Annotated in this window: 53 protein-coding genes (2 of these 53 running past the window's edge); 24 read left to right on the forward strand and 29 right to left on the reverse strand. The window is 32.6% G+C overall.

The window, feature by feature from the left end:
* Positions 1–311 carry the 3' end of a DUF6048 family protein gene (locus BLV84_RS06615; protein WP_234953107.1) on the forward strand. 403 nt of this gene lie to the left of the window's left edge, so the window shows 311 of its 714 coding nt (coding positions 404–714); its start codon lies off the left edge, out of view; its stop codon occupies positions 309–311.
* 12 nt (positions 312–323) lie between these two features.
* Here BLV84_RS06615 and BLV84_RS06620 read toward each other — a convergent pair whose 3' ends face one another.
* A complete protein-coding gene (locus BLV84_RS06620) occupies positions 324–1,484 on the reverse strand; it encodes a THUMP domain-containing class I SAM-dependent RNA methyltransferase (protein ID WP_093242000.1) in 1,161 nt (386 codons plus the stop codon).
* A gap of 156 nt (positions 1,485–1,640) precedes the next feature.
* Between BLV84_RS06620 and BLV84_RS06625 the strand changes: the two genes are divergently transcribed.
* Positions 1,641–2,309 carry a ZIP family metal transporter gene (locus BLV84_RS06625; RefSeq protein WP_093242005.1) on the forward strand — a complete coding sequence of 223 codons (669 nt, stop codon included), beginning with the start codon at positions 1,641–1,643 and terminating at the stop codon, positions 2,307–2,309.
* 21 nt (positions 2,310–2,330) lie between these two features.
* On the opposite strand, the gene BLV84_RS06630 is transcribed toward BLV84_RS06625, so the two are convergent.
* The 4 genes from BLV84_RS06630 to BLV84_RS06645 all read right to left on the reverse strand — a co-directional run bounded on the left by BLV84_RS06630 (position 2,331) and on the right by BLV84_RS06645 (position 4,873).
* A complete protein-coding gene (locus BLV84_RS06630) occupies positions 2,331–2,627 on the reverse strand; it encodes a hypothetical protein (protein WP_093242010.1) in 297 nt (98 codons plus the stop codon).
* Between the two features lies 1 nt (position 2,628).
* The gene (locus tag BLV84_RS06635) at positions 2,629–3,348 is read right to left on the reverse strand and encodes a DUF3307 domain-containing protein (RefSeq protein WP_093242014.1); all 720 of its coding nucleotides are present in this window, start codon (positions 3,346–3,348) and stop codon (positions 2,629–2,631) included.
* Positions 3,345–3,941 carry a SatD family protein gene (locus BLV84_RS06640; RefSeq protein ID WP_093242303.1) on the reverse strand — a complete coding sequence of 199 codons (597 nt, stop codon included), beginning with the start codon at positions 3,939–3,941 and terminating at the stop codon, positions 3,345–3,347. Before BLV84_RS06640 ends, BLV84_RS06635 begins: the two co-directional genes overlap by 4 nt.
* A 125-nt stretch (positions 3,942–4,066) precedes the next feature.
* Positions 4,067–4,873 carry a helix-turn-helix domain-containing protein gene (locus BLV84_RS06645; protein WP_093242019.1) on the reverse strand — a complete coding sequence of 269 codons (807 nt, stop codon included), beginning with the start codon at positions 4,871–4,873 and terminating at the stop codon, positions 4,067–4,069.
* A gap of 172 nt (positions 4,874–5,045) precedes the next feature.
* Between BLV84_RS06645 and BLV84_RS06650 the strand changes: the two genes are divergently transcribed.
* Entirely contained in the window at positions 5,046–6,554 is a 1,509-nt protein-coding gene (locus tag BLV84_RS06650; RefSeq protein WP_093242024.1) for a succinate CoA transferase, read from the forward strand.
* A 96-nt stretch (positions 6,555–6,650) separates the two neighbouring features.
* Here the strand turns inward: BLV84_RS06650 and BLV84_RS06655 are convergent, their stop codons facing one another.
* Positions 6,651–8,102 (reverse strand): sodium:solute symporter family protein, encoded by a 1,452-nt coding sequence (locus BLV84_RS06655; protein WP_093242029.1) that lies wholly within the window; start codon positions 8,100–8,102, stop codon positions 6,651–6,653.
* Positions 8,103–8,329: 227 nt separating this feature from the next.
* Between BLV84_RS06655 and BLV84_RS06660 the strand changes: the two genes are divergently transcribed.
* Entirely contained in the window at positions 8,330–8,761 is a 432-nt protein-coding gene (locus tag BLV84_RS06660) for a LexA family protein (RefSeq protein ID WP_093242307.1), read from the forward strand.
* Positions 8,761–10,023: a Y-family DNA polymerase gene (locus BLV84_RS06665; RefSeq protein WP_093242034.1), complete on the forward strand. Its 1,263-nt coding sequence runs from the start codon at positions 8,761–8,763 to the stop codon at positions 10,021–10,023. Before BLV84_RS06660 ends, BLV84_RS06665 begins: the two co-directional genes overlap by 1 nt.
* Here the strand turns inward: BLV84_RS06665 and BLV84_RS06670 are convergent.
* Entirely contained in the window at positions 10,010–10,867 is an 858-nt protein-coding gene (locus tag BLV84_RS06670; RefSeq protein WP_159429398.1) for a M28 family peptidase, read from the reverse strand. The two genes, BLV84_RS06665 and BLV84_RS06670, sit on opposite strands and share 14 nt — an antisense overlap.
* A gap of 108 nt (positions 10,868–10,975) precedes the next feature.
* Between BLV84_RS06670 and BLV84_RS06675 the strand changes: the two genes are divergently transcribed.
* The 3 genes from BLV84_RS06675 to BLV84_RS06685 all read left to right on the forward strand — a co-directional run bounded on the left by BLV84_RS06675 (position 10,976) and on the right by BLV84_RS06685 (position 12,766).
* Positions 10,976–11,479, forward strand: a complete 504-nt coding sequence (locus BLV84_RS06675; protein WP_093242041.1) for a CIA30 family protein — start codon at positions 10,976–10,978, stop codon at positions 11,477–11,479.
* 88 nt (positions 11,480–11,567) lie between these two features.
* On the forward strand, positions 11,568–12,473 hold the full coding sequence (locus BLV84_RS06680) for a DnaJ C-terminal domain-containing protein (protein ID WP_093242046.1): 906 nt from the start codon (positions 11,568–11,570) through the stop codon (positions 12,471–12,473).
* Positions 12,470–12,766, forward strand: a complete 297-nt coding sequence (locus BLV84_RS06685; RefSeq protein WP_093242050.1) for a chaperone modulator CbpM — start codon at positions 12,470–12,472, stop codon at positions 12,764–12,766. Before BLV84_RS06680 ends, BLV84_RS06685 begins: the two co-directional genes overlap by 4 nt.
* Before the next feature lie 425 nt (positions 12,767–13,191).
* On the opposite strand, the gene BLV84_RS06690 is transcribed toward BLV84_RS06685, so the two are convergent.
* From BLV84_RS06690 to BLV84_RS06705, 4 genes are all read right to left on the reverse strand, one after another.
* On the reverse strand, positions 13,192–13,704 hold the full coding sequence (locus BLV84_RS06690) for a fasciclin domain-containing protein (protein WP_093242055.1): 513 nt from the start codon (positions 13,702–13,704) through the stop codon (positions 13,192–13,194).
* A 143-nt stretch (positions 13,705–13,847) separates the two neighbouring features.
* On the reverse strand, positions 13,848–14,150 hold the full coding sequence (locus BLV84_RS06695) for a hypothetical protein (protein WP_093242060.1): 303 nt from the start codon (positions 14,148–14,150) through the stop codon (positions 13,848–13,850).
* Positions 14,151–14,191: 41 nt separating this feature from the next.
* Positions 14,192–15,268 carry a cytochrome d ubiquinol oxidase subunit II gene (cydB, locus tag BLV84_RS06700; RefSeq protein ID WP_093242065.1) on the reverse strand — a complete coding sequence of 359 codons (1,077 nt, stop codon included), beginning with the start codon at positions 15,266–15,268 and terminating at the stop codon, positions 14,192–14,194.
* 2 nt (positions 15,269–15,270) lie between these two features.
* A complete protein-coding gene (locus BLV84_RS06705; protein ID WP_093242069.1) occupies positions 15,271–16,605 on the reverse strand; it encodes a cytochrome ubiquinol oxidase subunit I in 1,335 nt (444 codons plus the stop codon).
* Between the two features lie 215 nt (positions 16,606–16,820).
* Between BLV84_RS06705 and BLV84_RS12440 the strand changes: the two genes are divergently transcribed.
* Entirely contained in the window at positions 16,821–17,012 is a 192-nt protein-coding gene (locus tag BLV84_RS12440; protein ID WP_143521334.1) for a hypothetical protein, read from the forward strand.
* Between the two features lie 110 nt (positions 17,013–17,122).
* Complete coding sequence (locus tag BLV84_RS06710; protein WP_093242074.1) at positions 17,123–17,371, forward strand: DUF7218 family protein; 249 nt, start codon at positions 17,123–17,125, stop codon at positions 17,369–17,371.
* A gap of 37 nt (positions 17,372–17,408) precedes the next feature.
* Here the strand turns inward: BLV84_RS06710 and BLV84_RS06715 are convergent, their stop codons facing one another.
* From BLV84_RS06715 to BLV84_RS06725, 3 genes are all read right to left on the reverse strand, one after another.
* Positions 17,409–18,068: a uracil-DNA glycosylase family protein gene (locus BLV84_RS06715; RefSeq protein ID WP_093242312.1), complete on the reverse strand. Its 660-nt coding sequence runs from the start codon at positions 18,066–18,068 to the stop codon at positions 17,409–17,411.
* A 5-nt stretch (positions 18,069–18,073) separates the two neighbouring features.
* Positions 18,074–19,966, reverse strand: coding sequence for a M1 family metallopeptidase (locus BLV84_RS06720; RefSeq protein ID WP_234953108.1), 1,893 nt, complete (start codon positions 19,964–19,966; stop codon positions 18,074–18,076).
* Between the two features lie 66 nt (positions 19,967–20,032).
* The gene (locus tag BLV84_RS06725; protein WP_093242079.1) at positions 20,033–23,485 is read right to left on the reverse strand and encodes a pyruvate carboxylase; all 3,453 of its coding nucleotides are present in this window, start codon (positions 23,483–23,485) and stop codon (positions 20,033–20,035) included.
* Positions 23,486–23,760: 275 nt separating this feature from the next.
* On the opposite strand from BLV84_RS06725, the gene BLV84_RS06730 reads away from it, so the two are divergent.
* From BLV84_RS06730 to tamL, 6 genes are all read left to right on the forward strand, one after another.
* Positions 23,761–24,102 carry a DMT family transporter gene (locus BLV84_RS06730; protein ID WP_093242329.1) on the forward strand — a complete coding sequence of 114 codons (342 nt, stop codon included), beginning with the start codon at positions 23,761–23,763 and terminating at the stop codon, positions 24,100–24,102.
* Positions 24,103–24,123: 21 nt separating this feature from the next.
* Positions 24,124–25,608, forward strand: coding sequence for a potassium/proton antiporter (locus BLV84_RS06735; RefSeq protein ID WP_093242082.1), 1,485 nt, complete (start codon positions 24,124–24,126; stop codon positions 25,606–25,608).
* A gap of 1 nt (position 25,609) precedes the next feature.
* Positions 25,610–26,428, forward strand: a complete 819-nt coding sequence (locus BLV84_RS06740; protein ID WP_143521335.1) for a universal stress protein — start codon at positions 25,610–25,612, stop codon at positions 26,426–26,428.
* Positions 26,429–26,438: 10 nt separating this feature from the next.
* A complete protein-coding gene (locus BLV84_RS06745; RefSeq protein ID WP_093242091.1) occupies positions 26,439–26,891 on the forward strand; it encodes a hypothetical protein in 453 nt (150 codons plus the stop codon).
* Positions 26,892–27,046: 155 nt separating this feature from the next.
* Positions 27,047–32,122, forward strand: a complete 5,076-nt coding sequence (locus BLV84_RS06750) for a translocation/assembly module TamB domain-containing protein (protein ID WP_093242096.1) — start codon at positions 27,047–27,049, stop codon at positions 32,120–32,122.
* 10 nt (positions 32,123–32,132) lie between these two features.
* The gene (gene tamL / locus BLV84_RS06755) at positions 32,133–34,403 is read left to right on the forward strand and encodes a translocation and assembly module lipoprotein TamL (RefSeq protein ID WP_093242100.1); all 2,271 of its coding nucleotides are present in this window, start codon (positions 32,133–32,135) and stop codon (positions 34,401–34,403) included.
* A 59-nt stretch (positions 34,404–34,462) separates the two neighbouring features.
* On the opposite strand, the gene BLV84_RS06760 is transcribed toward tamL, so the two are convergent.
* From BLV84_RS06760 to BLV84_RS06800, 9 genes are all read right to left on the reverse strand, one after another.
* On the reverse strand, positions 34,463–35,020 hold the full coding sequence (locus BLV84_RS06760) for a hypothetical protein (RefSeq protein WP_093242104.1): 558 nt from the start codon (positions 35,018–35,020) through the stop codon (positions 34,463–34,465).
* A 190-nt stretch (positions 35,021–35,210) separates the two neighbouring features.
* A complete protein-coding gene (gene ribB / locus BLV84_RS06765) occupies positions 35,211–36,353 on the reverse strand; it encodes a 3,4-dihydroxy-2-butanone-4-phosphate synthase (protein ID WP_093242109.1) in 1,143 nt (380 codons plus the stop codon).
* A gap of 21 nt (positions 36,354–36,374) precedes the next feature.
* Positions 36,375–37,928: an LptF/LptG family permease gene (locus tag BLV84_RS06770; RefSeq protein WP_093242113.1), complete on the reverse strand. Its 1,554-nt coding sequence runs from the start codon at positions 37,926–37,928 to the stop codon at positions 36,375–36,377.
* 9 nt (positions 37,929–37,937) lie between these two features.
* The gene (locus BLV84_RS06775) at positions 37,938–38,588 is read right to left on the reverse strand and encodes an outer membrane lipoprotein periplasmic chaperone LolA1 (RefSeq protein WP_093242118.1); all 651 of its coding nucleotides are present in this window, start codon (positions 38,586–38,588) and stop codon (positions 37,938–37,940) included.
* 4 nt (positions 38,589–38,592) lie between these two features.
* On the reverse strand, positions 38,593–41,028 hold the full coding sequence (locus BLV84_RS06780) for a DNA translocase FtsK (RefSeq protein WP_093242123.1): 2,436 nt from the start codon (positions 41,026–41,028) through the stop codon (positions 38,593–38,595).
* Between the two features lie 67 nt (positions 41,029–41,095).
* The gene (locus BLV84_RS06785; protein WP_093242128.1) at positions 41,096–41,464 is read right to left on the reverse strand and encodes a diacylglycerol kinase; all 369 of its coding nucleotides are present in this window, start codon (positions 41,462–41,464) and stop codon (positions 41,096–41,098) included.
* A 132-nt stretch (positions 41,465–41,596) separates the two neighbouring features.
* Positions 41,597–41,845, reverse strand: coding sequence for a DUF6952 family protein (locus BLV84_RS06790; protein WP_093242132.1), 249 nt, complete (start codon positions 41,843–41,845; stop codon positions 41,597–41,599).
* Positions 41,826–42,140, reverse strand: coding sequence for a thioredoxin family protein (locus BLV84_RS06795; RefSeq protein ID WP_093242137.1), 315 nt, complete (start codon positions 42,138–42,140; stop codon positions 41,826–41,828). Before BLV84_RS06795 ends, BLV84_RS06790 begins: the two co-directional genes overlap by 20 nt.
* 56 nt (positions 42,141–42,196) lie before the next feature.
* Positions 42,197–42,835 (reverse strand): peroxiredoxin, encoded by a 639-nt coding sequence (locus BLV84_RS06800; RefSeq protein WP_093242141.1) that lies wholly within the window; start codon positions 42,833–42,835, stop codon positions 42,197–42,199.
* Between the two features lie 231 nt (positions 42,836–43,066).
* On the opposite strand from BLV84_RS06800, the gene hutI reads away from it, so the two are divergent.
* Both hutI and BLV84_RS06810 read left to right on the forward strand, forming a co-directional pair.
* On the forward strand, positions 43,067–44,308 hold the full coding sequence (gene hutI / locus BLV84_RS06805; protein ID WP_093242146.1) for an imidazolonepropionase: 1,242 nt from the start codon (positions 43,067–43,069) through the stop codon (positions 44,306–44,308).
* On the forward strand, positions 44,305–45,285 hold the full coding sequence (locus BLV84_RS06810) for a formimidoylglutamase (RefSeq protein ID WP_093242151.1): 981 nt from the start codon (positions 44,305–44,307) through the stop codon (positions 45,283–45,285). Before hutI ends, BLV84_RS06810 begins: the two co-directional genes overlap by 4 nt.
* 11 nt (positions 45,286–45,296) lie before the next feature.
* On the opposite strand, the gene porQ is transcribed toward BLV84_RS06810, so the two are convergent.
* Together porQ and lon are read right to left on the reverse strand one after the other, a co-directional pair.
* Positions 45,297–46,310, reverse strand: coding sequence for a type IX secretion system protein PorQ (porQ, locus tag BLV84_RS06815; protein ID WP_093242333.1), 1,014 nt, complete (start codon positions 46,308–46,310; stop codon positions 45,297–45,299).
* Positions 46,311–46,450: 140 nt separating this feature from the next.
* Positions 46,451–48,901, reverse strand: coding sequence for an endopeptidase La (gene lon, locus BLV84_RS06820; RefSeq protein WP_093242156.1), 2,451 nt, complete (start codon positions 48,899–48,901; stop codon positions 46,451–46,453).
* A gap of 326 nt (positions 48,902–49,227) precedes the next feature.
* On the opposite strand from lon, the gene BLV84_RS06825 reads away from it, so the two are divergent.
* The 6 genes from BLV84_RS06825 to BLV84_RS06850 all read left to right on the forward strand — a co-directional run bounded on the left by BLV84_RS06825 (position 49,228) and on the right by BLV84_RS06850 (position 56,218).
* A complete protein-coding gene (locus BLV84_RS06825; protein ID WP_093242160.1) occupies positions 49,228–50,670 on the forward strand; it encodes a glyceraldehyde-3-phosphate dehydrogenase in 1,443 nt (480 codons plus the stop codon).
* A 124-nt stretch (positions 50,671–50,794) separates the two neighbouring features.
* Complete coding sequence (locus tag BLV84_RS06830) at positions 50,795–51,424, forward strand: hypothetical protein (RefSeq protein WP_093242165.1); 630 nt, start codon at positions 50,795–50,797, stop codon at positions 51,422–51,424.
* Positions 51,425–51,430: 6 nt separating this feature from the next.
* Entirely contained in the window at positions 51,431–52,738 is a 1,308-nt protein-coding gene (locus BLV84_RS06835) for an MFS transporter (RefSeq protein WP_093242170.1), read from the forward strand.
* A complete protein-coding gene (gene trmD / locus BLV84_RS06840; RefSeq protein ID WP_093242175.1) occupies positions 52,728–53,405 on the forward strand; it encodes a tRNA (guanosine(37)-N1)-methyltransferase TrmD in 678 nt (225 codons plus the stop codon). Before BLV84_RS06835 ends, trmD begins: the two co-directional genes overlap by 11 nt.
* 101 nt (positions 53,406–53,506) lie before the next feature.
* Complete coding sequence (gene rplS / locus BLV84_RS06845) at positions 53,507–53,854, forward strand: 50S ribosomal protein L19 (RefSeq protein ID WP_093242338.1); 348 nt, start codon at positions 53,507–53,509, stop codon at positions 53,852–53,854.
* Between the two features lie 141 nt (positions 53,855–53,995).
* Positions 53,996–56,218, forward strand: a complete 2,223-nt coding sequence (locus tag BLV84_RS06850) for an NADP-dependent isocitrate dehydrogenase (protein WP_093242178.1) — start codon at positions 53,996–53,998, stop codon at positions 56,216–56,218.
* Between the two features lie 15 nt (positions 56,219–56,233).
* Here the strand turns inward: BLV84_RS06850 and BLV84_RS06855 are convergent, their stop codons facing one another.
* From BLV84_RS06855 to BLV84_RS06860, 4 genes are all read right to left on the reverse strand, one after another.
* Positions 56,234–56,431: a hypothetical protein gene (locus BLV84_RS06855; RefSeq protein ID WP_093242183.1), complete on the reverse strand. Its 198-nt coding sequence runs from the start codon at positions 56,429–56,431 to the stop codon at positions 56,234–56,236.
* A gap of 179 nt (positions 56,432–56,610) precedes the next feature.
* Positions 56,611–56,784 (reverse strand): hypothetical protein, encoded by a 174-nt coding sequence (locus tag BLV84_RS12500; RefSeq protein WP_159429399.1) that lies wholly within the window; start codon positions 56,782–56,784, stop codon positions 56,611–56,613.
* A gap of 119 nt (positions 56,785–56,903) precedes the next feature.
* Positions 56,904–57,098, reverse strand: coding sequence for a hypothetical protein (locus tag BLV84_RS12445; protein ID WP_143521336.1), 195 nt, complete (start codon positions 57,096–57,098; stop codon positions 56,904–56,906).
* 423 nt (positions 57,099–57,521) lie between these two features.
* Positions 57,522–57,671, reverse strand: the 3' portion of a protein-coding gene (locus BLV84_RS06860) for a type B 50S ribosomal protein L31 (protein ID WP_093242188.1). The gene runs 102 nt beyond the window's last position; only the last 150 of its 252 coding nucleotides appear in the window; its start codon lies beyond the right edge, outside the window; it ends in the stop codon at positions 57,522–57,524.

Here is a 57,671-nt window from a genome sequence, read left to right on the forward strand (position 1 = left end):
CAGCATCTCAAAATTATTTTGATCCAGATGTCAGAGTTGATGAAAAGAAATTTGATAACCTGACAGCGACTTGGGTTGAATTAAAAGCGGGATTACGTGTTGAAGTTCTCAGAAATCTCTACCTCGGTGCTCATGTGCAACTCAAAGTAGGAGTTTCTTCAACTGAATTTCATAATTTTGATAATCTTTATATTCCAGGTTTCCACAGAACTTATGATAGTTCAAGCATAGGGGCTGGCTGGGGTTACACTATCAGTTACTTGATACCCCTATTTACGAAAACAAAATCTCAAAAAATAGACAGTGACTAAAAAACAAGATGATTAATCTTGTTTTTTAGCTTTCTTTGAACCTTTATAGATATCGTAACGCAATAATCGGGATTCAAGTTTTGCGTTAAAAACTTTAATTTTCCGTGATGGTCTTAAGCCAACATGCTTCATTGCTCCACCCTCTACTACTGCGATAAACCAAGCTGTTGTGTCAGGATAGCCTTGTTTAAGCGTATCTCCTATTTTGCTATAAAACTCAGGAATATCAATATCTAAACGTTCTCCGTAAGGCGGATTGAACAACATGTGCAAATGACGTTCTGTTTCTTTTTCTGTTTCAAAAAAGTCTTTTCTTTCAACTTCGATAAACTCTGAAAGGTTTGCGTTTTTCACATTCTGAATTGCTTTTTCTACAGCTGAAGGCGCTTTATCATAAGCTTTAATTTTAAAGTGAAAAGGTCTGATTTTCTTTAAAGCTGAAGCTTTTATTTTTTCGTAAAAAGAGCGATCAAATTCAGGCCATTTCATAAAAGCAAAATCTTCTCTGTTAATGTTTGCAGGAATTTGGCAAGCAATCATCGCTGCCTCGATCGCAATTGTACCACTTCCACACATCGGGTCAAGAAAATCACATTGACCATCCCAACCAGAAGCTAAAAGCAAACTTGCTGCAAGAACTTCATTAATTGGAGCAATATTGGTCGCAGATTTATAGTTTCTTTTAAAAAGAGGTTCACCAGAAGTATTGATGCTCAAGTTGCATTGAAAACGATCAATATGAACGTTTAAACGAAAGTCTGGTTCTTTGGTATCAATATTAGGTCGGGTTGAAAATTTATCTCTAAACCTATCTACAATCGCATCTTTTGCTCTAAAAACAACATAGCGCGAATGGTTGAATACTTCAGAGTTAACAGTTGAATCAATGGCAAAGCTTCCATTTTTGTCAATATAATCTTCCCAAGGAAACTCATACAAACGTTGATAAAAATCTTGCTCGTTCTCAATTCTGAAAGATTTGATGGGTTTAAGAATACTAATCGCTGTTCTTAAACAAAGGTTGGCTTTATACATAAAGCCTGTATCACCTTCAAAACTCACGTGTCTCACGCCTTCTTTCACGTTCATTCCGCCGAGATTCTTAATTTCTTTAGCCAAAACAGATTCAAATCCGTGTAATGACTTGGCGGTCATTGAAAAGTTTTCCATCATCATAAATTTTGCACAAAAATACATTTGTATCTTTAATCTTCCTTCTATTTAAGAAATAATACTTTATAAATTTTTTCATTTTATGAAGTTCAACAGAAATAGAAAAAATTTAATTAATATCTTTGCACGCATTTTTTCAAACACTTAATCTTCTGGATGAATATTATTCTACCACCCGTTATAGCTGTAGGCATAGGCTTTATTGCTGCTTACTTTCTCAATAAAAAAAACTTTTCTGTTAATTTACTTCTGGCTTTTAGTGGTGCTTTTTTGCTTTCTATTACTGTTTTAGAGTTTCTACCCAGTATTTATGAAAGCGGAAACCCTGATGTTGGCTTTTATATATTAATTGGTCTTTTATTACAGATTATTTTGGAGTATTTATCAGGAGGTGCCGAGCATGGTCATTTGCATATTGATAAAAGCAAAACAACTTTCCCTTGGGTTTTATTTGTTAGTTTATGTTTACATTCATTTTTAGAAGGTTTGCCTTTACATCATGGACATCATTTAATGTATGCCGTTATTATTCATAAAGTTCCTGTTGCCATTATCATTGCTTCTTTTTTGTTTAAAACAGAAATGAGTAAAGGAAAAATTAGTTTCTTTTTGATTTTGTTTGGTTTAATGACACCACTTGGTGCTTTTATGCAACAATCTTTTGATTTCATAAGTACTTACAGTATTTATTTTGACGCTCTTGTTGTGGGAATTTTTCTGCATGTTTCAACCACAATTTTATTTGAATCTTCGAAAGATCATAAATTCAATTTATCCAAATTTGGAATGATTCTTCTTGGAATCGTCATTGCATTATTGATTTAAAAGAGAAAGAAATTGACATTTTTAAATTGATAAATCTAAATAAGTTGCGATGCTCAACATCATGATATTTATTAAAGAAATACTGAATATCAAAAAATACATTTTTGATTTTTCTTTGATGAGTTTATAAAGACTATATAAAAAATTAAATATTAAAATTACTAAAAAAGGTAAGCTTAATAATTCTCCGAAAAACCTGACAACATCAATTGCTTCAATAGGCTTATCACTTATAAAAACTAATAGAGAAAAATATATCAAAATTGGTAAACAGGAATAAAAACCGATTTTATCAAAAATACTTTTTGTTTTTATCATGCTATATTTGTTTTATCAGATATAAATATAACAGTCCAGTTATTATAGCAATCCCAAAACTCATCAATGTTCCGATGAGAATATACTCGGTTAATTTTCTGTCTTTAGCTCTTGACAAATCACTAAATCTAAAAACAGATTTTGCTGTTATTAATAGGCCAATTGCACTCCATTGATCCAGAATAATGAATATAAAAATGAAAAGACGCTCTAAAACTCCAATATATTGACCTGCGTTTTTCAGTGAGTCCGAAGTTTTATCTTCCTTCATTACCCATTTACCCATTAATACCTTCATCAAAATTGAAGACACAAAAGTGATGAACAAAATCACTAGAATTGATAAAAGTATCTCAGGTGAATTAATCTTTCTCAATGAAATCTCAAAAGGTTCATTTATATAGACAACACCAATAATAACAAGGATGTGAAGTATTTGATCCATGGCAAACAACAACCTTGTATTTAAACGTTTATCTAAATTAATTTTAATCAAATCTATCAATAAATGACTTCCGACAAGGATTAAAATCGATAGCCAATATGACCAATCAAAACCCAACAAAACAATAAGTGCAAAGAGATGGATTAGACCATGAAAATAAAAGTATTTAGATTTATAAGTATTTTTTCTTTTGCCCTCTACCCATTTACTTGGTTGAAAAACAAAGTCTCCCAAAACATGAGCTATCAATAATTTGATGAGTAAAATACTTATCATTTTAAAATATTTTTCATGTAAAATTGATTCATTGCCATTATTTCATCAAAACCTCCTCTCTTTAAAGCTTCGCTAATATTACTTTGAGATTTAGCAAGTAATTCCGCTAATTCTCTTTGATTTTTATCAGGGTTTTCGATTGCAGTTTTAATCACTTCTGAGACAACAACGCTCCAATGATCAGCAGTCAATAATGATAAATCCAACATGATATTTAAGGCTTCGTTTAAATCCTTATCATCTGTTTTTATGGCTAAAGTTTGTTTCTTTAGACTCTCAAAACACTCTCCAGAGTTCACGTAAGCACTACCATTAGATTCTGTTATTTTTTGAGATTTATGCTTTTCGCTGCCAACACCTATTGCTAATCTCACATCTTGAATTTTAGTTTGCTTTATCATTGATTTAATGTGAAGTGCAGCTATTAAAGCTTTCTCAGGATTTATAGATAACTGAAAGCTATCACCTCTATAAATTTCCCAAGTTTGGGGCTCACTCCCATATTGATTGAGTGTGTTTTTAAGAAGATTCAACCAATTTTGAGAATCATCTTTTTTTGAATTAACAATATCACCGGTTATTACAGCTATCATATAGGCTTTTATCAAATATAATTGATTCATACAAAACTGGCAAGTTTATCCCCTTAAAAACAGATAATTATAAATATCCCTTTAAAAGCAGATAATTATAGTTATCCTATTTTCAGGAGATAAAGCTAATCCTCAAAATAAATCTGTTTTGATTTCCTATACTCTGAAGGTCTTTTACCCATAATTTTATGAAATGTATTGCTAAAAGTTGGTAAACTATGATAGCCAACTCTCGTCGCAACTTCTGAAATATTATAGTTTGGATTCATCAAAAGTTCTAAAGATTTAAATATTCTCAACTGTGTATAATATTTGATAAAGGACATATTTAAGTTCTTTTTAAATAAGCGATACAAAGATTTATCAGTCATGCTAAATTTTGATGCCAACTGAGGCAGCAAGTGTTCTTCATAAATATGTTCTGACAAATAATTAATAACCAGGTTGAGGCGATGATCTTTGGGATGTGGTAATTCTAAAAGCAAAGACTGAGAAGCCGTTTGCTGAAGCAAAGCTCTAAAAGCATCGACAATTACATATTTATTTTTTTGAATTTGAAAAACATCTCCTTGCCAATTTTTAGTAAAAAGCAATAGTTCAATTAAAAGTGAATTAATAGGATAAATTCCTATTTTATTATAAAAACTCAAAGCTTGATGAGCAATAGGAAAGTATAAATTTTTCATGACGACATTTGATGAACTTGGGTAAATTGCATGTTCAACCCGAGGCGGAATCCACATATAATGTCGTGCAGGTAAATAATGAGTACCTACATTTGTTTTGACATGAACAACGCCGCCTTCAGCATACAAAAACTGTCCTTTTTGATGTTGATGTGATTCAACAAAACTTTCTCCTTTTAAGTTGAAATAACAATAAATACTAGCCGGATGTTTATCAACTTCAGTTAAATAATATTTACTATTCATCAGAAAATAATGTTTTGCACTAAATTAATAAATTAATGTCTTACTTAAATAAGTAGACATCAAATATGTTATATAAATTGCAGAAGTGCTTTTTAGCAAATGCATAAAATACATCCCAAAGATTAATCAATTTGAAAATAAATTGGATTAATATTTATTAAAAGATACAATTATGAAAAAAAATAGAATTAATTACACAGCATATCTTGATAGGATTCAGTCACCAGAAAAAGCGTCATTATTAATTAAAAATAATGATGTTTTAGGTGTTAGCGGTTTCACAAAAGCAGGTGACAGCAAAGCTGTTCTACCAAATGTCGCAAAAAGAGCACTATCCGAAGATGTAAAAGTAACCGTGTTAAGCGGCGCTTCACTAGGATATAATACCGATGCCGACTTAGCTAAAAATGGTGCTTTGCACAAACGAATGCCTTTTCAGGCAGATCCAACACTTAGAAAAAGCATCAATAGTCACGAAGTTCTTTACGTTGATCAACATTTAGGTCAAACTGCCGATATGCTTCAGCATGTCGATAATTTCAAAATTGATGTTGCAATTATTGAAGCTGTTTCCATCACTAAAGATGGTTTTATTATACCAACATCATCAGTTGGAAACTCACCTGTTTTTGCAGATAAAGCAGAAAAAATTATCATCGAAATTAACACCACATTTCCTGAAAGTTTGGAGGGCATTCATGACATCAAGTTTTTAAAAAAACAACCTCATCGTGATATTATTCCTGTATTGCGCTCTGAAACAAGAATCGGGGTTCCATACATCAAAATAGATCCTGAAAAAGTTGCAGCCATTGTGTTTACTGAAGTTCCTGACAGTCCTGCTGTTATTTCTGATCCTGATGAAAAAACAACAGCAATCTCTAATCATATTCTTCAGTTTTTAGAAAAAGAAGTTGATGAAGGCAGGTTAACAGAATCTCTTTTGCCTCTACAAGCAGGCATTGGCAAAACAGCAAATGCCATTCTCTCAGGCTTTGTTAACAGCAGATTCAAAGACTTGACAATGTATTCTGAAGTCCTTCAAGACAGTACTTTTGAGTTGTTTGATTCTGGTAAATTATTATTTGCTTCAGCTTCATCAATTACAGTAACAGAAGAATGCTTGAAAAGGATCTTTAATAATTTTGAAGACTATAAAGACAAACTACTTTTAAGACCACAAAACATCAGTAATGCTGCTGAAGTGATCAGCCGATTAGGTGTTATTGGTATCAACACAGCTATTGAGTTTGATATTTATGGCAACGTCAATTCAACACATATCACTGGTACAAAAATGATGAATGGTATTGGTGGTTCTGGAGATTTTGCAAGAAATGGCTACCTCAGTATTTTTGCTTGTCCTTCGATTTCAAAAGAAGGTCGAATTTCACATATTGTTCCTATGGTTTCGCACACCGATCACACTGAACACGATGTTGATATTTTAGTCACAGAACAAGGTTTGGCAGATATTAGAGGTTTAGCACCAATAGAAAGAGCGAAAGTGATTATAGAAAATTGTGCGCATCCAGAATACAAAGAACAGTTGATGAATTATTTTACAGAAGCTTCAAAATTGGGCGGACATACACCTCATATTCTTGAGGAAACATTAAGCTGGCACACTAATTTAAAAACACATGGCACAATGAAAATTGAAGAATTTGCAATTCATTAAAATTCAGTTTATAAAGCTAAAATATAATTTATCATACGCTAAAAGCTGATCAATCTATAAAATTGCTCAGCTTTATTTGTTTAATCTCAATACCGATTATGATTTTAAAATTCCAGCTTTTTTAATAAAAGCTTTGCTTTGCTCTGTATCAACTTTAGAAAATAAACTCACACTCACATAAATGACTAAAGAAACTGAAATTCCAATAATAGCTTGCGTTGCTGAAGCAATTTCCCAAGCAACTGGCAAATCAACATCTAAAGCGACGAGTAAATTATAACTTGAAAATAAGAGCCCAAATACCATTGATGCAATTGCAGCTTTTGAAGTGCCCCTTGCCCATACAAAACCTAATACCAAAGGAACAAAAGCTCCACTTGTGAGGAAATCTGAACCTATCCAAGAGATTTTTAAAACTGATTTTATTTTTAAAGCAAATAATAAAGCGATTGCACCCATTAAAAAAGTGGATGAACGCGCAATAACAACTTGTAGCTTAGAACTTGCTTTAGGATTGATATAATTTTTATAAATATCAACAGTTAAAGACAAAGCGCCAGTATTAATCAATGAATCCATTGTAGACATAATCGCTGCACAAAGTCCGACAAACATCATCGCACTCATCACGGAATTTGGTAATTGACTAATCATTTCAGGGACAATACCGGCTTTAGGAACTGTATCAAACATCACTGAAGAAAACATTCCTGTATAAGTGACCATTAAATAAAGTGGGATAAAAGCAATAAAGCTAATGATCATCATTTTTTTGGCGTCAGTTGCTTTTTTAGCTGCCGAAATACGCTGCCAAATATTGGCTTGAATCATCCATGATGTTCCAAAAGTAATTACATAAGCTAAATTATCAGCCACATTGGAAAAGAAAGAAGTGTAACCTACTTTTTCATTAGCATTCGCAACAGCTTTAACAGCTTCGATACCGCCAGATTCTGTATAAGTGTAATAAAACAAAAATATGCCTGTAAATAAGAAAAATAGAAATTGTAAAAAGTCAGTTATAACAACACCTTTAAATCCACCAAACAAAGAATAAGTTAACACAATTAAAATCCCTAAAATACAGCCAGTTGTATAACTCATATCAAAGAAAGCTTGAAAAAACTTACCTACAACGATCACCTGAACGGCAGAAGCAATGATCATAAAAATAATAATGAATATCGTCAGCAACAATGCAACCTTACTATTGTAGCGTTCCTTCATCAATTGAGGTTGAGATATTGTTCCGATATTTCTGATGCCTTTTGCAAAAACATACATCAAAGCAGTGGCGATTAAAACAGGAACACCGTAAATCCAGAAAGAACTTAACCCGTTTTTATGTGCGTGATCTACAAGATCAATCGCTGAACCTCCGCCCCACCAAGATGCGATAAATGTGATCGCTAATAACCATGCTGGAAGTTGGCGCGATGCCAAAAAATAATCTTCACTATTTTCACTTTTTCTATTCCAAATGCCCAAAGCAATTATTGCAAACACATAGATGGAAAGAAAAACAATTGTAAGTGTTGTATTTGGCATTGTTAGCTTTATAGTTTTGGTTGGGTTTCGTTTTTAAACGGATTACAAATAAACAGATTATTTTGTGATCTAAAAATTAAGATTACCTGAAAGATCAGCTTTAACAAGTGTTTAGCGAAAGAAAAGAAATTCCTTCTAAACTTTATTGATGTTAAACATTTTGGATTATTTCTTTATAAATGGAATTTATCCTAATTTTGTTTTCTACTTTAGAAGAGCTTACTTTTATGAGAACAACATTAACACACATCAAAAAAATTGAACTTAGCAAAAGTCTTGTCCTTCCTTTAGCTGAAAAAATTACAGCTGGATTTCCGAGTCCCGCTGAAGATTTTCTCGATTTAAGTATTGATTTAAACAAAGAATTTATCAAGCATCCAAATGCAACATTTTTCGGTAAAGTAAGTGGTGATAGCATGATTGATGCTGGCCTTAATGATGGTGATTTGTTGATTATTGACAAGAGTTTAGAACCCAAAAACAACAGCATTGCAGTTTGTTTTTTAGATGGCGAATTTACCGTCAAACGTGTTTTATGTGAAAAAGATAAGTTATGGCTCGTTGCAGAAAATAAAAATTACCAACCCATCCCTGTTTATCCTGAAAATGATTTTGTTATTTGGGGAATTGTGACCACAGTTATCAAAAAAATATCATAATGTTTGCCTTAGTTGATTGCAATAATTTTTATGCCTCTTGTGAGCGTGTGTTCAACCCAAGTTTACGAGAAGTGCCTATCGCAATTTTATCAAATAATGATGGCTGTGTGATCGCAAGAAGCAATGAAGCCAAAGCACTCGGCATCCCAATGGGTGCGCCAGCTTTTAAATTTGAAAAGATTTTTAAACAAAAAAATATCAAAGTCTTTTCATCCAATTATGCACTTTATGGCGATATGAGTGCACGCGTGATGAATATTTTAAGTGAATTTACACCTGATATTGAAATTTACAGTATTGATGAATCTTTTTTATACTTTAAAGGTTATGATAAAATAGGCCTTGAAAAGCATTTACAAAAAATGAAAAAAACCGTTGAGAAATCAACAGGAATACCCATCAGCATTGGTGTTGCAGAAACGAAAACATTAAGTAAAGTTGCTAACAGAATTGCAAAAAAATTTCCGAAACATACTGGTGGAATCTATATTATCAAGAATGAAGAATTACGCCTCAAAGCTTTGAAATGGCTCTCCATTGGAGATATTTGGGGAATTGGCAGACAGCATCAAAAACGCTTAGAAGCTTTAGGTTTACAAAAAGCTTATGAATTTGCTCAACTCAATGATGATTGGGTGAGAAAACACATGACAGTTGTTGGTTTACGTCTTAAAAAAGAATTAGAAGGCGAGCAAACTTTAGGTCTTGAAGGCATCACTAATAAGAAAGCAATTGCCACCACACGCTCTTTCGATTATGAGTACAAAGATTTAGATTATATCACCGAACGTATTTGCAGTTATGCGATTATTTGTGGCGAAAAATTGCGTCGTCAAGATAGCTGTTGTCAATCTATTCATGTTTTTCTAAAAAGTAACAGGTTTCGAGAAAATACGACTTATCACAGCAGAGGTTTTACAGTGCAACTTCCCTACCCGACCAACTCGAGCTTAGATTTAGTAAAATTTGCTAAAAAAGCTTTACACCAAATTTATAAGCAAGATATTTCGTATAAGAAAGCTGGTGTTATTGTAAGTCGAATAACACCAGAAAATGAAAAACAAACCTCGCTTTTTACGGAAGAAAACCCGAAACATTTTCCTTTGATGAAAAAAATTGATGCGCTTAATGAAAGTTATGGAAAGCACACCATCAAGTTTGGAAATCAAGATTTAAAACACCGTTGGAAAATGCGCCAAAATCATTTAAGTCAGAATTACTCAACAAAATTGACAGATGTTATTGAAATTAAAGCTGATTAATCAATTCACTATCAAAATTGATCAAAGTAAAAGCGATGCTCTCAACTGCGTCTTTCATAATATCAAAATCTAAAGTTTCAATGGTATCACTTGGTTTATGATAATTAGGATTACCATGACCTCCAGTGCCAATCACCATTACTGCAGGAATATCAAACTGCCAATAATTACGATGATCTGATGGTCCGTTATTTTTATAATTATCAGCATAAGTTAAATGTCGAGAACCAATTTTACCTTGATGTTTTAATAAGGAAGATATATTTTTATTAAAATTGATATGCTTCTTGATTCCTGAAACAATCAAACTATTTTTTTCTTTCTCAATGTTTGTCGATGACTTTTCATCTCGATAATAGCCAATCATTTCAAGAGCAATCATACCTAAATAATTATTTTCAGATATATTCAAAGATTGTGCATGGATAAAACTTCCCATTTCTTTTTTCTTAAAAAAAGGAGGTTCTTCAAGACAAAAAGAAACAAAATCAATTCCATAGTCCAAAGGCAATTTGCTTTGAGCTAGCATCCGCGAAATCTCTAACAAACCTGCGACACTACTCGCATTGTCATCGGCGCCTGGTTGTTCTTTGTAAACATCGTAATGTGCGCCTATAATAAATCGTTCTTGTTTTTCTGGTTGATGTTTTGCGATTACATTTTCATAAATTTCATTATTAACCTTCCATTTTTGACGGTGAACATTCGAGCCCGTTTTATAAAATTCAGACTCAATATAATCAGCAGCTTTTGCCAGACTCTCAGTATTTTTGTAATTTCTGTAAGGATAAATGGAAGTCAGGAAATCGACTGTATTATATAAATTTTTTTTGCTTGCTTCCATATTTATCTTTGAGAAGTATTTCATTTTTTCTAAAATACAAATTAAGTATATTCAAATAAAAGCTCACTAAATACATGTTAAAAACAATTGTATTTGTAAATTCAAATCATGGAAAATTCAACAGAAACAGAGCTTATTTTTAAGTTCTCAGAAGAAGCACATCTTAAAAACTGGAAAATAGTGGATGATGCTGTGATGGGCGGAAAATCTTCAAGCGAAATAAAACTTGATGAGCAGGGTAACGGGCTTTTTGCAGGGCAAGTTTCATTAAAAAACAACGGTGGATTTTCATCAGTACGCCATCGTTTTTCAAAGAAAAATATTGAAGAATATACACACCTGATTATTGAATTAAAAGGAGACAAAAAAGAATATCAGTTGAGAATTAGAAAAAACTCGGATGATCAACATGTTTACAAAACACACTTTAAAACTTCAGGTTATTGGGAAGTCATAAAAATTCCGTTTCATGAAATGTCTCCAACTTTTAGAGGTCAAAAACTTGATATGGCCAACTTTTCAGGAGAACATTTAGAAGAAATAGGGTTTTTAATCGCAAACAAAAAAGAAGAAAACTTTCAACTTATTATTAAAAAAATCGAGTTGGGATAAGGTCAAGCTTAATTGCTTTATTTAAGAATCTTGTTTAACTTTATGATGCAAATCTGATATTAGATATCTCATCATTTAATTAATTTTTATGGCATTTAAAGATTATTATAAAATTTTAGAAATTCCTAAAACTGCAACTGATAAAGAAATCAAAACTGCTTTCAGAAAGCTTGTTCGTAAATATCACCCAGATTTAAACCCTGATAATAAAGAAGCCGAGGCGAAATTTAAGGAAGTGAATGAAGCCAATGAAGTTTTGAGTGATCCTGAAAAACGTAAAAAGTATGATAAATACAGTCAATACGGTGAAGATTGGAAACATGGTGAAGCATACGAAAAAGCACAGCAACAACAAAGACAATATCAATCTCAACATCATCAATCACAACAAAATTTTTCAGAGGAAGAGTTTTCAGATTTTTTTGAATCGATGTTTGGAGGTCGAGCATCATCGGCTAAACGTGGGCAAAGCTCAAAATTTAAAGGTCAAGATTTTAATGCTGAATTGCATTTAGATCTCAAAACAGTTTATACTTCACAAAAACAAGTTTTAACTTTAAATGACAAAAAAATACGATTAACAATCCCTGCTGGTGTTGAAAATGGGCAAGTCATTAAAATTAAAGGAAAAGGTGGACCTGGCATAAATGGCGGGCCAAATGGTGATTTATTTATCAAAATAATCATCAACAATAACACTCAATTTAAACGTCAAGGTGATAACTTATATCTAGACTATCAGTTAGACTTATATACAGCGATCTTGGGTGGCGAAATTACAATTGACACATTTGATGGTCAGGTTAAATTAAATGTCAAACCTGAAACAGAAAACGGAACAAAAGTCAAATTAAAAGGCAAAGGTTTTCCAGTTTATAAAAAAGACGAAAAATATGGTGATTTAATTGTCACTTATCAGCTTGAAATTCCAAAAACCTTAAGTGAAAAAGAAAAGAACTTGTTTAAAGAATTACAAAAAATCAAATCAGAATGAAAAATCAAGATTTCATAGAGACAAAAACTATTTGTTATCATTACAATATTGAGGTTTCATTAATCAATACATTGAGTGAAATGCAATTGATCAATATTGAAATAATCGAACAGAAGCCGTTTATACATCAAGATCAAATCGGTCTTTTGGAAAAAATAATCAGGTTAAGAAATGAATTAAACGTCAACCTTGAAGGAATTGATGTTATTTTAAATTTACTTGAAAAAGAAAAAGAACTTAAAAAAGAAGTCAACTTTCTAAAAAACAGGCTAAGACTTTATGAAAATGAATAATAAACTTCCTTTATTCATTAACGAGCATTTTAACTTCAGGAAAAAACAGCATATTCAATAATATCTATCTACAGTTATCGAAAAGGAGAATTTAAGCTTATCAGATTATAAGTCGTCATGACAAAATATGTGAATACTAGGCAAATTTCGATTTTAACTTGTCTACTGGTCAGATAAAAGATTAGAGGGAGTTTGAAGATGGTGAGAATAATCAAAAGATTTATAAAGCCTAAAAAGATAATTTTTATAAAAAGAGCTTAAAACTTAATTTAAGCAACCAAAAACTTAGAGAAATTAAAATAGTATTACCGACAAATAAATATGAACTTTATCTTTAAAAACTCTTTAAACATTTGAAAAGTTCTTTTGTAAAAATAACAAAAGCCTCAATCTCTTGAGGCTTTTCAATTAAAAATTGTCCTTAATTATTTTGGCATGATCACAGTGTCGATAACATGAATGACGCCATTGCTACCATTTACATCAGTCGCAACAATTTCACTGTAATTATCTTTTGAATCTTTGATCCAAATTTTTCCATCTTTTTGCATCACAGTCAACATTTGACCGTTTAAAGCTTTTAATTCAACCGATCCCTTGCCTTCTTTTAAAGCAGCCATAACATCAGATGCTGTTATTTTTCCAGCGATAACATGGTAAGTTAAAATATTAGCCAATGCTTTTTTATTCTTTGCTTCCAGTAAAGAATTTAAGGTTTTAGAATCAATTTTATCAAAGGCACTATTTGTTGGTGCAAAAACGGTAAATGGCCCGTCACCTTGTAAGGCCTCAACTAAGTCCGCTGCTTTTAAAGCAGTTACTAAAGTTGAAAAATCTTTGTTCTCAACAGCCACATCGACTATTGTTTTTTGTGCAAATACACTGGTAGATAAACCCATTGTGAATGCAACTGTTAAAATAAAAGCTAACTTTTTCATGATTTTAATTTTTTTTAAAATTATACACTGTAAATATAATCATGAATTTATTTTGTTTAACTTATTTAACCTTTTATTAAACAAAATAATATTTTGAATGAATTACTCAAAAATTTATAAAATGAAATCAATATGTATGCTATTTATTTTTTTGGCTTAAGCTTATTTTTTATAAAATGAATTCCAACAAGCCCAAAAGCACCACCTAGAAATGAAATTAAGAGATTAATGATCAGCAAAAGGAAATCTGCATGCCCTGTTTCCATAATTGAAACAGGGTCAAACCCAATCCTTCCAAAAAACTTAATAAAAAAAATACTTCCAAAAATGCCAGCGATTGTATTTCCTGTCAATCCCATCGAATATTTTTTATTAAAATACGCAAGACCGTTTGCACCTAAAATGCCTATGAAAATACTTAAAAGTGAAATAAGAGTTTCTGTCATCTTAACTATTACTTAAAATTAAATCATCTTAAAAAAAGGGTTTAATGTTCACCATAGCCAACATCATCCATTTTACCTCTAAAAACTCTGTATTGTATAAACATATAAACAACAACTAAAACGGCTGCTATTATAAACCAGTAGACACCGACTGATAAACCATAATCATCAGCTGCTACATTGTGTATTGTTAATGAGGGATTGACATCATTGGTGGATGGCAAAACTTTTGGAAATATTGATGCCACCGTTGAACTTAATCCTCCAAGTAAAAATAATGACGAAAACAAAAATCCTAAACCATGCTTCTTAAATTTCTTGACATTAAATAATCCGAAAAGCCCAAATAAAGTTATTCCTGGTAAAACCCAAAGTAAAGGTTGCTCCATAAAATTTTTAAAAGGCTGAGGATCTACATAATGCCAAACGAAAACTGAGCAAATTACAAGGAGTACCAAAACGATATTTAAATTAAAAACAACTTTTTTTAAACGTTCATTAATACTCGAATTTGTTTTAAAGATAATCCAGTTTGCACCATGTATTGTCAAAGCGACAACACTTATTATACCTAAAAGTAAAGTGAACCAATCAATTATACCAAGGTGTTCAGCGTTTGGACTAAATGTTGGATTCCATAAAGGTAAAAAGAAATAATGTGCTTCATGAGTTGAAACACCGTCTGTAACCATTCCTAAATTGACACCTCTAACAACATTCCCTAAAGCGATTCCAAAAAATAAGGCTAATAATAAACTTGCAAGGCCAAATGATTTATCCCATATGGCTTCCCACATTTTATTTTTTAATTGTCCGCGCAACTCTAAGCCAATTGCTCTGAAGATAAGTAGCCACAAAATAAAAATAAGAGGCAAATAAAATCCGCTAAATGAAACTGCATATAATGTTGGAAAAGCAAAAAATAAAACACCTCCAACAGCAATAAGCCATACTTCGTTAGCATCCCAAAAAGGGCCAATAGCGTTTGTTATTGCTTTTTTATCTTTATCATTTTTACCAAAAAACAAATGTATAATACCCGCACCAAAATCATAACCATCTAGGATGATGTAAGTGACAAGCATAACCATTAACACGATGTACCAAAATAATTCCATAATTAAATTTCTTTTGAAGTTTCAGGACCTTTATTGATAATCTTTCCTGCTAATATTAAAAATAACATACCTAATAAAAGATATAAACCTATGAAGCCTAACAAGGTAAATAAGGTGTTACCAGATGAAACATTAGGAGAAATTCCATCAGCAGTTTTTAATAAATTATAAACTAACCATGGCTGTCGACCTAATTCTGCGGTGTACCAACCTGCGGTATTAGCGATATAAGGAAAAGGAATCATAAATACTAAAAGCCACAAGATCCACTTGGTTGAGTAAAGCTTTTTTCTAAACAATTGAATAAGAGCAATACCTAATAAAGCTATAAAAATGGTGCCTAATCCTACCATAATATGATAAGCATAATACAATCCTGGAATATTGGTTGGATATAAACTTTCGTCAAACTCATTAAGACCTTTTATTTCAGCATCCCATCTTTGGTAAGTCAAAAAACTTAGCACGTTAGGTACAGCAAGTTTATTATCCAGCTTCTTATTTTCAACATCTGGTTGCCCAATTAATATAATTTCGGATCCACCTTCTTCAGTTTCAAAAATACCTTCCATCGCTGCAAAGGCAACTGGTTGATGTTTTACTACATTTTTAGCTGCTAAATCACCAGTAGGGAAAGCTGCTAACACACTAGAAATCAATCCGAAAATAACGCCTGTTTTCACAAACAATTTCCCAAATTTGCTGTGTTTATTATTTAATATATAAAATGCACCAACACCTGCAATTACAAATGATGTTGTAATCACAGAACCCATTTGGTTATGTAAAAAAGATGGCAACAACCAAGGATTAGAGAATAACGCCCCAAAATTATTAAGGACGAATTTACCGTTTTCTAAAATTTCATACCCCACAGGATGTTGCATCCACGAATGTGTGGCGATAATCAGATATCCACTCGCCCACGATCCCAAAAAGACTAAGAATCCAGTTAAGAAATGTAACTTTTGACCCAGTAATTTTTCACCAAAAAGGAAAAGTCCTAAAAAGGAAGATTCAAGAAAGAAAGAAAACATCCCTTCCATGGCCAATGTCTGTCCTATAATTCCTCCTGTTAATTCTGAGAATTTCGCCCAATTAGTTCCAAACTGAAACTCCATTGGAATTCCTGTAACAACACCCATAACAAAATTCAATGCAAAAATTTTCATCCAAAATTTTGCAGCATCATTAAAGACAGTCTCTTTTGTTCTCAAAAATCGCCATTTAAAATAAACAACAATCAAAGCGAGACCCATTGTCAATTGAGGAAACAAGTAATGAAATGTGATCGTGAATGCGAACTGCATGCGATCATAGAAAAGCATATCTTCCATAATTAAAAGCTTTTGCTTATTTGAAATGAATCCCAAAATTAAATAATCAATATATTATTGTGTGTAACATTGATTACATCTAATCGGAAATATTTGAAGTTTAACACATTGTTTTCAAGCCTTTTATATTTTAAATATTATTTTTTGATGAGTCATTTAATACTTTCAACGATGATTTTTCTTATTTTTAAGAATTATATAATACAATACCACTTATGAATAATAAAATTAAGAACATCGCTATTTTGTCATCTGCATTAACCACTATAGGTTTTCTAATGGATGGTGATGTCAAAGAGCCAAGTATGCTGATGAGATTTGTTGAGTTTTTCGGCATGTTCTCAATTTTATTTATTTTGATTTACTCAGTTTATGCAATCAAAAGATTTGCTTTCAAGAAAAAATAATCGCTTTTAAAGTATTGATTTAAAGAATTTTATAACATTTGATTATCATTTCTTTAATGCTCATCTCGATCAAGTCTTGCTATTTTTAATAAAAATTAAAAACGATTAAAATGGCAAAAGATCACGGGAAACAAATCAAAAACGATGAGCAATATGAAGCGCTCAGAGATGAAGGCATGAGCAAAGAAAAAGCTGCACGAATTGCAAATACTGACGATGCAGGAGAAAAAGGTGGTGAAAGCAAGAAATATGAAAAACGCACCAAGAAAGAATTAGACGAAAAAGCCAAGGAAATCGGTATTGAAGGTTATTCTCAAATGACAAAAGATGAGTTAATTGACGAACTCAGAAATCATTAATTAAAAAATCCTTTGACAGCTAAGAGTCATATGATTATTATTTAAAATAAGGTGCATATTGCATGACTCTGAAATCTAAAGTATTCATCTCAGGATTTTGTTTTTTGAGTTTTTTATAAAGCGGCATACTTCCCACTGCTCTATTAGCTGCGCCAGATGGTGCTGTTAACGAGACGGTTTCAATAATTCTGTTATGGATTTGAAATTGATGAATTCTCGGCACTTCATCAATTATTTTTTTAAGTTTTATTTCTGGATAATTTTTTAAATGTTTTCTAAAAAAATATTCTGGTCCATTTTTAGAATTTCCTCCTGTAAACAAAAGCGTTTTTAATGATTGATGACTTTTTAAAATTGAAATTATTGGTCTTAATTTGGCGTTTTGAATTCCTAAATCTGAAGCGTCAATCTTTTCACGATAAGCACATTCCACCATATCACAGACGCCAATTTTATTCGTTTTTAAAAAATTGATACGTTGCTGCTTTGCTTCTACTGTGTTTTCAAAAACCAAATTCAAATCAAATATTCGATTTAGAATTTGCCACAATTGACCATCACGACTCCCGTAGCAAAAGTCAACATCATCTGGCTTTAAATCACCAGTGGTAAAACGTGGAGGCGGTAAAGTACCTACAATCAGTTTTTCTGTTCCTTCAGAAATAAAAGGCGGATAAGGATGTTGATGTTTAAACATGAAATTTATTTTTTTCGCCACTGATTATCAGCAGGATTTGCATCCATCCAAATACCGTTTTCAAATTTTATCTCAGAAATATTCTTATGACCTTTTAATTGAATTTCTGCTTTCTTTGAATTTTCTTTCCAAATTTCAGGTGATTGATGATAAACTTTTCGACTTCCATCTTTCATAAGTATTACAAGATCAAATGGTGCTGGCATTCCGCCAACATTCTCAATCGTTACATTGACATTATCATTTCCAAACTCTACCTCTTTAATAGCATAACCAATGTAGTTATTTGTAAAAAACCAAGCATGCCAAAACCAAGTTAAGTTTTGACCTGTTGACTCGTTAAAACTATTGAAAAAATCCCAAGGAATCGGATGTTTACCATTCCAATCCTTCATGTAGGTTTTTAGTGATTTCTCAAAATCTTCATCACCTAATAAATCTTTAAGCGCTAAATAAGCTAAACCGGCTTTTCCGTATTGATTTGTGCCTGAACCACTTCCACTCAACATATTTGAAGGTGTAATGATTGGTAAATCTTGCTCTAAAGACGGATTATTAATCCAACGCTTTACACGAAATCTTTTAAAATTTTCTGTAGCTTTTCTTTTCCCTAAATTTTCACTTCCGATTAAATACTCAAGAGCTGTTGCCCAACCTTCATCCATAAATCCGAATCTTGTTTCGTTGGTTCCCATGTAAAAAGGAAAATAAGTATGTGCAATTTCATGTTCAGCAACAAACCTCGTAAAGTCAGGATCTTCGCGAGAACTGTCATTCGCCATCATCGGGTATTCCATATCAGCAAAACCTCTCACGATTGACATTTTTGAATAAGGATAAGGAATACCTGGTGTGTGATTTGAAAACCATTTTAAAGCATATTTGGCGTAATCAACCATTTTTTTGAAATCTTGAGAAGGCTCATCATAAGCTGCTTGTACACTTGCTCTTCTTCCTGTTTCTTGATCAACTACAACACTTCCTGCATCCCAATTATAAGTGTTGCTTAAAGCGATGGCAATATCTGTAATGTTCTCAACCTTCCATTGCCAGGTGTTTGTTTTACTTTGATTAGTAATTTTACCATTTTCTAAATCCTCCTGATCAACAATATGAATGACTTTGTTTGACGTCATTGATTCTTCTAGTAAATCAGCGTACTTTTTCTGTAAAACTTCTTCAGGATTAAGCAAATCACCTGTTGCCCAGACGATATAGTCTTTAGGAATTGTGACTTTAAAATTGTAATCACCAAAATCATTATAAAACTCTTTAGAGCCAGCAAAAATCATTTTATCCCAGCCTTCATAATCATCATAAACAGCGACTCTTGGATAAAAATAGGCTAGAAAAAAAGTAGTCGAATCAATAGCACCTTCCCTTCCACTTTGCTTTGATACCTCAAAATTCCATTCGAAATCTAATTCAATATTTTCATTTGGTAATAATGGCTCATCAAGCTTCACCATTTGATTAATGCTGTTATTATTGTTTTTCCAATCTTTTGATATGCCGTTTTCTTTATAAGAAGTAATTTGCATTCCTGATGTTAAGTAATCATCTGAAACAGGACGTAATCTTGGCGCAGCAGGTTTATGATGATTTAAAATCAACTTGTAGTTTAATGACTTTAAAGTATCAGGAGAGTTATTTGTGTAAGTGATTTTAGCTTTTCCTTCAACTATTCTGCTCGGCGGATTAACTTTGATATGGATATCATAATCAGCTTCGTTCTGCCAATAATTTTCTCCTGGTCGTCCGTCTTTTGAACGCGTTCCGTTTTCGTAGGCTTTTTTGACACTTCGTGGTTGATATAAATCTTGAGCACTGATAAATCCTGTGAGCAAAACACAAGAAATTGTCAAAACAACTTTTCTGAAAACCATAACTTTGAGCATTTTTTGATGAAACCCTCAAAGTTATGAGATTTGTTTAAGAACTGTGGTCTAAGAAAGATTAATTTTCTATTCCATCTCAATAACTAAATCGTCACTGTGAAGCATTGTCCCTTCCGAAAGATAGATTTTCTTAATTTTCCCACTTGTGTTCGATGTAATTGTTGTTCCCATCTTCATGGCTTCAATCACAAAAAGCGGCTGATTCTTATCAACAGTATCGCCTTCCTTCACCATTATGGAAGCCAATGAACCTTGTAAAGGTGCACCAACTTGTTTTGGATTATTTTTATCCACTTTTTGATGAACAATCTTTTCAACATCAATTGAATGATCTTTGATAAGTATACTTCTTGTTTGTCCGTTTATTTTAAAGAAAACTTCTTTTTCGCCATCTTCATTAGCTTCAGTGATTGAGACAAGTTCAATAAGAAGTGTTTTCCCTTTATCGAGTTCAACAATAATTTCTTCGCCAGGCTTCATTCCGTAAAAGAAATTTTTTGTTGGTATTTGCATCACTTTTCCATACTTCACATAATGATTATATAAATCTGTAAAAACTTTTGGATATAATTTATAAGACAAAAAATCTGTCATCTCCCACTCTCTATCCATGCCTTCATCAAATTCCTTTTTAAAAGCTTTAAATTCTTTATCAAAATCAATAGGATCTAAATGAGCATTTGGTCTATCTGTGTATGGTTTTTCGCCGCGCAAAACAATTTTCTGAACATCTTCAGGAAATCCGCCAACAGGCTGACCTAAATCACCTTTAAAGAAACTTTTGACAGATTCAGGAAAAGACAAGCTATCTCCTTTCGCCATAAAATCTTGAATACTCAAATTATTACTCACTAAATATTGCGCCATATCGCCAACAACTTTACTACTTGGCGTCACTTTAATAACATTCCCAAATAATTCGTTGACTTGAGAATACATATCCGTGATTTCTGTAAATCTATCTTTTAAACCTAATGATTCTGCTTGAGGAATTAAGTTAGAGTATTGACCGCCAGGAATTTCATGTTTATAAACTTCAGCCGTTCCTGACTTAAGACCAGATTCAAATGGATAATAATATTCACGCACATCAGACCAATAAGTTGAATATTCATTGAGTTTCTGAATATCCAATTCATTTTCTCTTGGCTGATAACGCATACTTTCAGCTAATGAATTAAAGTTTGGTTGAGATGTTAATCCGCTCAATCCAGCTAAAGCAACATCGACAACATCAACCCCAGCTTCAATTGCTTTAAGATAAGTCGCTGACTGAATTGAAGAGGTGTCATGAGTATGTAAATGAATCGGAATATCAACTTCAGATTTTAAAGCTGTGATCAATTCTTTAGCAGCATAAGGTTTTAATAAACCAGCCATATCTTTAATCGCTAAAATATGAGCACCAGCGTTTTCAATATCTTTAGCGAGTTGTAAATAATAATCTAAAGTATATTTTTTGTGATCAGGATTTAAGATATCGCCAGTGTAGCACATGGATCCTTCAGCAATTCCTTTGGTATGCTTACGAACATGTTCAATTGTTGGGCCAATTGATTTCATCCAGTTTTGAGAATCAAAAATTCTAAAAATGTCAATTCCATTTTCCCAAGATTCAGCAACAAAGCGTTCGATTAGATTATCGGGATAAGCCGTATATCCGACGCCATTTGAGCCACGCAACAACATTTGTAAAAGCACATTTGGCATGGCTTCCCTTAAAATACGCAAACGCTCCCAAGGATTTTCCTTTAAGAAACGCATACAAACATCAAAAGTAGCACCGCCCCAAACTTCCATACTGAAAACTTCAGGATGATTTTTCGCAAAACCCTCAGCGACTTTCTGCAAATCATAAGTTCTCATTCGTGTTGCCAACAGACTTTGATGTGCATCACGCATTGTGGTATCTGTATAATGAATTTTCTTTTCATCCTTTAACCACTTTGAGAATCCTTCAGGTCCTAATTCTGTCAGAATATCTTTTGTTCCTTTCGGATGGTTTTGCTCTTTATTAAACTTAGGGACATTTGGTTTGATTAATTTTTTATTTGGATCAGTAAATTTTACATCTTCATGTCCATTTACAATCACATCACCAAGAAAGTTAAGCATTTTAGTCGCTCTGTTTCTTGGCTCTTTAATCTTGAAAAGTTCTGGTGTGTTTTGAATATAATTAACGGTCACTTTTCCTTCTCTAAAAGTTGAATCATTCAGAATATTATTCAGGAAAGCCATATTGGTTTTAACACCACGCACTCGAAACTCTGCAAGCGTACGACTCATTTTTCGACAAGCACCATCAAGCGTTCGGCTATTGGCAGTGATTTTCGTTAACATAGAATCAAAAAAAGGAGAAATAGTCACACCTTGATAAACACTACCTGCATCTAAACGAATACCAAAGCCGCTCGCACTTCTGTAGGTAGTAATTGTGCCATAATCAGGTTTAAAATCATTTTTAGGATCCTCGGTTGTAATTCGGCATTGTACAGCAAAGCCGTTTGTATGAACTTTATCTTGGCCATAAATCTTAATCTGCTGATCAGAAAGATGATAGCCACCAGCGATAAACAATTGAGACTTGACGATATCAATGCCTGTGACAACTTCAGTTACCGTGTGTTCGACTTGAATTCTCGGATTGACTTCAATAAAGTAAATACTTTGATCTTCATCAACTAAAAACTCAACAGTTCCTGCATTACTATAATTAACAGCTTTACCGATATTCAGTGCATATTCGTAAAGTTTGTTTTTCACTTCATCTGATAAACCAATTGAAGGCGCAATTTCTATTACTTTTTGATAACGACGTTGTACTGAGCAATCCCTTTCAAATAAATGAACGAGATCACCATGTTGATCACCTAATATTTGAATTTCGATGTGTTTAGGGTTTTCAACAAATTTCTCTATAAAAACAGTATCGTCACCAAAAGCATTTGCTGCTTCACGTTTAGATTCTGGAAAAGCTTTTTTGAGTTGATCTTGATCACGAATCACACGCATTCCTCTTCCGCCACCACCAGAAGCAGCTTTAAGCATGACGGGATAACCGATTTCATCAGCTTCTTTCAATGCAATTTCTACAGAAGTTAATTCCTCTTTGTTGCTTTCAATGACTGGAACATCATTATCAATCGCCACTTGTTTTGCTGTGACTTTGTCTCCCAAAGATTTTAAAACAGAAACATCTGGACCGATAAAGATGATCCCATTGTCCTGACAAGCTTGAGCGAAATCAGCATTTTCAGAAAGAAAACCATAACCAGGATGAATGGCATCAATGTCATTTTCTTTTGCAACTCTTATAATTTCAGCTATGTTTAAATAAGGTTTAAGAGGCTCTTCATCTTCACCAACTTGGTAGGCTTCATCAGCTTTATAACGGTGAAGAGAATAACGGTCTTCAAAAGTGTAAATACCGACAGTTCTCAAGCCGATCTCTGAACAAGCTCTAAATATACGGATGGCAATTTCACCTCTATTGGCAACCAATACTTTTTTAATTTTCATCAGATAGGAATTTTATGTTGTGTTGTTATTAAATTGCGCCCAATATCGGGAATTATGAATAAAAATTAGATAGAACACTCTAAATTTTAAGATTCTTAATCTTATTCATATCTATTTTCAATAATATCATTAATTCAAAAAAGCCAATCGTTTATCAGCTGAAGAATGAAATTACTTAGAATATTTTTTATGTTTTTTAGATTCAAAATTGGCTAGTAATTAACAAATCAAATTGTATATTATTGGGCTATAAAAAACTGAACTAAAAAATGAATATGAACTGGATTTTATTGATTGTTGGCGGTTTATTTGAAACCGGTTTTGCTGTTAGTTTAGGGAAGGCTCAAGAACATTCAGGTAAAGAATTTTGGCTATGGATGCTTTCTTTTGTGATTTGTGTCAGCGTGAGCATGTACTTTCTTTATAAAGCAATGGGAGGCGAACAAGCTATTCCCGTTGGGACAGCTTATGCAGTATGGGGTGCCATAGGTGCAACCGGAACTGTTCTTGCCGGAATTCTATTTTTTAAGGAACCTGTCACTTTTTGGCGAATTTTTTTCTTAACCACATTAGTTGCATCCGTTGTAGGCTTACAAATTGTGAGCAGCGAAGCTTAAAATAACACAATATATTAATTTATGAATTTAACCATTGAAAACATTCTCTTAGTCGGGTCTTTACTTTTATTTATCAGTACAATTGCAGGTAAAACATCTTATAAATACGGTGTTCCCGTTTTAATTCTTTTCCTCGCTATAGGTATGTTGGCCGGTGCTGATGGCATAGGCGGAATTTATTTTGATGATCCCAAAATCGCTCAATTTATTGGCATCATCTCACTCAACTTTATTTTGTTTTCGGGAGGTCTAGACACAAGTTGGCCTGCCGTCAAACCCATCTTAAAAGAAGGAATAATTTTATCTACATTAGGTGTTTTACTAACCGCGGTTTCACTGGGAACATTTGTTTGGTTCTTAACAGACTTCACGATTTACGAAAGCATGTTATTAGGTTCTATTGTATCATCAACAGATGCAGCTGCAGTTTTCTCGATTTTACGCTCTAAAAATATCGCTTTAAAAACAAATTTAAGACCGACTTTAGAACTGGAAAGCGGTAGTAACGATCCCATGGCTTATGTTCTTACTTTGGCATTTTTAAGCTTGGTGATAAATCAAGATGCAGGTGTGGCTTCTATTATACCTCTGTTTTTGCAACAAATGATATTTGGCGCAATCGCTGGTTTTGTTTTCGGGAAAATAAGTAAATACATCATCAACAGAATAAAACTTGGCTTTGAAGGTCTTTATCCTGTCTTGGTTATTTCGTTGATGTTTGCAACATTTTCAGCAACAGATTTCATTGGAGGTAACGGCTTTTTGGCCATTTATATTTGTGCTGTTTATTTAGGTAATCAAGATCTGATTCATAAAAAAACCATCCTTAAAATGTATGATGGTTTAGCTTGGTTAATGCAAATTGTTTTATTCTTAACCTTGGGTTTACTTGTCTTCCCAAATGAAATTGTACCTTTTATAGGGACAGGACTCATCATTTCATTATTCTTGATTTTTATCGCAAGACCTGTCAGTGTGATGTTGAGTTTAGCATTTTTTAAAATGAAAATGCGACGCAGAATTTATATCTCATGGGTTGGTTTACGCGGTGCAGTGCCAATTGTATTTGCGACCTATCCGCTTCTCGCCGGAATTGAGAAAGCAGATATGATTTTTAATATTGTGTTCTTTATTTCGTTAACCTCTGTTTTAATTCAAGGAACAACATTATCAGTAGTCGCGAAATGGCTCAATGTTGCTCTTCCTGATGAAGAAAAGAAGATTCTCGAAAAAGATAAACTCATTTTAAACATTCCTAAGTCAGCGATGAAAAAATATAGAATTTTACCTCATTACTCTGCTGTTGGTCAGCAAATTGTTGATTTAGAATTCCCTAAAGACACCATTATCGCAATGATCAAACGCAATGATAAATATCATTTGCCTAATGGTGGAACGACAATAGAAGCCAACGATATTTTGATTGTTTTATCAGAAAACCATGAAAGTATGGAAAACGTTAGCCAATGGATTAAACAACAAGATCAACCTCAAATACCTGCTTAAAATGAAAAAGCGTTTTATATTATTGATTGATTTTTCAGAACATTCTGAAAGCTTGCTAAAGTATGCTTATGATTGGAGTCTTCAAATTGAAACAGAGTTTCTCATCATTCATCAAACAGAAGTGATTACACCAACCTTAGCCGACATCAAAACACGTGAGAAATTTACGCAAGAAATCAACCTGAAGATGCTTGATCAAGTCAAAAGTTTTGTTGAAAATATTCTTCCAAATCAGGCACAACTCAATTATGATGTTTCTGATAAAAATTTAAACTTCACTTTAAAAGCGCACTTAAATACAGGTTTTGAAAATTTAATATTTGTAGGCATTAAAGAAACGAGTTTACGAAAAAAAATATTTCTTGGTAGCACTGCCATTCAACTTATCAACGAGATTGAAAACTCCTTTGTCGCTATGCCTAAAGAAATGACAAAATTTTCTCATGAGAAGATTTTTGTTGCTGTTACAGAAAAACATCCGCTTAATATTTTAGAATTAAATAATTTTTTAAGTTTTATTGATGAAACAGAAACAAGTATTACCTTTTTCCATTTATCTGATTATAATGAGGATACGGACTTTATAGAGAAAAAATTACGTGACTTAACCACTCTTTTTTCTGCTCAGTATAATGTTGATTATAAAATTTATGAAAAAAATGCCTATTTTAATGACATCAAAAAAGTTATTAACAACAAGGTTGACGAATTGCTTATTGTTCAAAAAGGCTCTCGACATTTAACAGATAAACTTTTTAGAAGATTCTTGATAAATGACTTGGTTTTCGAAGGAGAAACACCTTTAATTGTTTTGCCTTAAAATATTGATTATGAAGTTAAAAACCCTCATTCTTTTTGCTTTAATTTTCGCTCTACAGGCATGCGTTACAGATGATCAATGTATAGATTATACGATTGATTTAACAAGTCTTGAAGAAGAGTATAATTGTGAAAACACTAAAAATCAATTAGACATTAACTTGTCTGATGAAAATATAATCATCAACAATCAAGATGATTATAATGAACTCGTTTCTGGAAATTGTCAACCTGAAATTGATTTTAATAAATATGATTTAGTTATTGGTAAGAAAAATCTTAGTAATGGCAATGATTCAATTCATTATGAATTAATCAAAAATTGTACAAACGGCAACTTGCACTTAAAAGTTTTCTTTTATCAAAACGACACTAGTGTTGCTCCAAGTCTGACATATCATGCATTGATCCCTAAAATGAGCGACCAACAAATATTAAATATCGAAATTATTATTGTTGATTAATTGTCCTAAAACAACATCAAATAAAACTTGAAATATTCTAAAAAAAGAATACTCAATTAAGGTTTTATCTCATTAATTTTAACTTAATTTAAATAATATAAATCCAGCATTAACAGAATACTACCTTATTTTTGAACAAACCTGATAAACATATAGTGAAGAAAAGTAAAGGCAAAAAAATATTAAGAATTTTAGGGAGAATATTTCTGGGCTTTATCATATTTCTCATTTTATTAATTTTATTCATCAGAAGTCCTTGGGGACAAAATATTATCGTCAACAAAGCAACTAATTTTATCAGTGATAAAACTAAAACTGCTGTTGAAATTGAGCGTTTGTTTATCACTTCCTCAGGAAATATTCAGCTTGATGGTTTGTATTTAGAAGATACCAAAGGTGACACTTTAATTTACTCCGAAAGTTTAGAAGCTGAAATTCCTTTAATACCAATTATTTCCGGAAACCCTATCAGTATTGACGATGTGAGTTGGAAAGGTTTAAAAGCAAATATTTATCGTAAAGATTCCATCTCAGGGTTTAATTATCAATTTTTAATCGATGCTTTTGCTTCTGACACGACAGCAACGCAAACAGAAGAAGAAACTGCTCCACCTCAAATTGCAGTTGGCGAAATTGAACTTCAAAAATTTAAAATCAATTATGTTGATGATGTGAGTGGCATGAATGCTGAGTTAGATTTAGGTGATTTAAAATTAGAAGGAAAAGAAATCGATTTAGAAAAAATGAAATTTCATTTGGCTAAAATTAAACTCAGCCAAACAACCATAAATTATGAACAACTTAAAGCAATCACAGATTCTGATACAAGTTCGACAGGCGCTTTACCATTCATAAGAGTTGACCAATTCTCATTAAATCAAGTGACTGCCAAGTATAATGCGCCTCCACAAGGCTTAAATGCATTAGTTGATATTGATCTCTTTGAGATAGATAAAGCTTCAGCAAATCTCAATTTACAAGAAGTTGCTGTGAATAAAATTGCTTTGCAAAACTCAAAAATTAACGCAGAAATTGATTCATCGAAAATAGAATCTTCTCCTGAAGAAACACCAGCCAATAAAAAGCAAGAAGATTTTAAATGGCCAGATTGGAAAGTTGATGTCGCTTCAATTGACTTTAAGGATAACAATATTTATTATCATCAAAAAGGTGTTAAGCCACAAAAAGGAAAGTTTAATCCTGATGCAATCAAACTTTCAGACTTTTCACTGATAGCAGAAAACATACAACTATCCAAAAATACTGAAGCTAAATTGAACTTAAATCAACTTAAGTTTAATGAAGCTAGTGGCTTTAAATTAGATGAATTTAATTTTGCACTTGCACTGAACAATGAAAAAATTAATGTTTCAGGGTTGAAAGTTAAAACCCAAAAAAGTTCTTTAGATGGAAACATAGAGTTGACTTACACTGAATTTATTAAGCTCATCAATCAACCAGAGAAAGTTTATTTTGTTGCTGATCTCAATTCATTTCAATTAAATGCAACAGAAGCTTACTTGTTTTCTCCCGAGCTTAAAAAAAATGTACAGTTCCAGAAATTAGCTCAACAAAATATTAGTGGGAACCTTCTCATTAATGGCTCACTTGATAAAGCTAATGTTAAGAATTTAAATCTCAATTGGGGATCTAAAACAAACATCAATCTGAAAGGAATTGTGAGTCAACCGATAAATGTCGATCAACTTTATTTAGATCTTAATCAAATTTCGGCATCTACAAATCGCAGTGATATCATCACATTTTTAAATCCAGATTCTCTTGGAGTTCAAATCCCGCAAGATCTTAGTTTAAATGGTAATTTTACTGGCGGAATAGAAAAATTCAAGACTAATATCAATATTAATTCCACAAGCGGTCAGATTAAACTTCAGGGAGAATTAAATCATAAAAAACAAATTGCATTTGATTCACAGATAGAAATTATTGAACTAAATCTTGGTGAACTTTTACAAAATCCAGATTTAGATAAAGTCACTTTTACTTTAAAAACAGAAGGAAAAGGTGACAACTTAAATTCTCTAAATGCGAAATTAGATTCTGACTTTACAAAACTCACCTACGCTGATTATGATTTTTCTAATCTTGAACTTAAAGGCGATATTAAGAATGGTGTTGGTGATGTGAAATTAGATTTTAAAGATAAAAATCTAAATTTAAAATTTCATTCAGAAATTATTTTAGATTCCCTCAATCCAGAAATTAAAGCTGATTTAAACCTCAAAGGAGCCGACTTGTATGCTCTTGGTTTAACTGAGAAAAAAATTCGTTCTAAAGTAGATGTCAAAGCTAATTTTAAGGGAAGCGCCAACAAATTTAGATTAGATACAGATATCACAAATGGCACAATTGTTTATAATGATCAAGCCTATAATCTAGGTCGTGTTCAGATTGACGCCGATGTAGATGAAAAAAGTACTGTTGCAAAAATCAGTAGTCCTTTTATAAATAGTTCGCTTAATTCAAATGCAAAACCTGATCAAATTTCAAAAGCTTTAAGTCAGCATGTAAATCACTATTTCAGCAAGGATTCGACTTATATTCAAAAGGATAGTTTGAAAAATCCTGTTCAATTAAAGCTAGATTTAAAATTTCATGAAACGCCTATTATTTCTGAAGTTTTTCTTGAAGGTCTTGATCGGATGGACACTTTAAATGCTCAAATCAATTTTGATCAAGCAAAGCACAACCTAACGGCTAAAGTTAGCTTACCTCACTTAAAATACGGAGAAAATCTCGTTGATAGTCTATATCTCGATATTAATTCTGATGGGAAAAAAGCCGACTTCACAGCTAGTTTTACAGAAATTAAAGCTGGTCCAGCTCAAATTCCAAGAACAAAAATCAATGCTAATTTTAAAGAAAAACAATTTTTCTTAAATTTTGAAAGTTTTAAGAAGGGTGAAAAAATATACGCGCTTCACTCTGTTTTGGGTGGCGAAGATCGTAATCGTACGTTTAAAATTCTTCCAGAAGAATTTATTTTAAATAAAGAAAAATGGACAATTGATCCTAACAATACAGTCAGTTTCGGTCAAGAAAAATTGAAATTCAGGAACTTTATAATGTCACATCAAGGTGAAGAAGTCCGAATCACGAATCAAACTAATCAGCAAACAAATAATTGGGGATTAGAATTTAGTAACTTCAATTTATCATCACTTCTCGCCTATCTCAATCCTGATGAACTTCTTATGGATGGAAAAGTTGACGGTGAAATCGTTTTTATAGACCCGTTTAATAAATTTGGATTTACAGCAGATTTAAATATTAATGATTTTACAGCCTTGCAAAGTGAACTCGGCAAACTATCCCTTCATGCAGAATCACAAAATGACAATACTTATATAGTTGATGCTGGTATAAAAGGTAGCGATGTTGATATTGATTTTGATGGCAGTTATAAATCGGCAATTGAAGCACCATCTTTTGATTTAGACTTAAAAATCAATAAGATCGCCATGCAAAAAATTGAAAAATTTGCACCTGATGAAATAAAAAATGCTGAAGGACATTTAGAAGGAGAAATAAAGCTTAAAGGCACAAGTCAAGATCCTCAATTTAATGGACATCTTGCATTTAATCAAGCAAGTTTTAATGTCAGCAGGTTAGATGCAAAGTTTAGGCTTGCTAATGAGCGTATTAATTTAGATAATAAAGGAATTTACTTTAACAAATTTGCGATTAATGATGCTGATGACAACAGCTTCACCGTTGATGGAGATATTCTTCTTGATAAGATAACCAACCCAAAGTTTGATTTAAATCTTCAAGCAGATCATTTCACTGCACTAAATTCTGATGAAGAGGATAATGATCTTTATTACGGAAAAGTTGTGTTTGATATTGGTGCCGATATTACAGGAAATTTACAATTCCCTAAAGCAGAAGTAAGTTTAAAAATAAGGGAAGAAACCGACGTCACTTATGTTATTCCTGAGACTGAATTGAGCATTGAAAAACACGATGGAGTGGTTGTTTTTGTCAATAAAGAAAATCCTGACAATATTTTAACAAGAAAGGAAGATGATGAAACTACTGCAACAATAACAGGGATTGATTTAGCCTTAAAATTAAAAATAGAGCCTAAAGCAACATTTAATGTTATTGTTGATAAACGTACCGATGACAATTTAAAAATTCTTGGTGAAGGCGATTTAATATTTAGAATTGCTAGAAATGGAAGAACCACTTTAACCGGAAAATATGATATAAGCGGTGGACATTACCAAATGAATCTTTACAACTTGGTGAAAAGAGAATTCAAGTTAGATCCTTCAAGTAGCGTCAGTTGGCAAGGCGATCCGATGAGTGCTGATTTAGATGTTCGTGCAATTTATGAAGTCAAAACATCTGCGTCCTCATTGATGGCTTCTCAAACGACTGGTGCAAGCACGGAGGCAAAAAATCGTTACAGACAAAGATTACCTTTCTTGGTTTATTTAGACGTTGATGGCGAATTATCACAACCCAAATTAAATTTTAACTTAGGGATGCCAGATGATGAACAAGGTGCAATTGGAGGATCTGTCTATAGTAGAATTAGGCAACTTAATCAACAAGAAGATCAATTAAACAAGCAAGTTTTTTCTCTTTTAGTTCTTAACAAATTCTATCCTGATTCAGGAAGTGATGGTAGTGAAGGCGGTATTGCAACTGTTGCACGTGATAACTTGAATGATGCGCTCTCTGATCAATTGAATATGTTTTCTGATAAAATAACCAAAAACACAGGTATTGACTTAAATTTTGGTGTCAACTCCTATACAGACTATCAAGGTGAAAATGCTCAAGATAGAACAGATTTAGCCATTAGTGCCAAAAAGAAACTCTTTAATGACAGAGTTATTGTTGAAGCAGGCAGTGAAGTGAATGTACAAGGCGATAATAGACCAGGTGAAGAAAATCCGGTTATTGGAAATTTTAGCATAGAATATTTATTAACTAAAAATGGACGCTGGCGTCTTAAAGGTTTTAGAAAAAGTGAATATGAAAATGTGATTGATGGACAAGTTTTTGTGAGTGGAATCGCTTTAATTTTTACAAGAGAATTTAATAAGTTTAAGGAATTATGGGATGAAAGTTCTTTTCTGAAAAAGGATAAGAGTAAAGACGATTCCGAAAAAGATAAGGAAAATCAGGAAGGTGAAGATTCTAAAGAAAAAAAGACAAATAACAAAGCAACTCAAAATGAAGAATCTTCAGAATAATTTGTGATCAATGAAAATTAAAAATCTTAAATATCTGTTTTTTATCAGCATTATATATCTACTCTCAGCTTGCAGTGCTAAGAAGTTTGTTCCTGATGGAGAAAGTCTTTACAATGGATCATCAATTAAATTTGAAGATACTTTAGAAATAGAAAATAGAGATGGTCTTAAAACGATGCTTGTCAATTTATTGAAGCCAAAAACAAATTCTAAAATATTAGGGATGCGGCCTAATCTTTATTTTTATTATAAAAGTCAAAGAGAGAAGCCAGGTTTTATCAATAAATTTTTAGGTAAAAAAATTGGAGAAGAGCCAGTTTACTTTTCAGATGTTAATGTGAGTTCCACAGAAGAAATCATACTTAATAGACTGAGTAATAATGGTTTTTTTAATAGTCAAGTTACTTCCAGCGTTGAAAGCGATAGCACTTCAAAAACAACTGAAGTGAATTACACAATTAGTTTGACTTCTCCATATCGTATGGAAAAGTATGAAATAGAGCGCGACTCTTTAGACTCATTGGCTCTCTACTCAGAAATTGAAAAATCGATGAATCAGACGTTCTTTAAAAAAGATGCCAGATTTAATTTAGATGCGATGAAAGCTGAACGGACTAGAATTGACAATTTCCTGAAAGAAAGAGGTTACTATAATTTTAATGGAGACTTTTTAATTTTTGAAGCTGATACAAATGCTTATGACGATAAACGTTTTGACTTATATTTAAAGCTAAAAAATAAAGTTCCTGAGAAATCTTTGGTTCCTTATCAAATTAGAGATGTTACTATTTACCCAAATTATTCTGTTGAAAGCAAAGAAGAATATAAAGATACAACTAAGTTTAAGGCTTTTAAATTTGTGCAAAATGATGTTTTCTTTAAACCTAAAAGACTTTCACCTTATATATTAATAAAACCTGAAGAAAATTATAGTCCCAAAAATTCAAAATACACTAGTAGAAGACTTTCAAACATAGGAACTTACAAGTTTGTCAATATCAATTATAAAGAAAATGACACTGTTACTAAAAATGGAAAGCGACATTTGGATGCAGAGCTCTTTTTGTCACCATTAAATAAACGTGCTTTAAGGTTAGAATTACAAGGGGTTACTAAATCAAATAATTTTGCAGGGCCAGGTATTGGTGTAACATACTCTAACAGAAACATATTCAAAGGTGGAGAGTTATTTCGCTTAAGTACAAATTTCGGATATGAAAAACAATTCTCAAGCGGTGGTTCTGAAGGATCGAGTAGTCTTCAGTTAGGTGCGAAAACTTCATTGACTTTTCCAAGATTATTATTTCCAATAAATATTGATCATCGATTTGAGTATTCTATTCCTAAGACAAAAATAGAATTGGGTTATGATTACTTAAATCGAACAAGGCTCTATAGACTTAACTCATTGACAGCAACATTTGGTTACATCTGGACGGCAAACAGGTTTGTCACCCACAGACTAAATCCATTAAATATTAACTATGTTAGTTTAGGAAAAACAAGTGATGAGTTTGATAATATACTGGATCAAAATCCTTTTCTGCGTCAAAGCTTTGAGCAAAAATTCATTGCTGGTCTCACTTACTCTTTTACTTATAATGAATTATCAGATCAGTCTAAGAAAGGTGGTTTTTATACTAATGTCAATTTTGATATTGCAGGAAATATATTGAGTTTATTTGGAAAAGAAAATGATGAAGGCAGCAAAAGTTTTTTAGGCTTAGAATATGCGCAATATGCAAAACTTGATATTGATACGCGATATCACTACAAATTAGACTCTAAAGGACAAGTTTTAGTTGCCAGAGTGTTTGGAGGAATAGGTTTACCTTATGGAAACTCAAACTCTTTGCCTTTTGTAAAACAATATTTTTCAGGAGGTCCTTACAGTGTTCGTGCTTTTAGAATTAGAGGTTTAGGGCCTGGAACTTATGCGCCTGCAGATGGTGATAGCGGTTATTTTGATCAAGCTGGTGATATCCGTCTAGAAGCCAATTTAGAATACAGATTTCCAATAATGCAATACATCAATGGAGCTATTTTTGCCGATGCAGGAAATGTTTGGTTAACAAAAGAAAACGAAGCATTACCAGGCGGAAAGTTTTCCTCAAATTTCATCAATGAGTTAGGTATTGGTGCTGGAATTGGACTTCGCGTTGATATTCAAGGTTTTGTGATCAGGTTTGATCTGGCTTCACCGCTAAAAACACCAAATACTGACTGGGAATTTGAATACGATTCACCTGTCTTTAACTTTGCGATTGGTTATCCGTTTTAATTAAAAAAGGCTATTTCAAATATTGAAATAGCCTTTTTTAAAATTTTCAGTTATTTAATTTACATTTTATCAATATAAGTTGTGATTTGATCACTTTCATAATCGTTAGGTGTAAATGGAAACCTATGAAAATCATAAACCATTTCTTCTTCATTTATACAATTATTCTCAATAACAAACATTGCATAAAGCTCACTGCCTTCTTCTGGGCATGTAATACATACCATCTTATCTTGACAATTTTCATTAGCTTCTTGCAACCATACATCATAATACATATCGTAAAATGTATAGATTTCATTCCAACAAGCATCAGGATCAAATGGGTCTCCTATTTCCTCATTGGGAGCTATAGAGAAAATATTATTTTTATGAGATTCTTTAATTATACGAAGTCCAGATTCATTTTGCTCTATTGCTTTCATAAGCTCTGCTTTTGTACCCACTATAATTCCTTTTTCTTTAAGTCCAGTTGCTGATGTAAGATCGATACTCATGGCGAACATTTCTGCTTCCTGAACTAGCTCTATTGGCTTAGCTTCATCTTTGTCGCAAGAGATTAATGTAAACATTATTACAAATGCTAAAATTCCGATTTTTGTCAATGAATTTTTCATAATTTAAAATTTAAGGTTATTAATATTTGTAAAACAGACTCTTATTGTTTTACACTTTCATATCAAATATTCTTTCAATTTGTTACCCTAATTTTTAATGATTTCTAAAAGAAATTATACATTTTATCGTTATAAAAAAAGCTAAACACCTTAAGATGTTTAGCTTTATATTTTTTAAAAATAATAGTTTTTAATAATCTACATATTCGGTTATTTCAAGTCCGTAACCAATCATACCTACACGCTTTTTTTGTTTAGAATTAGACATCAATTTAATTTTATGAATACCTAAATCATGAAGAATTTGAGCGCCAATACCAAAATCTTTGTTATCCATAACAACACTCGGAGCCTTGATAATATCTTGATTTTGGCTTTCTTTTAAAACCTCTAGCCTACTTAATAAATTTAATCCTTTTGGATTTTGATTGATAAAAACAATTGCACCTGAATCATTAGAGTTTAATTTTTTAAACATATCATCCAGTTTTTTATCAGCATCATTAGTTAAAGTCCCTAATATATCATTGTTGACTAAAGTAGAATTGACACGGACTAAAACCTTTTCATCAGCTTCCCAAGTGCCTTTTGTTAAGGCAATATGTACACTGTCGTTAGTTGTTTGTTGATAAGCACGTAATCTAAATTGACCAAATTTAGTTTGTATGTCAAAATCTTCTTTTTTCTCAATTAAAGAATCATGCAACATGCGGTAAGCCACTAAATCTTCAATACTTACTAATTTAATATCATGTTTTTTAGCGACTTCAACAAGTTCAGGTAAACGAGACATTGTCCCATCTTCATTCATGATTTCACAAATAACACCTGCAGGCTGCAAACCTGCTAAACGTGCAAAATCAATTGCAGCTTCTGTATGGCCTGTTCGTCTTAAAACGCCACCATCTTTTGCGATTAATGGGAAAATATGTCCAGGTCGATTGAGATCGTGTGGTTTAGTCTCTTGATCACATAAAGCTTGAATAGTTCTTGAGCGATCGCCAGCCGAAATACCTGTGGTAACGCCATGATCTCTTAAATCAACAGAAACAGTAAAAGCTGTTTCCATAGGATCGGTATTATTACCGACCATTGTGTGCAAATGAAGGTCTTTACAACGGCTTTCAGATAATGGTGTACAAATCAATCCTCGACCATATTTAGCCATAAAGTTGATCATCTCAGGAGTCACTAATTCAGCTGCTGCTAAAAAGTCGCCTTCATTTTCACGATCTTCATCATCAACCACAATGATAATTTTCCCTTTTCTAACGTCTTCAATCGCATCTTGAATGCTATCTAATTCTATGTTGTGAGTTGATTTTTTTTTCATAGCAATATTTTGTGACCAAAGTTATGAATTGTCATCCTTTGGTTTTTTCAATTTGAGTTTAATTAATAATTTCTGAAATGGCACTGTAATCACATCAAGGTTTACAAATCCTTGATCGGTTGTAGCTCGATAAGTTAAGTAAACACCTAAAGGTAACATGATTATTGTTGAAATCCATGAGCCTAAAAAAGGAGAAATTTTTCCTGATTCTGCACTATTACCAGCAAATAAACCTATAAAATGATAAATTAAAAATAGAATAATCGCTGCAATCATCGGTAAGCCTAAGCCTCCTTTTCTAATAATAGCTCCGAGTGGTGCTCCAACAAAGAAAAGCACGACACAGGCAAAACCTAATGCGTATTTATCATGTAATTTCATCTCAATTTTGTTGAGATATGCTCGTCTTTTTCTATGCAAATTCTTTTTAGCACTAATCTGTGGCGTAATACTATTAACAGTATTTATCGCAATACTTAAAAGGTGTTTTTGGCTTTTAGGTTTATATAAGCCAATAATAGAATCTAAATTTGATTTAGACTTTTCATCCAATATTTTAGTGTACTCATCTCTTGTATTTTTTTGAGATTTTGCAGGGTCTAAATTGAATTTATCTGAAGGTAATTGATTGTTTTTTTCTAAACTATCATTCAACTCCTTTTCGTTACCAACCAATCTTGTATAACCAGATCTCAAACTGATACTTTTTTGATAACGATTTATATTTTTTGCATAATCTTTTGAAAACGAATCTAGTTGGGTTTTCAATTCAGCAATATTAAGCATTTTAAAAGGATGATCTTCATCATTATCAATATCAACTTTATTGATTTCTGATAAATCAATATTAATCACGTATTTCTGAAATTCGCTTTTCACATAAGGAAGTCTTCTTCTCTCTTTAAAACTTTTCGGATGAATTTCATCGTAATAATTACCATCATACAACTCTAATGAAAGAATATTTGAATCTTTCTCAGAGGCCAATTTTCCATAATCAGATTTGATAACAGTGTAATTCCCTGAACGCTTAGGATCTTTTTTATGAATGGTCACATTGTCTAAATCTTGACCGTTTTTACCAGATTTTTTATCAACTTTAATATTGATATTTCCAACATCGTTAAAAGCACCTTCTACTATCGCCATTGCTGGTTGAACTTTGGCGATGTTTCGCTTCATGCTTCCTGCTTTATATTCTGCTGCAGGAATGACATTATTACTGAAAAAGAAAGTCAAAATACCCAACAATACAATAAAAACAATGAGGCTTCGCATTGCACGTTGTAAAGAAATACCAGAAGATTTCATCGCTGCAAACTCATAATACTCAGAGAATCCCCCAAAAGTCATGATCGAACTGACTAAAATAGTCAGTGGTAATACCAAGGGAACCAAGTTGGGAGAGTAGTAGAGCAAAAACTTAAGCACAACAACAATTCCTAAATCTTTACCTGCGAGTTCTGAAATAAACATCCAGATCGCTTGCAAAATAAAGATGAGCATCAGAATTGTAAAAACCGCTAAAAAGGTTTTTAAAAAAGTTTTGAGTATATAACGATCTAAAATTTTCAAGGTCGAAAATTAGTCTAATTCATTAATATAATAATCAGGATATCTTGAAGCATCAAAACTAAACATGTTGTCAGACAACGGTTGATTAGGCTTAAATTCAGCGATTCTGATTTCAATTCGCGTATTGTTATCTTGCTCTTGAATGAGATTAAATAAATGCTTAGTCATCTGGTCAATTCCTATTAAAGCTTCTTGCATCTGTGCATTTTCATCGTTTGCGATCAACTTAATATATTGGATTTTTCGGCCATCAAGATTTTCAACTTTATCCATTTTATACATATAACCTTCTTCAAAAAAGCTTAGCATTTTCGAAGGTGTAAGTTGATTATCATCTTCAGGAACATATTTTGAAATTGTAATTTCTTCATCTTCGGGAATAATAGTATAAATTTTCTGACCATCAAATAATTGGGTCGTTCCCATCAGGTTTAATAAATATTTTTCGCCTTTTAATTTTAAACCGCCTCGTGTTTCTTGCTTGATATCTTCAGCTTCATTTTCTAAGATATAGAGAAATTTAATTTGAATATTATCATAAGATTTCACTTTCTTTAAAACATCTTGAATCATTTTTTCTGCTTGAGGCTCAGTCTGTGCTGATACAGTTAAAAATGTCATTAAAAAAAAGATAAGGCTAAATAATCTAGTATTTTTCATGTTGTTATTTTTTTTCGTTTTCTAATAATTCTTTTAAGGCAATTAAATCAGGAATGTGAACTTGTCTGGCTTTACTACCTTCAAATTGTCCAACAATACCTGCTGCTTCAAGTTGGTCTATCAATCGACCTGCTCGGTTATAACCAAGCTTTAATTTTCTTTGCAATAAAGATGCCGAACCTTGCTGAGCAGTCACGATAACTTCTGCTGCTTTATCAAAAAGCTTGTCTCGCTCATCAATTTCGTTTTCTAAAGTTGCTGTTCCAGAATCTTCACTGGTATATTCAGGCAACAAGTAAGCATCTGGATAGGCTTTTTGTGAGCCTATAAACTCAGTAATTTTATCAATTTCAGGTGTGTCAACAAATGCACATTGCAAACGCACCAAATCATTACCTTGTGTGTAAAGCATGTCTCCTCTACCGATTAATTGATCTGCTCCACCAGCATCTAAAATCGTTCTTGAATCAATTTTAGAAGTCACCCTAAATGCAATTCTCGCTGGGAAGTTAGCTTTTATCATCCCTGTAATCACGTTGACAGATGGGCGCTGAGTTGCAATAATTAAGTGTATTCCAATAGCTCTTGCCAATTGTGCTAGTCTTGCAATAGGTGTTTCAACATCCTTGCCTGCTGTCATAATTAAATCAGCAAATTCATCAACAACAAGAACAATATAAGGTAAAAAACGATGACCGTTCTCTGGGTTGAGTTTACGTGCTTTAAGTTTCGCATTGTACTCGACAATATTTCTCACCATCGCATCTTTCAACAAATCATACCTTGCATCCATTTCAATACAAAGTGAATTTAAAGTATCGATGACTTTTGAATTATCTGTGATAATCGCATCATCAGTGTCAGGCAATTTAGCCAAGTAGTGTCTTTCGATTTTATTAAAAAGAGTGAGTTCAACTTTTTTCGGATCGACCAATACAAATTTGACTTCAGCTGGATGTTTATGATAAAGAAGAGAGGTCAAAATCACATTAAGTCCAACGGATTTACCTTGTCCTGTTGCACCAGCCATCAATAAGTGAGGCATTTTAGCTAAATCAGCAACAAAGGTTTCATTTGAAATGTTTTTACCAAAAGCAATTGGCAATTGCATTTCAGCTTTTTGAAACTTCTGAGAAGCAGCAACAGATCGCATCGAAACAATAGAAGGATTCTGGTTTGGAACTTCAATACCAATTGTGCCTCGACCTGGAATTGGTGCGATAATACGAATTCCTAAAGCTGATAAGGATAAAGCAATATCATCTTCAAGATTTCTAATTTTAGAAATACGGATTCCTGCTTCAGGGATTATTTCATAAAGTGTGACTGTTGGTCCAACTGTCGCTTTAATTTGAGCAATTCCGATTTTATAATTTTTGAGCGTCTCAACAATTTTATTTTTATTTTCCTCTAATTCCTTTTGATCGATTGTTATTCCAGCGCCTTTGCTATAATCTTTAAGTAAATCTATCGTAGGAAATTGGTATTTAGATAAGTCAAGCTTAGGATCAAACTCTCCAAAATTTTCAACGATCTTTTTACTTTTTGAATCTATTTCATCATCATCTTCCTCTTGTCCTGTTTCAACTTCTAAGCTTAAATCATCATCTTCATTTTGACTATCAATAACGATTTTTTGTGGTTGTTTTGCTTGTTCTTTTTTAGAAGAATCTTCTTCTGACTTTTTTTGATCTTCACTTGATGTTAAGTCATTTTCAAACTTAACTTCCGCAGCAACATCTGGCTTTTCGTTAAGCTTTTCTTTCTTTTCAATTTTGTCTGAAGAAGGTTGAACTTCTTGATCTTTATTTTTTTGATTGGCTTCTTTTGCTTTTTTGAAATCATTTTCGACAGCTTGTTTTTTTGATTTGAAAAAGTTTGAAATTTTTTCTGGAGTGATCTGTAGTCTTGCAACTAAATAAGCAATCATCATAAAAGCGATCAACAAACCAAGACCAATATCGCCGATGTAAACACTTAAATATTCTTTGATCTCAAAACCGACGACGCCTCCTAAAATAGGATATGTTTTACCGAAGAAAGCAAAAAATAGAGATAAGGTTATCATCACATAAATTCCCCAAAACCAAATATTTTTTAAACTTATTTTTTTGATTTCTAGAAAGAGTTTTAAACCAGTTAAAGCGATCATGAATGGCAGACTAAAAACAGCAACACCAAAACCGTCATAAATCAAAAAATAAGAAACAGTTGCACCGAATTTACTTAACCAATTGGCTGGTTTTTCTTGAGAACTGACAGCAGAACCAATTAAGCTTTGGTCACTCTCCCACGTAAACAAAAAAGAAACAAAAGCCAGTAAAAGCCCAACAGCAAACAGAAATAAAAAAACTCCTAAGAGTATTTTTTGTTTTCTATTAATCGAAAAACGCGGTGCTTTAAAACTTTTTTTTGTTTTTTTATTTTTCTTTTTTGCCATGTATTTTTTTGAGTTTGCAAAGATACAAATATAACATCATTCCTTTATTAAAAGAGAATGTGACTCACTAAAATAACATTAAAAAAAGATAAGGAAAGTAGATGTACAAACCGATTAAAATAGCAAAAATACAAACCATAAAGACAGCGCCAGCGGCTATATCTTTGATTAAACCAATTTTAGGATGGAGTTCAGGATGAATAAAATCAGCGACTTCCTCAATTGCAGTATTAAATGATTCTGCTCCCAAAACCATAGCGATTGCCAAGGTTTGAATTAAGAATTCAGTTTTAGTAATTCCTACAATAAAACCAATAATACTCACAATAAATCCGATAAATATCTGAACCTTAACACTATCTTCTTTTAATAGACGTAAAAAACCTTTCCATGCAGGAGTGATCGCTCGCCAACGCCCAAATAAAAAATTCTTCATCGATATATTTTATTTCTATTTACAAAAGTATCACTTTAAGATTAGATAGAAATTATTTTCAATTTTTTACAAAAAAAAGGGCAAACTTAAAGTTTGCCCTTTACTCCTAACTCGTCTTTCTTTTTCAGTAATCTATTGGTCAATCGACCCTAAAACACGTTTAGCAAAAGTATTTGCAGCATCCTTTTCAGACATGCCATCTTTTACCATTTTATCCATTTCAACAGCGCCAGCGATGTTTGTAATCAATTCACCAACAACATCCATTTCGTTGTCTTTAACTGAGCGGTGTTCACAAAACGATTCTAAAACTTCTAGAGTATTCTCTAGTTTTTCAGCTTCGTTATTTTTCTGCAAATGCTTAATGATTGGTAACTTCATCAACTAATTCTTTTAATGATTCAAATTTATTTGTTTGGACTTGATTGACAAACTCACCATTCTTGAAAGTGGCAAATGTTGGTAAGTTATTCACATTTGCTAATTTTCTAGATTCTGGAAATTTTTCTGCGTCAACAATAATAAAAGGAACTTCTTCATTCTCTGAAGCTAACTTTTTAAATTTCGGCTTCATCAATCGGCAGTTTCCACACCATGAAGCAGCATATTGAACAACAACTGTATCGTTATTTTTAACTTCTTCTGCTAAATTATCTTCTTTAATTTCTTTAAACATAACTTCTTTTTTTTTGAATCTAGCCGAAAGCTTCCTTTCGGCTAGATGTATTTGATTTATTTAGATGATAAGTAAGATGCAACGCCATCTCTGTCTGCTTTCATTGCTTCTTTACCTTCTTCCCAGTTTGCAGGACAAACTTCACCATGCTTTTGTACATGAGCATAAGCGTCAATCATTCTGATAAATTCGCTAACGTTACGACCAAGTGGCATGTGGTTTACACCTTCGTGAAATACAGTTCCTTCCTCATCGATAAGGTAAGTTGCTCTGTAAGTTACATTGTCACCATCAACAGTGATATGACCTGTTTCTTCATCATATCTTTCATTAGTAGTGTCCAAAATACCTAATCTGCTACTCAAGTTTCTGTTAGAATCAGCTAAAATTGGGTAAGTTACACCTTCAATACCACCGTCATCTTTTGAAGTGTTTAACCACGCAAAGTGAACTTCTGGCGTGTCACATGATGCACCGATAACAATCGTGTTTCTTTTATCAAATTCTGACATCGCTTCTTGAAAAGCGTGTAATTCTGTTGGACATACATAAGTAAAGTCTTTTGGGTACCAGAATAAGATGATTTTTTTATTTTCTTTTTTTGCTTTTTCTAAAATGTTAATTTCAAAAGTATCGCCCATTTCATTCATAGCGTTTACTTTTAAATCTGGAAATTTTTGACCTACAATTGACATAATTATTTATTTTTTTGTGTTAATATTCTGATACAAATTTAAGCTTAAATACTCCCTCAACAATCACTTTAACTTATCTTTTAATTATACAACTATAAGATTTACTTATAATGAATGACTAAATGATTAGTCTTACTAATTTTAAAATTTAACTTATAAAAAATCAGCTATTTAAATGAGATGACGTCGCTATTTTTATTAAAATTGTAGTTCATCAAATTATCTGTTTTAATGACAACTCTTTTTACACATATCAAATCTTTATTACAAACACGTGAAGAAACTGAGAAACCTCTTATTGGTGAAGAACTTCGTGATTTACCACATATTGATAATGCGTGGTTATTAATTGAAGATGACAAAATCAAAGGTTATGGTGTCATGGAAGATGATAATCTTCCTACAGCAGATAAAATCATGAATCTTGAAGGACGCTATATTCTTCCTACCTGGGTTGATAGTCATACACATATTGTTTATGCAGGTAATCGCGAACAAGAATTTGTGGATCGAATCAAAGGGTTGACCTATGAAGAGATTGCAAATCGTGGCGGCGGAATCGTTAACTCTGCTAAAACACTTGGCGATACAAGTTTTGAAGATTTATATGCACAATCAGAAGAACGTTTAAAAGAAGTTATCAAACTTGGAACAGGTGCTGTTGAAATCAAGTCGGGATACGGTCTCACAAAAGAAGCCGAACTCAAGATGCTGCGTGTGATACAAAAATTAAAAGAAAACTATAAGATCCCGATTAAATCCACATTTTTAGGTGCTCACGCCATTCCTAAAGAATATAAAGGAAAAGAAAAAGCTTATGTCAAAATGGTTATTGAAGACATACTTCCTGCAGTTGCCGAAGAAAAATTAGCAGACTATATTGATGTTTTTTGTGAAAAAGGCTATTTCGACTTGGAAGACACTGAAAATATGATTGAGGCTGGTAAAAAGTTTGGTTTAAAGTCAAAAATTCATGTGAACCAATTTAATAGTTTTGGCGGAATTCAATTGGCTGCTGAAAAAAACGTTTTAAGCGTTGATCATTTAGAAGAAATGAAGTTTGAAGATTACAAATCATTAAAGAAATCAGAAACAATTGCTGTTGCACTTCCTTCTTGTTCGTTTTATTTAGGAATACCTTATTCTCCAGCTCGTGAAATCATCAAAAATGATATTCCTTTTGCATTAGCAAGTGATTTTAATCCGGGAAGTACACCAAGTGGTAACATGAATTTCGTCATTTCACTTGCTTGTATAAAAATGAAGATAACACCTGAAGAAGCTATAAATGCTGCAACTTTAAATGCTGCATTTGCTATGGAACTCCAAGATGAAGTTGGAAGCATTACTACTGGAAAAAAAGCTAACTTTATAATCACTGATAGAATTCCTTCATTCGGATTTTTACCTTATGCATTTGGTACAAATAGCATTGATGAAGTCTGGATAAACGGCAAAAAATTTGAATCATGAGCTTAAAACTATACACGACTGCAGATTACGATAAATACACGAAAATAAGGGTTGGTGAAACCAAATTTGGTGAAGAATTATCACCTATACAGCAAATTGAAGATTTAGCATCACACCACGCAAAGTTTGTTGTTCTAGGTGTTCCTGAAAATATAGGAATTAGAGTTAACCACGGAAATTCAAATGCTCATAAAGCTTGGGAGTCTTTCTTAGGTGCGTTTCTAAACATCCAAGTCAATGCCTATAATAATGCGCATGATGTTTTATTACTCGGAGAAATTATCACAAAAGATTATATGCAGCAGGCTGAAAATATGAAGATGCCTGAAGATACTGATGAAATGGGGAAATTAGTGGAGCAAATTGATGATGATCTTTCTAAAATCATCAAACTAATCGTTGATGCTGACAAAATCCCTATCGTTATTGGTGGCGGTCATAATAACGCATTTGGGATGATTAAAGGAACTCATCTGGCTCTTGAAAAACCTATCAATGTTATTAATATTGATGCGCATACAGATTTTCGACGACTCGAAAATAGACATAGCGGAAATGGCTTTTCTTATGCAAAATCAAAAGCCTATCTCGATAAATATTTTGTTTTTGGATTACATAAAAACTATACATCAGACGCGATATTTAAAGAATTTGATGATTCAAAATCTTTAAAATATGAACTCTATGAAGATCTTGAACATTTAACAACGCTTGATAAAACAGTTCGTTTTAAATCAGCCTTAAATTTTGTTCAACAGAACTTTGGTCTTGAGCTAGATTGTGACGCGATACAGGATTTCCCTTCAAGTGCACAATCACCTTCAGGATTTAGCATGCCAGAAGTGAGAACTTTTATTAAAATAGCTAGAAAAAGCAAATGTCAATATTTACATATCTGTGAAGCTGCACCTCATGAAACAATGCAAGTTGGAAAAGCGATTAGTTATTTTGTAAGTGATTTTATCAGAGCTTATTAATAAATCAATAATTACAACTTTAAATTCAAGCCAAAGAAGCTCGATGCACCAGCACGATTAAATTGTGAATAAGCATAGCTGAATCTCCATTTATTAAAGCGTAAAGAAAAGCCACCAGATAAACCTGCAAATGCACGTTGATCATCAATTCTCAATTCTTCACCTCTTCTAAAACTATAACCGAGTTGAATATTAAAGCCACCTTCAGGAAAAACTTCAACACCTAAAATACTATGTCTTAGAATGTTATTAAAAAAACTAGGATCGTCTCTTGTGATATTTCCTTCTAAATCAACTTCATCTCTATTTGTATTTCCAAAAGCGATATTCCAAATCTGAGCCTGATCGTAAGTCACATGCCAACGGATAGGAACATTTTTAAGATTTTGAGAAATTCCTAAAATAACTTCAAAAGGTAAATCTTCTCGGATGTCATCATAAGCTTTAAATTGATAGCCTATATTTCTTAAAACACCAGAAACAACTAAGTCCCATTCTTCATAAATATAAGATACTCCCAAATCTACAGAAGTGGCAAAGGATGTGTATTGTTCTAACTTTGAAGTGATTAAACGAAAATTTGCGCCCGCGTAGAAATCACTTCGACCAATTTGAGTTGCATAACCAAACTGTAATGAAGCTTCATTACCTGAGAAACTTGATGTTGAATTTCCATTTTCATCATAACCATCAAAACTTCCATAGTTAATGTAAGTCATACTCGCATGAACCACTTGTGTGCGTCTGTCAATTAAATGCGCAAACGAAGCCGTCCCGTAGTTGATGTCTGCGAGATAATTCATATAATTTACACTCAAATGATTATCCATTCTGTAATTAATCAAAGATGGATTGACAATCGCGTTTGAAGGATCGTCATTAAGAAGTGTTATATTTTTGCTTCCTAAAGCCGAAATTTTTGGTGACACTGGTAAATTGAGAAACTCATAAGTTGTCTTTCCTCCTATTTGTGCAAAAGCAGCACTTAGGTATAAAAAACTAAAAAAAACAAAAATGAATTTCATTGAGACAATTTTGAAAAGGCTATTGTTTAAACGATTGATTTGCATTTTTATTTTTAAACAAACCCGCACAAAAGTATAAAAAAAACCGAGTCTGTAAACTTGACTCGGTTTTTAAAATATGAGAACTTCAATAGTTTAGTTTATAAAACTTTTGCATCCTTAACTTTTTGCTTCGTTATGGCAATGTCTAAAACTTCTGACATTTCCCTCACATAATGAAACTTCAAGCCCTTCAAGTAGTCTTCTTTGATTTCTTCAATATCCTTTCTATTATCTTCACACAGAATAATTTCTTTGATTTTAGAACGTTTAGCCGCTAGAATTTTTTCTTTAATTCCACCAACTGGCAAGACTTTACCTCTTAAAGTAATTTCGCCAGTCATCGCTATATTTTTCTTGACTTTACGTTGCGTAAATAAAGAAACCAATGAAGTTAACATTGTAATCCCTGCGCTTGGTCCATCTTTAGGAGTCGCACCTTCCGGAACGTGAATATGAACGTTATAATTAGAAAATATATCAGGATTCACTTCAAATTTTTCTGCATTCGATTTGATATATTCCATTGCAATTGTTGCAGATTCCTTCATCACTTTACCAAGGTTTCCTGTAATTGATAAATTTCCTTTTCCTTTAGACAGAATTGACTCAATAAAGAGAATATCACCTCCTACTCTTGTCCAAGCAAGACCAGTGACAACACCTGCAACATCATTATTTTCAGAAATACTGCGTTCTACTTTAGGTGGTCCGAGAATTTCAACAATTTTATCAGAAGAAACCTTGACGTCATATTCTTCCTCAAGAGCTATAGATTTTGCAATGAAGCGAACAACTTTTGCCAATTGTTTTTCTAGACTTCGAACACCAGATTCACGTGTGTATCCTTCAATAATATCTTCTAATTGCGTTTTACCAAGTTTGATATCTTTCTTCGTTAAACCATGTTCATTAATTTGTTTTGGAAGTAAATGTCTTTTTGCAATCTCAACCTTTTCTTCAATCGTATAACCGCTAACATTGATAATCTCCATACGGTCGCGCAACGCTGGCTGAATTGTTTGCAAACTGTTCGCTGTTGCAATAAACATGACCTTCGATAAATCGTAGCCTAACTCTAAAAAGTTATCATGAAATTCACTGTTTTGTTCAGGGTCTAAAACCTCAAGCAATGCTGAAGATGGATCACCTTGATGACTACTCGCCAACTTATCAATTTCATCTAAAACAAAAACAGGATTTGATGTTCCAGCTTTTTTCAAACCTTGAATAATACGACCTGGCATTGCGCCGATATAAGTTTTACGGTGACCTCTAATTTCTGCTTCATCTCGCAAACCACCAAGAGAAACTCTCACGTATTCTCTGCCTAAAGACTCAGCAACAGAACGACCTAATGAAGTTTTTCCGACACCTGGAGGTCCGTATAAACATAAAATCGGTGACTTCATGTCATTTCTTAGTTTAAGAACAGCGAGGTATTCAATAATTCTTCTTTTCACATCCTCAAGACCATAATGATCTTTATCAAGAACTTTCTGCGCGCGTTTCAAGTCAAATTTATCTTGACTAAATTCATCCCAGGGTAAATCTAGAAATAAATCTAAATAGTTTCGTTGAATTGAAAACTCAGCAACTTGCGGATTCATGCGTTGAAGTTTGGCAAGCTCTTTTTTGAAATGTTTATCAATCTCTTCATTCCATTTTTTAGATTTTGCACGCTCACGCATTTCTTCTATCTCACTTTCATTTGAAACACCACCAAGTTCTTCTTGTATCGTTTTCATTTGTTGATGAAGGAAATATTCACGTTGCTGCTGGCTCATATCATTCTGAACCTTTAACTGAATATCGTTTTTCAGTTCAAGTTTTTGAAACTCTAAGTTCATAAATTTTAAAGTCGCAAGCGCTCGATCTTTTAAATCGCCTGTTTCCAGCAACTGCTGTTTATCTTTGACTTCCAAATTCATATTGGAAGATACGAAGTTGACAAGGAAAGATGAACTTTCAATATTCTTAATTGCAAAAGAAGCTTCCGAAGGAATATTCGGACTTTCTTTGATAATGCGCAATGACAAATCTTTGATCGAATCGATAATCGCTTCAAATTCCTCATCAATATGAGGTGGTCTTGTCTCTTCAACTTCATTAATAGAACATCTCAAATACGGATCTTCACTGATCATCTCGTCAACTTCAAAGCGCTTTTTACCTTGAATGATTACTGTTGTGTTACCATCAGGCATTTTAAGAACTCTTAAAATGCGAGCAACGACACCTACTTTATGAATGTCTTTTATCCCTGGATCTTCCTCTTCATCATTTTTTTGAGCAACAACACCAATAACTTTGTCACCTTGATTAGCCTCATTAATCAGTTTGATTGATTTATCACGTCCCGCAGTGATCGGAATCACAACGCCCGGAAATAAAACTGTGTTTTTAAGTGGTAAAATAGGTAGATTACCTGGTAATTCTTCTTTGTTGATGAGCTCTTCATCCTCTGTTGTCATTAAAGGGATAAGTTCTGCATCTTCATCAATATGTTGTGATGACAAACTGTCAATATTAAATATTCCTGATTTAGCCATAGCTCTTATTTAGACATAATGTCAGTTATCTAACCGATCATTCTGTCATATTTATATTTTTTCTTTTATAAAATAGGTTTTCTATTTCAATTGGCTAATAAGGCAATTGGTATGCCAAAACTCAATAAACCAATGTTGATGCGGAGACATTTTGAAAAATACTTTAGACTGGAATAAAAGAGTATCAATTTCAATTTATTTTGATAAAAAAACAACACATTGACCAATAAGAAATTATAAAATATAAAATTATATCGAAATCGTTTTCGGTAGTTGAAATTATAGTTATTTTTGACGCGAAATTGACTCTCTTTTTATACAAAAAAATGAACACAACCAACACATTTGAAAAGGAACTCACTTTTCAAGCCAACCGCAGAAAATCTTCAGTTAAATTTATCAACATCGTCAACGATTTATTCTATGACAAATCCATCGAATTGGTTTTGTTTAGAAACTCATTGATTAACAAAAATGTGAGCGAAATACTTAGTTTACATGAGTATGCTGGTGAATTTGTTCAAAAGCCCATTTCGGTCTTTGATGTTTTAGAAATAGCTGAAGCGATACAAAGTTTAGACTTACCACCTTCTAAATTAGATATTGGTAAATTAACTTATGAGTATCATGTTGTAAAATCAAGCAACCCAATCAAGTTTGTCACAGACAAATTAAAAGGTGCTAAAAAAACATCTGACATTCAACCAAAAGATGTTGTTTTATACGGATTTGGAAGAATCGGAAGATTACTTGCTAGAGAACTTGCAGCAAAAACTGGGAAGGGCGACCAACTTAGATTACGCGCTATTGTAACACGTGGTGAAATCACGCAAACAGTTCTTGAGAAAAGAGCTTCTTTGTTAAAAAACGATTCTGTTCACGCTGATTTTAATGGCACAGTAAGCATTGATTTAGATAGAAAAGCTTTGATCATTAATAACACAACTGTTCACATGATTACAGCCAATCAGCCAGAAGATATCGATTATACATCTTATGGTATTGATGATGCACTCATTATTGATAACACTGGCGCTTTTAGAGACAAGGAAGCTTTAAGCAGACATCTAAAAGCTAAAGGAGCTTCAAAAGTTTTATTAACTGCTCCAGGAAAAGGCGTTCCTAATATTGTACATGGCGTTAATCAAAATGATTATGACACAAGTAAAGTAGACATTTATTCAGCAGCTTCATGTACAACAAATGCAATTACGCCAATTTTAGATGCAATCGACGAATCTTATGGTGTTAATCACGGTCACTTAGAAACAATACACGCTTACACAAACGACCAGAATTTAGTCGATAATATGCACAAAAAATACCGTCGTGGTCGTGCAGCTGCTTTGAATATGGTTATTACAGAAACAGGTGCTGGAAAAGCAGTTTCTAAAGCATTACCTAACTTAGAAGGTAAACTGACTTCGAATGCAATTCGTGTCCCTGTCCCAAATGGCTCACTTGCCATCTTAAATTTAACTTTAGAAAAAGAAACGACAAAAGATGAACTTAATTCAAAAATTAAAAAGTATGCGCTAGAAGGAAATCTTGTAGAACAAATCAAATATTCAATTGACAATGAGCTTGTTTCTAGTGATATTGTAGGCTCATCAGCTCCTGCTATTTACGATAGCCACGCTACAATTGTAGAAGGCAAAAGCAATAATGCTATTGTCTATATTTGGTACGATAATGAGTATGGTTACAGCCATCAAGTCTTAAGGTTAGCAAAATATATTGCAGATGTAAGACGCTTTACATATTATTAAAAATATGCTTTAATAATGTTTTGAGATCAACCCTTGGCTTTTGCTGAGGGTTTTTTATTACTTTTGAATTCTGTAAGAACAATTTAATAGACTAATTAGAGTTATTACCCCTAAAAAAGATCTGATGAAAATCAACACTAAACACATTTTTACGCTTTTCGCTTTATGTTTATCCTTTAGTTTATGGTCTCAAGAAGAGCTAAAACAAGGAGACCAACCAAAGGTTGAGACAAATAAAGCTATTCAAGATTTTAAAACTCTTATAAAAAAGTCAAATAATTTTAAGGAATATAAGGTTATTGAAAAAGTTAAAATCAATGCTGTTGAGCGTCAAGTTATTTCTGAGATTGAAAGTTTAGAATCTAAAATTGTTGATTTAAATAAAACAATCAATAATAAAGAAGAAGTTATTCAGTCTCATGAAACAGAAATTACAGACTTAAAAGAACAAGTTGAAGAACTGCAAAATCAACAAAACGAAATTAAATTTTTGGGCTCAATTCCTTTAACTAAAGGAAATTATAAGATTATCATGTGGTCTGTTGTTTCAGTTTTAATTCTTTTACTTTTATTTTTCATTTTTAAATACAGAAGAGGTCATTTAGTAAATTCTGAAATTAAAGAAAACCTGAGTAACCTTGAAAAAGAGTTTGATACTTATAAACACAATGCTTTAGAAAAACAGCAAAAATTAGGACGTCAACTCCAGGACGAAAAAAACAAGGTCAACAAACTTAAAAATGGTAATCAGTAAATAGCATTGAGTAAAAAGTATAAATTTTACGAATACCTTACTGAAAATACAGACTCAAGAATATGTAAAAGCATTCCTGACTCTGATTGTACACACGTACCCAAAAACTTTACACTAAATGTTGCTAACGGGTCACTGACAAAGTTAGCTGAAAAAATAATCAGTCCGAATTTAACCTTAGCATGGATTCTCAGTTTCCTCAGTGCACCAGTTTTTTTAATTGGAATGTTGGTTCCTATTAAAGATGTTGGCTCTCTTTTACCACAACTCATTGTCAGTGGAAAAATAAGGTCTTTTTCAATTCGTAAAAACTTCTGGACAATCTCAGCACTTGTTCAATCATTCTGTATGCTTTTAAGTGGTTTATTGGTTTACTTATACCCAAATCAAAACTTCACAGCCTATCTCATCGTTTTTTTATTACTGATTTTCAGCATTGCTTCAGGTATAGGTTCTGTCAGTTTTAAAGATGTCACTGGTAAAACAATACCCAAAGGACAACGCGGACAAATGCTCAGTTATCGCTCTACATTTGGTGGCATCTTAGCATTGATCGCAGGATTAATTTTAGTTTTTTTTATCGAAGGTGAAAATAGCAGCTTAACCTACAGTTTACTTTTTGTTTTAGCAGGAATTCTTTGGTTTTTTGCAGCGATTTTATTTTATAAAATTCAGGAAGAACCTGGCTCAACAAAAGGGGGAAGATCACCGATAAATGAAATTAAAGAAGGTTTTTCTATTATAAAAAAAGATACAAATTTCAGAAACTTCTTAATCACGAGGGCATTATTAATGGCCATTCCTCTATTACAACCTTTTTATGTTGTTTTAGCAAATAAGCACAGTGAGGATAATTGGAAAAATCTAGGATTTTTGATCATTATTTCTAGTGTTGCTCAAATCATTAGTAGCCCAATTTGGGGACGCTTATCAGATAAATCAAGTTTATTGGTTTTAAGGCTTGCTTCTGCTATTGCTTTATTCGGTATCGCTTATGCAATTTATATTTTGTTAAGTGATCAAGAGTTTAGCTTTTACTGGATTCTTCCTTTGTTTTTCATAAATGCCTTAGCTTATGCTGGAGCAAGGTTGAGTAGAAAAACTTATTTAGTTGATTATTCTCCTGAAGATGATAGGCCAACTTATGTTGCGATGGCAAGCACTGTGATAGGCCTTTTCACACTCATCACAGCAAGTTTTGGTTTAATAACTGAACAATTTGGACTTTTGTATCAATTTCTATTTTTTGCAGCCTTACTTTTGCTTTGTATTTTGATCAGTCTAAAATTAAAAACCATTCATCATGAGAATTGATATTATCAGTGTTGTACCCGATTTAATAAAAAGTCCTTTTGAAGGCTCGATCATGCAACGCGCCATAGAAAAAGGTTTTGTAGAAGTTCATTTTCATAATTTAAGAAAGTATAGCACAAACAATTATAAGCAAGTTGATGATTACCAATACGGTGGTGGAGCTGGCATGGTGATGATGGTTGAACCTATTGATAAATGTATTTCGGAATTGAAATCTGAACGTGATTATGATGAAATCATTTATATGTCGCCAGATGGAGAAACATTAAATCAAAAACAAGCCAATCAATTATCCCTCAAAGGTAATTTAATGATTTTGTGTGGCCATTACAAAGGTGTTGATCAACGTGTTAGAGATTTATTTATCACAAAAGAGATCTCGATTGGAGACTATGTTTTATCTGGTGGCGAACTTGGTGCAGCAGTTTTATGCGATTCAATTATCAGATTAATTCCTGGCGTTTTAGGTGACGAAACTTCTGCTTTAACTGACTGTTTTCAAGATAATCTCTTGTCACCTCCTATCTATACAAGGCCAGCCGATTATAAAGGTCATAAAGTTCCTGAAATCCTGTTAAGTGGCCATCAACAGAAAATTGAAGCTTGGCGAGATGACAAAGCCCTTGAACGTACAAAAGCATTAAGACCTGATATTTTAGAAGACTAAAGCTTTGTTTTTTTAGACAAAAAGAATTATTTTTGCAAGCTGTTACTAACCTCTGGCGAAAATCGTGAATGTTATTAGCACATAATCATAATTATAATAGAATGGATTTAGTAAAGTTTGTCCAAGACGAATTTGTTGAAAAGAAAGAATTCCCAGAATTTTCAGCTGGAGACACAATCACTGTGTACCACGAAATTACTGAGGGACAAAAAACAAGAACACAGTTTTTTAAAGGTGTTGTAATTCAGGTTAAAGGATCTGGATTATTAAAAACTTTCACAGTCAGAAAGATGAGTGGTATTTTTGGTGTAGAGAAAATCTTCCCAATGAACATGCCTGCTCTTCAAAAAATTGAAGTTAATAAAAAAGGTAGCGTTAGACGTGCTCGTATTAATTACTTCAGAAATCTTACTGGTAAGAAAGCACGTATTAAAGAAAAACGTTCTTAAACCAAACTATCTAAAGCTTGCATTTGCAAGCTTTTTTTTTTAGCCAATTATCAAATCTGAAATCATAAGCCTATAAATTATTATTATAGCTTTTTAATTGAAGATTTATTATCATATTAATAACTTAAAACATTACAAACTATGAGTCAAGATTCTTCTCACATTGTTTATACGAAAACTGATGAAGCACCAGCTTTAGCAACTTATTCATTTTTGCCAATTGTCAGAAAATTTACTGAAGCAGCAGGAATAAAAGTGACGTCTAAAGACATTTCATTATCAGCTCGTATTTTAGCCAATTTCGCTGATGTTTTACCAGCTGATCAACAAGTTGAAGATGCATTAGCTGAGTTAGGTGAATTAGCAAAACAACCTGAAGCTAACATCATTAAATTACCAAATATCAGTGCTTCAATTCCGCAATTAAATGCTGCAATTAAGGAATTAAAAGACAAGGGTTTTGATTTACCTGACTTCCCAATGGAACCAAAAAATGATCAGGAAAAAGAAATCCGTGCTAAATATGCAAAAGTTTTAGGAAGCGCAGTTAATCCTGTTTTAAGAGAAGGAAACTCTGACAGACGTGTTGCTCAGCCAGTTAAAGAATACGCAAAAGCAAACCCTCATTCAATGGGAGATTGGAGTGAAGATTCTCAAACTCACGTTGCTCATATGGAAAACAACGACTTTTACGGTACTGAAAAGTCTGTTGCAATGCCAGAAGCTGACAACATCAGCATCGAGTTAAAAACTAATAATGATACAAAAGTACTGAAGTCTGACTTAAAACTTGAGCGGGAAGAAGTTATAGATGCTTCTGTTTTAAACGTCAAAAGTCTTAAAGAATTTATCAGTAAAGAAATTGAAGATGCTAAAGCAAAAAACATCTTATTCTCTGTTCATTTAAAGGCGACGATGATGAAGGTTTCTGACCCTATCATCTTTGGTCACGTTGTTGAAGTTTATTTCAAAGATCTATTTAAAAAATACCAATCTGAATTTGAAAAAATTGGTGTTGATGCAACAAATGGTATTGGTGACGTTTTTGATAAAATCAATGAATTACCAAAAGATAAACAAGATGAGATTTTAGCTGATATTGAAAAAACTTACGAGGATCAAGCTGATTTAGCAATGGTTGACTCGCATAACAATATCACGAATCTTCACGTGCCAAGTAATGTTATTATTGACGCATCTATGCCGGCAGCAATCAGAGCTGGTGGAAAAATGTGGAATAAAGACGACAAAACGCAAGACATGAAAGCTGTCATTCCAGACAGAAGCTACGCAGGTATTTACCAACAAGTGATCGATTTCTGTAAAGTTCATGGCAAATTTGATGTTACAACAATGGGAAATGTTTCTAATGTTGGTTTGATGGCAAAGAAAGCTGAAGAATATGGCTCACATGACAAAACTTTTGAAATTCCAGCAGACGGAACTGTCGAAGTTAAAAACTCAACCGGAGATGTTTTAATGTCTCATAAAGTTGAAAAAGGTGACATCTGGAGAATGTGTCAAACTAAAGATTTGCCAATTAAAGACTGGGTTAAATTAGGCGTAAATCGTGCCAAAGCAACAGGAAATCCAGCGATTTTCTGGTTAGATAAAAACAGAGCTCACGATAGCCAATTGATTGAAAAAGTAAATTTATATCTTAAAGATCACGATTTATCTGGTTTAAAAGTTGAAATCATGGACCCTAAAGATGCAATGCAATATACTTTAGAACGTGTAAAAGCAGGAAAAGATACGATTTCTGTAACAGGAAATGTTTTACGTGATTATTTAACTGATCTCTTCCCTATCTTGGAATTAGGCACAAGTGCTAAAATGTTATCAATAGTTCCTTTACTTTCAGGTGGCGGATTATTTGAAACAGGCGCTGGCGGTTCTGCCCCAAAACATGTTCAGCAATTTTTAAAAGAAGGACATTTACGTTGGGATTCTTTAGGCGAATTTTTAGCTCTTGCAGTTTCTATTGAAGATATCGCTGATAAGAATAAAAACGAAAAAGCAAAAGTGATTGCTGATGCTCTAAACAAAGCGAACAGCTCTTACTTACAAAATGACAAGTCTCCTTCTCGTAAAGTTAATGAGATTGATAATCGTGGTTCACATTTTTACTTAGCAATGTATTGGGCAAAAGCGCTAGCTGAACAAACTGATGATGCTGAATTAAAAAGCAAATTCTCAACATTAGCTAAAGAACTTGAAGAAAATCAAGAGCAGATTACTAAAGAATTACTTGATGCACAAGGTCAAAAAACTGATATTGGCGGTTATTACTTACCAAATGAAAAACTGGTCACTGAACAAATGAGACCAAGTCAAACATTAAATAAAATAATTGACGCTTAATTATTTTAAACTAAGTTATTTAAAAAGCCCTGATTTAATTAATTCAGGGTTTTTTGTTTTAATAAGTATTTGATTTTTAATTGATTTAAAAATCATCATTAAATTCAAGTTTAAGTAGTAAGCTTTTTTCGTATCATGAATACGTTCTGTTTTTCTTAAAATCTGGTCAAGCATTTTAATTGCCTGTTCTAGATAAGGTCTTTTATTTAACATGACGCATTTAGCTCTTTGTCCGATGGCAGCATCGATGATCTCAGCTCTTGTCGGTATTCACTTTTTAGTCAGATTTTCTAATACTTGTGTTGACCATATCGGCGGTATTTGTGTTGAATTACAAATTTGCATGATTTCCTCCATAATAATTGCAAAGTCTTTGCATCCAGTTTCTATTGCTAAACATCCTCTAGCATCATAACACCAAAAGGGTAATTTTGCATTGCTTTAAGCAAAATACTCGGTAGATTTCTATATCTGCTCATCGTTTCAATTTTCAAAACAATTCCGATATTAGCGTTTATTTTTTTTAATTCATTTAATAATGATGTCACACTTTCGCTAATATTCATAAATGAAAAATTAACAACATCAGCATTTTGACAATAAATTTTAAATCAACCTTGTCTTTTTCTGTCAACCCCACTAAAATCGATTTGTGTTGATGGCAGATTAATACATTTATCAGCTCTTAACTTCCTTTCTTCTTAGCTTGTGTGATTTCAACCATTTTGAAATCTGGATGAATTTCAGTGACAACTCCTCCGATTTTACCATCATTAAAAAAGATTAGATCACCAATAGAAACATGTTTTAATGAATGGCAATGTGCAAGACATATGAGTACCCTCAGTAATATTCTCATCTCGAACACATGGCGATCCAATAATCAGTTTTTTATAAAGCTTTAATTGATTTTCTGTAGTTTCAGTAGGCTGAGAGACTATTATTGCTGTTTTTCGTTTGCTCTTGACACATTCGAAAAGATTTTCTGAATGTTGTTTTATAATAAATTGGCATCTTTTTTAGCATAAGAGTCCTTCTCATCAGAAGGTGAATCTTCTTCTACAAGTTATAAATGATCACTCTGAAACTTTTCATTCTATTTAAAATATCATTTTTAGATTCAAAAGAGACTTCATTACTCATTAAATATAATATTTCAGAATTGATAAATCTTATATGTCACTCTAATTAAAAAACACTAGATATTATTTTATTAAGAGGAGAGAATATGACTTTGATATCAAGAAACAAAAAAACCACCTTCAAAAAAAGGTGGTTAAAATATGAATTATAAGAAGCTAGATTACTTCTTGTACTTAGCGTATTTGTTTTTAAACTTATCAATTCTACCAGCAGTATCAACAAGTTTTGTCTTACCTGTGTAAAATGGATGTGAAGTTCTTGAAATTTCTAGTTTGATTAAAGGATACTCAACACCTTCAACCTCGAGAGT

Source organism: Psychroflexus halocasei (assembly GCF_900107595.1).
Lineage (GTDB): Bacteria > Bacteroidota > Bacteroidia > Flavobacteriales > Flavobacteriaceae > Psychroflexus > Psychroflexus halocasei.

Coding starts and splice junctions, on each gene's coding strand:
- BLV84_RS06620 (WP_093242000.1), bottom strand. CDS start 1,484: ATGATGGAAAACTTTTCAATGACCGCCAAGTCATTACACGGATTTGAA.
- BLV84_RS06625 (WP_093242005.1), top strand. CDS start 1,641: ATGAATATTATTCTACCACCCGTTATAGCTGTAGGCATAGGCTTTATT.
- BLV84_RS06630 (WP_093242010.1), bottom strand. CDS start 2,627: ATGATAAAAACAAAAAGTATTTTTGATAAAATCGGTTTTTATTCCTGT.
- BLV84_RS06635 (WP_093242014.1), bottom strand. CDS start 3,348: ATGATAAGTATTTTACTCATCAAATTATTGATAGCTCATGTTTTGGGA.
- BLV84_RS06640 (WP_093242303.1), bottom strand. CDS start 3,941: ATGATAGCTGTAATAACCGGTGATATTGTTAATTCAAAAAAAGATGAT.
- BLV84_RS06645 (WP_093242019.1), bottom strand. CDS start 4,873: ATGAATAGTAAATATTATTTAACTGAAGTTGATAAACATCCGGCTAGT.
- BLV84_RS06650 (WP_093242024.1), top strand. CDS start 5,046: ATGAAAAAAAATAGAATTAATTACACAGCATATCTTGATAGGATTCAG.
- BLV84_RS06655 (WP_093242029.1), bottom strand. CDS start 8,102: ATGCCAAATACAACACTTACAATTGTTTTTCTTTCCATCTATGTGTTT.
- BLV84_RS06660 (WP_093242307.1), top strand. CDS start 8,330: ATGAGAACAACATTAACACACATCAAAAAAATTGAACTTAGCAAAAGT.
- BLV84_RS06665 (WP_093242034.1), top strand. CDS start 8,761: ATGTTTGCCTTAGTTGATTGCAATAATTTTTATGCCTCTTGTGAGCGT.
- BLV84_RS06670 (WP_159429398.1), bottom strand. CDS start 10,867: ATGGAAGCAAGCAAAAAAAATTTATATAATACAGTCGATTTCCTGACT.
- BLV84_RS06675 (WP_093242041.1), top strand. CDS start 10,976: ATGGAAAATTCAACAGAAACAGAGCTTATTTTTAAGTTCTCAGAAGAA.
- BLV84_RS06680 (WP_093242046.1), top strand. CDS start 11,568: ATGGCATTTAAAGATTATTATAAAATTTTAGAAATTCCTAAAACTGCA.
- BLV84_RS06685 (WP_093242050.1), top strand. CDS start 12,470: ATGAAAAATCAAGATTTCATAGAGACAAAAACTATTTGTTATCATTAC.
- BLV84_RS06690 (WP_093242055.1), bottom strand. CDS start 13,704: ATGAAAAAGTTAGCTTTTATTTTAACAGTTGCATTCACAATGGGTTTA.
- BLV84_RS06695 (WP_093242060.1), bottom strand. CDS start 14,150: ATGACAGAAACTCTTATTTCACTTTTAAGTATTTTCATAGGCATTTTA.
- cydB (WP_093242065.1), bottom strand. CDS start 15,268: ATGGAATTATTTTGGTACATCGTGTTAATGGTTATGCTTGTCACTTAC.
- BLV84_RS06705 (WP_093242069.1), bottom strand. CDS start 16,605: ATGGAAGATATGCTTTTCTATGATCGCATGCAGTTCGCATTCACGATC.
- BLV84_RS12440 (WP_143521334.1), top strand. CDS start 16,821: ATGAATAATAAAATTAAGAACATCGCTATTTTGTCATCTGCATTAACC.
- BLV84_RS06710 (WP_093242074.1), top strand. CDS start 17,123: ATGGCAAAAGATCACGGGAAACAAATCAAAAACGATGAGCAATATGAA.
- BLV84_RS06715 (WP_093242312.1), bottom strand. CDS start 18,068: ATGTTTAAACATCAACATCCTTATCCGCCTTTTATTTCTGAAGGAACA.
- BLV84_RS06720 (WP_234953108.1), bottom strand. CDS start 19,966: ATGCTCAAAGTTATGGTTTTCAGAAAAGTTGTTTTGACAATTTCTTGT.
- BLV84_RS06725 (WP_093242079.1), bottom strand. CDS start 23,485: ATGAAAATTAAAAAAGTATTGGTTGCCAATAGAGGTGAAATTGCCATC.
- BLV84_RS06730 (WP_093242329.1), top strand. CDS start 23,761: ATGAACTGGATTTTATTGATTGTTGGCGGTTTATTTGAAACCGGTTTT.
- BLV84_RS06735 (WP_093242082.1), top strand. CDS start 24,124: ATGAATTTAACCATTGAAAACATTCTCTTAGTCGGGTCTTTACTTTTA.
- BLV84_RS06740 (WP_143521335.1), top strand. CDS start 25,610: ATGAAAAAGCGTTTTATATTATTGATTGATTTTTCAGAACATTCTGAA.
- BLV84_RS06745 (WP_093242091.1), top strand. CDS start 26,439: ATGAAGTTAAAAACCCTCATTCTTTTTGCTTTAATTTTCGCTCTACAG.
- tamL (WP_093242100.1), top strand. CDS start 32,133: ATGAAAATTAAAAATCTTAAATATCTGTTTTTTATCAGCATTATATAT.
- BLV84_RS06760 (WP_093242104.1), bottom strand. CDS start 35,020: ATGAAAAATTCATTGACAAAAATCGGAATTTTAGCATTTGTAATAATG.
- ribB (WP_093242109.1), bottom strand. CDS start 36,353: ATGAAAAAAAAATCAACTCACAACATAGAATTAGATAGCATTCAAGAT.
- BLV84_RS06775 (WP_093242118.1), bottom strand. CDS start 38,588: ATGAAAAATACTAGATTATTTAGCCTTATCTTTTTTTTAATGACATTT.
- BLV84_RS06780 (WP_093242123.1), bottom strand. CDS start 41,028: ATGGCAAAAAAGAAAAATAAAAAAACAAAAAAAAGTTTTAAAGCACCG.
- BLV84_RS06785 (WP_093242128.1), bottom strand. CDS start 41,464: ATGAAGAATTTTTTATTTGGGCGTTGGCGAGCGATCACTCCTGCATGG.
- BLV84_RS06790 (WP_093242132.1), bottom strand. CDS start 41,845: ATGAAGTTACCAATCATTAAGCATTTGCAGAAAAATAACGAAGCTGAA.
- BLV84_RS06795 (WP_093242137.1), bottom strand. CDS start 42,140: ATGTTTAAAGAAATTAAAGAAGATAATTTAGCAGAAGAAGTTAAAAAT.
- BLV84_RS06800 (WP_093242141.1), bottom strand. CDS start 42,835: ATGTCAATTGTAGGTCAAAAATTTCCAGATTTAAAAGTAAACGCTATG.
- hutI (WP_093242146.1), top strand. CDS start 43,067: ATGACAACTCTTTTTACACATATCAAATCTTTATTACAAACACGTGAA.
- BLV84_RS06810 (WP_093242151.1), top strand. CDS start 44,305: ATGAGCTTAAAACTATACACGACTGCAGATTACGATAAATACACGAAA.
- porQ (WP_093242333.1), bottom strand. CDS start 46,310: ATGAAATTCATTTTTGTTTTTTTTAGTTTTTTATACCTAAGTGCTGCT.
- lon (WP_093242156.1), bottom strand. CDS start 48,901: ATGGCTAAATCAGGAATATTTAATATTGACAGTTTGTCATCACAACAT.
- BLV84_RS06825 (WP_093242160.1), top strand. CDS start 49,228: ATGAACACAACCAACACATTTGAAAAGGAACTCACTTTTCAAGCCAAC.
- BLV84_RS06830 (WP_093242165.1), top strand. CDS start 50,795: ATGAAAATCAACACTAAACACATTTTTACGCTTTTCGCTTTATGTTTA.
- trmD (WP_093242175.1), top strand. CDS start 52,728: ATGAGAATTGATATTATCAGTGTTGTACCCGATTTAATAAAAAGTCCT.
- rplS (WP_093242338.1), top strand. CDS start 53,507: ATGGATTTAGTAAAGTTTGTCCAAGACGAATTTGTTGAAAAGAAAGAA.
- BLV84_RS06850 (WP_093242178.1), top strand. CDS start 53,996: ATGAGTCAAGATTCTTCTCACATTGTTTATACGAAAACTGATGAAGCA.
- BLV84_RS06855 (WP_093242183.1), bottom strand. CDS start 56,431: ATGTTAAATAAAAGACCTTATCTAGAACAGGCAATTAAAATGCTTGAC.
- BLV84_RS12500 (WP_159429399.1), bottom strand. CDS start 56,784: ATGAATATTAGCGAAAGTGTGACATCATTATTAAATGAATTAAAAAAA.